This window comes from Streptomyces sp. NPDC030143 (genome assembly GCF_055573695.1).
Genome location: NZ_JBVIAY010000015.1, coordinates 161274 through 216955, shown reverse-complemented (window position 1 = coordinate 216955; position 55682 = coordinate 161274). Strand labels below are relative to the sequence as shown.

The 55682-nt window shown below is 72.6% G+C and carries 49 protein-coding genes and 7 tRNA genes (2 of these 56 cut by a window edge); 21 read left to right on the top strand and 35 right to left on the bottom strand.

The features are described from left to right. On the top strand, window positions 1-529 hold the 3' portion of the coding sequence (locus ACZ4YY_RS25150) for a potassium channel family protein (RefSeq protein WP_468294289.1). 128 nt of this gene lie to the left of the window's left edge; the window shows 529 of its 657 coding nt (coding positions 129-657); its start codon lies off the left edge, out of view; it ends in the stop codon at window positions 527-529. A 172-nt stretch (window positions 530-701) separates the two neighbouring features. Here ACZ4YY_RS25150 and thrS read toward each other — a convergent pair whose 3' ends face one another. From thrS to ACZ4YY_RS25135, 3 genes are all read right to left on the bottom strand, one after another. Beyond that, window positions 702-2678 carry a threonine--tRNA ligase gene (gene thrS, locus ACZ4YY_RS25145; protein ID WP_468294287.1) on the bottom strand — a complete coding sequence of 659 codons (1977 nt, stop codon included), beginning with the start codon at window positions 2676-2678 and terminating at the stop codon, window positions 702-704. 110 nt (window positions 2679-2788) lie between these two features. Then, on the bottom strand, window positions 2789-4015 hold the full coding sequence (locus tag ACZ4YY_RS25140; protein WP_468294284.1) for a hypothetical protein: 1227 nt from the start codon (window positions 4013-4015) through the stop codon (window positions 2789-2791). After that, window positions 4012-4578 carry a DUF4365 domain-containing protein gene (locus tag ACZ4YY_RS25135; protein ID WP_468294281.1) on the bottom strand — a complete coding sequence of 189 codons (567 nt, stop codon included), beginning with the start codon at window positions 4576-4578 and terminating at the stop codon, window positions 4012-4014. Before ACZ4YY_RS25135 ends, ACZ4YY_RS25140 begins: the two co-directional genes overlap by 4 nt. A 191-nt stretch (window positions 4579-4769) precedes the next feature. On the opposite strand from ACZ4YY_RS25135, the gene ACZ4YY_RS25130 reads away from it, so the two are divergent. Continuing rightward, window positions 4770-5495 carry an exonuclease domain-containing protein gene (locus ACZ4YY_RS25130; RefSeq protein WP_468294278.1) on the top strand — a complete coding sequence of 242 codons (726 nt, stop codon included), beginning with the start codon at window positions 4770-4772 and terminating at the stop codon, window positions 5493-5495. A 53-nt stretch (window positions 5496-5548) separates the two neighbouring features. Here the strand turns inward: ACZ4YY_RS25130 and ACZ4YY_RS25125 are convergent. Beyond that, window positions 5549-5620 (bottom strand) — tRNA-Val (locus ACZ4YY_RS25125). A 39-nt stretch (window positions 5621-5659) separates the two neighbouring features. Then, window positions 5660-6106 carry an SRPBCC family protein gene (locus tag ACZ4YY_RS25120; RefSeq protein WP_468294275.1) on the bottom strand — a complete coding sequence of 149 codons (447 nt, stop codon included), beginning with the start codon at window positions 6104-6106 and terminating at the stop codon, window positions 5660-5662. A gap of 149 nt (window positions 6107-6255) precedes the next feature. Here ACZ4YY_RS25120 and ACZ4YY_RS25115 point away from each other — a divergent pair, with 149 nt between their 5' ends. Then, entirely contained in the window at window positions 6256-8667 is a 2412-nt protein-coding gene (locus ACZ4YY_RS25115; RefSeq protein ID WP_468294272.1) for an SCO7613 C-terminal domain-containing membrane protein, read from the top strand. Window positions 8668-8671: 4 nt separating this feature from the next. On the opposite strand, the gene ACZ4YY_RS25110 is transcribed toward ACZ4YY_RS25115, so the two are convergent. From ACZ4YY_RS25110 to ACZ4YY_RS25080, 7 genes are all read right to left on the bottom strand, one after another. After that, a complete protein-coding gene (locus ACZ4YY_RS25110; RefSeq protein WP_468294269.1) occupies window positions 8672-11410 on the bottom strand; it encodes an exo-rhamnogalacturonan lyase family protein in 2739 nt (912 codons plus the stop codon). 89 nt (window positions 11411-11499) lie between these two features. Then, on the bottom strand, window positions 11500-12090 hold the full coding sequence (locus ACZ4YY_RS25105; RefSeq protein WP_468294266.1) for a hypothetical protein: 591 nt from the start codon (window positions 12088-12090) through the stop codon (window positions 11500-11502). 11 nt (window positions 12091-12101) lie between these two features. After that, window positions 12102-12992, bottom strand: a complete 891-nt coding sequence (locus tag ACZ4YY_RS25100) for a carbohydrate ABC transporter permease (protein WP_468294263.1) — start codon at window positions 12990-12992, stop codon at window positions 12102-12104. Then, the gene (locus tag ACZ4YY_RS25095; protein WP_468294260.1) at window positions 12989-13957 is read right to left on the bottom strand and encodes a carbohydrate ABC transporter permease; all 969 of its coding nucleotides are present in this window, start codon (window positions 13955-13957) and stop codon (window positions 12989-12991) included. The genes ACZ4YY_RS25100 and ACZ4YY_RS25095 overlap by 4 nt, the downstream gene beginning before the upstream one ends. Beyond that, window positions 13957-15246 (bottom strand): ABC transporter substrate-binding protein, encoded by a 1290-nt coding sequence (locus ACZ4YY_RS25090; RefSeq protein WP_468294257.1) that lies wholly within the window; start codon window positions 15244-15246, stop codon window positions 13957-13959. Before ACZ4YY_RS25090 ends, ACZ4YY_RS25095 begins: the two co-directional genes overlap by 1 nt. A 1096-nt stretch (window positions 15247-16342) precedes the next feature. Then, window positions 16343-16414: transfer RNA gene (locus tag ACZ4YY_RS25085), tRNA-Val, on the bottom strand. 78 nt (window positions 16415-16492) lie between these two features. Then, a complete protein-coding gene (locus tag ACZ4YY_RS25080) occupies window positions 16493-16951 on the bottom strand; it encodes a TIGR02611 family protein (RefSeq protein WP_468294254.1) in 459 nt (152 codons plus the stop codon). A gap of 191 nt (window positions 16952-17142) precedes the next feature. Between ACZ4YY_RS25080 and ACZ4YY_RS25075 the strand changes: the two genes are divergently transcribed. Both ACZ4YY_RS25075 and ACZ4YY_RS25070 read left to right on the top strand, forming a co-directional pair. Further along, window positions 17143-17556 carry an SsgA family sporulation/cell division regulator gene (locus ACZ4YY_RS25075; RefSeq protein WP_004002642.1) on the top strand — a complete coding sequence of 138 codons (414 nt, stop codon included), beginning with the start codon at window positions 17143-17145 and terminating at the stop codon, window positions 17554-17556. 308 nt (window positions 17557-17864) lie between these two features. Further along, window positions 17865-18425 carry a CGNR zinc finger domain-containing protein gene (locus ACZ4YY_RS25070; protein ID WP_468294251.1) on the top strand — a complete coding sequence of 187 codons (561 nt, stop codon included), beginning with the start codon at window positions 17865-17867 and terminating at the stop codon, window positions 18423-18425. 248 nt (window positions 18426-18673) lie between these two features. Here ACZ4YY_RS25070 and ACZ4YY_RS25065 read toward each other — a convergent pair whose 3' ends face one another. Next, on the bottom strand, window positions 18674-18862 hold the full coding sequence (locus ACZ4YY_RS25065) for a hypothetical protein (RefSeq protein ID WP_468294343.1): 189 nt from the start codon (window positions 18860-18862) through the stop codon (window positions 18674-18676). A 226-nt stretch (window positions 18863-19088) separates the two neighbouring features. Continuing rightward, on the bottom strand, window positions 19089-19529 hold the full coding sequence (locus tag ACZ4YY_RS25060) for a hypothetical protein (protein WP_468294248.1): 441 nt from the start codon (window positions 19527-19529) through the stop codon (window positions 19089-19091). 494 nt (window positions 19530-20023) lie between these two features. Between ACZ4YY_RS25060 and ACZ4YY_RS25055 the strand changes: the two genes are divergently transcribed. Then, on the top strand, window positions 20024-20560 hold the full coding sequence (locus tag ACZ4YY_RS25055; RefSeq protein ID WP_468294246.1) for a DsbA family protein: 537 nt from the start codon (window positions 20024-20026) through the stop codon (window positions 20558-20560). A gap of 116 nt (window positions 20561-20676) precedes the next feature. Here ACZ4YY_RS25055 and ACZ4YY_RS25050 read toward each other — a convergent pair whose 3' ends face one another. The 3 genes from ACZ4YY_RS25050 to ACZ4YY_RS25040 form a co-directional block, all read right to left on the bottom strand. Next, on the bottom strand, window positions 20677-21501 hold the full coding sequence (locus ACZ4YY_RS25050) for a GNAT family N-acetyltransferase (RefSeq protein ID WP_468294243.1): 825 nt from the start codon (window positions 21499-21501) through the stop codon (window positions 20677-20679). Window positions 21502-21563: 62 nt separating this feature from the next. After that, entirely contained in the window at window positions 21564-22385 is an 822-nt protein-coding gene (locus tag ACZ4YY_RS25045) for an aminotransferase class IV (RefSeq protein ID WP_468294240.1), read from the bottom strand. Beyond that, window positions 22382-23425: a chorismate-binding protein gene (locus ACZ4YY_RS25040; protein ID WP_468294237.1), complete on the bottom strand. Its 1044-nt coding sequence runs from the start codon at window positions 23423-23425 to the stop codon at window positions 22382-22384. The genes ACZ4YY_RS25045 and ACZ4YY_RS25040 overlap by 4 nt, the downstream gene beginning before the upstream one ends. 177 nt (window positions 23426-23602) lie before the next feature. On the opposite strand from ACZ4YY_RS25040, the gene ACZ4YY_RS25035 reads away from it, so the two are divergent. From ACZ4YY_RS25035 to ACZ4YY_RS25015, 5 genes are all read left to right on the top strand, one after another. Further along, window positions 23603-23675, top strand: a tRNA-Gly gene (locus tag ACZ4YY_RS25035). A gap of 38 nt (window positions 23676-23713) precedes the next feature. Continuing rightward, window positions 23714-23787, top strand: a tRNA-Cys gene (locus ACZ4YY_RS25030). A 1-nt stretch (window position 23788) separates the two neighbouring features. Next, window positions 23789-23860, top strand: a tRNA-Val gene (locus ACZ4YY_RS25025). An 18-nt stretch (window positions 23861-23878) separates the two neighbouring features. Next, a tRNA-Val gene (locus ACZ4YY_RS25020) sits at window positions 23879-23950 on the top strand. 30 nt (window positions 23951-23980) lie between these two features. Then, a tRNA-Val gene (locus tag ACZ4YY_RS25015) sits at window positions 23981-24052 on the top strand. A gap of 52 nt (window positions 24053-24104) precedes the next feature. Here ACZ4YY_RS25015 and ACZ4YY_RS25010 read toward each other — a convergent pair. From ACZ4YY_RS25010 to ACZ4YY_RS25000, 3 genes are all read right to left on the bottom strand, one after another. After that, window positions 24105-24389: a TFIIB-type zinc ribbon-containing protein gene (locus tag ACZ4YY_RS25010; RefSeq protein ID WP_468294234.1), complete on the bottom strand. Its 285-nt coding sequence runs from the start codon at window positions 24387-24389 to the stop codon at window positions 24105-24107. An 81-nt stretch (window positions 24390-24470) separates the two neighbouring features. Beyond that, window positions 24471-25406: a phosphotransferase gene (locus tag ACZ4YY_RS25005; RefSeq protein ID WP_468294231.1), complete on the bottom strand. Its 936-nt coding sequence runs from the start codon at window positions 25404-25406 to the stop codon at window positions 24471-24473. A gap of 253 nt (window positions 25407-25659) precedes the next feature. Then, the gene (locus ACZ4YY_RS25000; protein WP_468294228.1) at window positions 25660-25854 is read right to left on the bottom strand and encodes a hypothetical protein; all 195 of its coding nucleotides are present in this window, start codon (window positions 25852-25854) and stop codon (window positions 25660-25662) included. A 602-nt stretch (window positions 25855-26456) separates the two neighbouring features. Here ACZ4YY_RS25000 and ACZ4YY_RS24995 point away from each other — a divergent pair. Continuing rightward, a complete protein-coding gene (locus tag ACZ4YY_RS24995; RefSeq protein WP_468294337.1) occupies window positions 26457-27851 on the top strand; it encodes a serine/threonine-protein kinase in 1395 nt (464 codons plus the stop codon). 403 nt (window positions 27852-28254) lie between these two features. On the opposite strand, the gene ACZ4YY_RS24990 is transcribed toward ACZ4YY_RS24995, so the two are convergent. From ACZ4YY_RS24990 to ACZ4YY_RS24955, 8 genes are all read right to left on the bottom strand, one after another. Then, complete coding sequence (locus ACZ4YY_RS24990) at window positions 28255-29073, bottom strand: TrmH family RNA methyltransferase (RefSeq protein ID WP_468294225.1); 819 nt, start codon at window positions 29071-29073, stop codon at window positions 28255-28257. Between the two features lie 65 nt (window positions 29074-29138). Beyond that, a complete protein-coding gene (cobA, locus tag ACZ4YY_RS24985; protein WP_468294222.1) occupies window positions 29139-30371 on the bottom strand; it encodes a uroporphyrinogen-III C-methyltransferase in 1233 nt (410 codons plus the stop codon). Window positions 30372-30512: 141 nt separating this feature from the next. Continuing rightward, window positions 30513-34829, bottom strand: coding sequence for a nicotinate-nucleotide--dimethylbenzimidazole phosphoribosyltransferase (cobT, locus tag ACZ4YY_RS24980; protein ID WP_468294219.1), 4317 nt, complete (start codon window positions 34827-34829; stop codon window positions 30513-30515). Window positions 34830-35195: 366 nt separating this feature from the next. Next, window positions 35196-36413: a precorrin-6y C5,15-methyltransferase (decarboxylating) subunit CbiE gene (gene cbiE / locus ACZ4YY_RS24975; RefSeq protein ID WP_468294216.1), complete on the bottom strand. Its 1218-nt coding sequence runs from the start codon at window positions 36411-36413 to the stop codon at window positions 35196-35198. A 94-nt stretch (window positions 36414-36507) separates the two neighbouring features. After that, the gene (locus ACZ4YY_RS24970; RefSeq protein WP_468294214.1) at window positions 36508-37146 is read right to left on the bottom strand and encodes a GNAT family N-acetyltransferase; all 639 of its coding nucleotides are present in this window, start codon (window positions 37144-37146) and stop codon (window positions 36508-36510) included. A gap of 353 nt (window positions 37147-37499) precedes the next feature. Continuing rightward, entirely contained in the window at window positions 37500-38324 is an 825-nt protein-coding gene (locus tag ACZ4YY_RS24965) for a MetQ/NlpA family ABC transporter substrate-binding protein (protein WP_468294211.1), read from the bottom strand. Between the two features lie 166 nt (window positions 38325-38490). After that, entirely contained in the window at window positions 38491-39228 is a 738-nt protein-coding gene (locus ACZ4YY_RS24960) for a methionine ABC transporter permease (protein ID WP_468294208.1), read from the bottom strand. Then, window positions 39225-40256 carry a methionine ABC transporter ATP-binding protein gene (locus ACZ4YY_RS24955; protein WP_468294206.1) on the bottom strand — a complete coding sequence of 344 codons (1032 nt, stop codon included), beginning with the start codon at window positions 40254-40256 and terminating at the stop codon, window positions 39225-39227. The genes ACZ4YY_RS24960 and ACZ4YY_RS24955 overlap by 4 nt, the downstream gene beginning before the upstream one ends. 569 nt (window positions 40257-40825) lie before the next feature. On the opposite strand from ACZ4YY_RS24955, the gene ACZ4YY_RS24950 reads away from it, so the two are divergent. Together ACZ4YY_RS24950 and ACZ4YY_RS24945 are read left to right on the top strand one after the other, a co-directional pair. Continuing rightward, window positions 40826-41185 carry a hypothetical protein gene (locus ACZ4YY_RS24950; RefSeq protein ID WP_468294203.1) on the top strand — a complete coding sequence of 120 codons (360 nt, stop codon included), beginning with the start codon at window positions 40826-40828 and terminating at the stop codon, window positions 41183-41185. 1 nt (window position 41186) lies between these two features. Further along, window positions 41187-41603, top strand: coding sequence for a hypothetical protein (locus tag ACZ4YY_RS24945; protein ID WP_468294200.1), 417 nt, complete (start codon window positions 41187-41189; stop codon window positions 41601-41603). Here the strand turns inward: ACZ4YY_RS24945 and ACZ4YY_RS24940 are convergent. The 3 genes from ACZ4YY_RS24940 to ACZ4YY_RS24930 all read right to left on the bottom strand — a co-directional run bounded on the left by ACZ4YY_RS24940 (window position 41593) and on the right by ACZ4YY_RS24930 (window position 44015). Beyond that, a complete protein-coding gene (locus tag ACZ4YY_RS24940) occupies window positions 41593-42090 on the bottom strand; it encodes a GNAT family N-acetyltransferase (protein WP_468294197.1) in 498 nt (165 codons plus the stop codon). The two genes, ACZ4YY_RS24945 and ACZ4YY_RS24940, sit on opposite strands and share 11 nt — an antisense overlap. 45 nt (window positions 42091-42135) lie before the next feature. Next, window positions 42136-42618 carry an RNA polymerase sigma factor gene (locus ACZ4YY_RS24935; RefSeq protein ID WP_468294335.1) on the bottom strand — a complete coding sequence of 161 codons (483 nt, stop codon included), beginning with the start codon at window positions 42616-42618 and terminating at the stop codon, window positions 42136-42138. A 218-nt stretch (window positions 42619-42836) separates the two neighbouring features. Next, a complete protein-coding gene (locus ACZ4YY_RS24930; RefSeq protein ID WP_468294194.1) occupies window positions 42837-44015 on the bottom strand; it encodes a glycerophosphodiester phosphodiesterase in 1179 nt (392 codons plus the stop codon). A 448-nt stretch (window positions 44016-44463) separates the two neighbouring features. Between ACZ4YY_RS24930 and ACZ4YY_RS24925 the strand changes: the two genes are divergently transcribed. After that, window positions 44464-45135 carry a lysophospholipid acyltransferase family protein gene (locus tag ACZ4YY_RS24925; RefSeq protein ID WP_468294332.1) on the top strand — a complete coding sequence of 224 codons (672 nt, stop codon included), beginning with the start codon at window positions 44464-44466 and terminating at the stop codon, window positions 45133-45135. Window positions 45136-45219: 84 nt separating this feature from the next. Here the strand turns inward: ACZ4YY_RS24925 and ACZ4YY_RS24920 are convergent, their stop codons facing one another. From ACZ4YY_RS24920 to argH, 4 genes are all read right to left on the bottom strand, one after another. Beyond that, window positions 45220-46743, bottom strand: a complete 1524-nt coding sequence (locus ACZ4YY_RS24920) for an MFS transporter (RefSeq protein WP_468294191.1) — start codon at window positions 46741-46743, stop codon at window positions 45220-45222. Then, window positions 46740-47288: a TetR/AcrR family transcriptional regulator gene (locus ACZ4YY_RS24915; RefSeq protein ID WP_468294188.1), complete on the bottom strand. Its 549-nt coding sequence runs from the start codon at window positions 47286-47288 to the stop codon at window positions 46740-46742. The genes ACZ4YY_RS24920 and ACZ4YY_RS24915 overlap by 4 nt, the downstream gene beginning before the upstream one ends. A 115-nt stretch (window positions 47289-47403) precedes the next feature. Beyond that, the gene (locus ACZ4YY_RS24910) at window positions 47404-48375 is read right to left on the bottom strand and encodes an aldo/keto reductase (protein WP_468294186.1); all 972 of its coding nucleotides are present in this window, start codon (window positions 48373-48375) and stop codon (window positions 47404-47406) included. 370 nt (window positions 48376-48745) lie between these two features. Beyond that, window positions 48746-50173: an argininosuccinate lyase gene (gene argH / locus ACZ4YY_RS24905; RefSeq protein ID WP_468294183.1), complete on the bottom strand. Its 1428-nt coding sequence runs from the start codon at window positions 50171-50173 to the stop codon at window positions 48746-48748. A 382-nt stretch (window positions 50174-50555) separates the two neighbouring features. Here argH and ACZ4YY_RS24900 point away from each other — a divergent pair, with 382 nt between their 5' ends. From ACZ4YY_RS24900 to ACZ4YY_RS24875, 6 genes are all read left to right on the top strand, one after another. Next, window positions 50556-51416, top strand: a complete 861-nt coding sequence (locus ACZ4YY_RS24900) for a hypothetical protein (protein ID WP_468294181.1) — start codon at window positions 50556-50558, stop codon at window positions 51414-51416. A gap of 117 nt (window positions 51417-51533) precedes the next feature. Then, window positions 51534-52124 (top strand): pyridoxamine 5'-phosphate oxidase family protein, encoded by a 591-nt coding sequence (locus ACZ4YY_RS24895; RefSeq protein WP_468294178.1) that lies wholly within the window; start codon window positions 51534-51536, stop codon window positions 52122-52124. Window positions 52125-52506: 382 nt separating this feature from the next. Beyond that, window positions 52507-52911, top strand: a complete 405-nt coding sequence (locus ACZ4YY_RS24890) for a hypothetical protein (RefSeq protein ID WP_468294175.1) — start codon at window positions 52507-52509, stop codon at window positions 52909-52911. A gap of 98 nt (window positions 52912-53009) precedes the next feature. Beyond that, window positions 53010-53720 carry a L,D-transpeptidase family protein gene (locus tag ACZ4YY_RS24885; RefSeq protein ID WP_468294172.1) on the top strand — a complete coding sequence of 237 codons (711 nt, stop codon included), beginning with the start codon at window positions 53010-53012 and terminating at the stop codon, window positions 53718-53720. 128 nt (window positions 53721-53848) lie between these two features. Beyond that, window positions 53849-55231, top strand: a complete 1383-nt coding sequence (locus tag ACZ4YY_RS24880) for a ferredoxin reductase family protein (RefSeq protein WP_468294169.1) — start codon at window positions 53849-53851, stop codon at window positions 55229-55231. A 28-nt stretch (window positions 55232-55259) separates the two neighbouring features. Beyond that, window positions 55260-55682: the 5' portion of an FMN-binding protein gene (locus ACZ4YY_RS24875; RefSeq protein ID WP_468294166.1), read on the top strand. 708 nt of this gene lie beyond the right edge of the window; only the first 423 of its 1131 coding nucleotides appear in the window; the start codon lies at window positions 55260-55262; its stop codon lies beyond the right edge, outside the window.

Here is a 55682-nt window from a genome sequence, read left to right as displayed (position 1 = left end):
GGACCTGTGCCTGGCGGTGACGCTGGCCGCGTGGGCGCTGTTCGCCGTGGACTACGGGGTGCGCTGGCGGCACAGCGGCCAGGGGCTGCGCTTCGTCCGCACCCACTGGCTGGACACCCTCGTGGTGCTGCTGCCCCTGCTGCGCCCGCTGCGGATCGTACGGCTGTACGAGGCCGTGCTGCGCCGGCGCGGGGAACCGCGGCTGTCACTGAACGCGCGCGTGATCGTCTACGCGGGCGTGTCGACGGCGCTGCTGGGATTCGCGGGCGCGCTCGCCGTGTACCACCAGGAACGCGGGGCGCCCGGCGCGAGCATGCGGACGTTCGGGGACGCCGTGTGGTGGACCTGCGCGACGCTCTCCACCGTCGGCTACGGCGATGTCACCCCGGTCACCACCGGGGGCCGGATCGTCGCGGTCGGTCTGATGGCGTGCGGGCTGGCGCTGCTGGGGGCGGTGACGGGGTCGTTCTCGTCGTGGCTGGTCCAGGTCTTCTCCCGGGAGGACACGGACGGGCCCCCGGGGAGGTGACTCCCCGGGGGCCCGTCACAGGAAGGCTCGGCCCCGGTAGCTCGGACCGCAGGCAACCAGCGGGCTCGGACCCGCAGGCCCGCACCCGCGGGCTCGGACCTCAAGCCCCCCGCGGGCTCGGGCCCACAAGCCCCCACCCGCGGGCTCGGACCCACAAGCCCCGCCCGCGGGCTCAGACCTGCGTCCGCTCCTCGACCACCTTCGCGATCTTGGCGATGGCCTCGTCGAACGGGATGCCGTTCTCCTGCGAGCCGTCGCGGTAGCGGAAGGACACCGAGCCGTTCGACATGTCCTCGTCGCCCGCGATGACCATGAAGGGCACCTTCTGCTTCTGGGCGTTGCGGATCTTCTTCTGCATGCGGTCCGAGGAGGAGTCGACCTCGACGCGCAGACCCTGCTTCCTGGCGGCCGCGGCGAACTTGTCCAGGTACTCCACGTGCGCGTCGCCGATCGGGATGCCGATCGCCTGCACCGGCGCGAGCCAGGCCGGGAAGGCGCCCGCGTAGTGCTCCAGGAGCACCGCGAAGAACCGCTCGATCGAGCCGAACAGAGCACGGTGGATCATGACCGGGCGCTGCTTGGCGCCGTCCGCGCCGGTGTACTCCAGGTCGAAGCGCTCGGGCAGGTTGAAGTCGAGCTGGATCGTCGACATCTGCCAGGTACGGCCGATGGCGTCCTTGGTCTGGACGGAGATCTTCGGACCGTAGAAGGCGGCGCCGCCCGGGTCCGGGACCAACGGCAGGCCCTGCTTCTCGGCGACCTGGCGCAGGGTCTCGGTGGCCTCTTCCCATGCCTCGTCCGAGCCGACGAACTTCTCCGGGTCCTTGGTGGACAGCTCCAGGTAGAAGTCGGTCAGGCCGTAGTCGCGGAGCAGGTTCAGCACGAAGGTGAGCGTCTTGTCGAGCTCCTCGGACATCTGCTCGCGGGTGCAGTAGATGTGCGCGTCGTCCTGGGTGAAACCGCGGGCGCGGGTCAGGCCGTGCACGACGCCCGACTTCTCGTACCGGTACACGGTCCCGAACTCGAAGAGGCGCAGCGGCAGTTCACGGTACGAGCGGCCGCGCGCGTCGAAGATCAGGTTGTGCATCGGGCAGTTCATGGGCTTGAGGTAGTAGTCCACGCCCTCGTCGAGCTGCATGGGCGGGTACATGCCGTCGGCGTACCAGTCCAGGTGCCCGGACGTCTCGAAGAGCTTCCCCTTCGTCGCGTGCGGGGTGTAGACGAACTCGTAGCCCTCCTCCTCGTGGCGGCGGCGCGAGTAGTCCTCCATCACGCGGCGGACGACGCCGCCCTTGGGGTGGAAGACGGCGAGGCCGGAGCCGATCTGCTCCGGGACGGAGAACAGGTCGAGCTCGCTGCCCAGCTTGCGGTGGTCGCGCTTCTCGGCCTCGGCGAGGAAGTCGAGGTACGCCTTCAGCTCGTCCTTGGACGGCCAGGCGGTGCCGTAGATGCGCTGGAGCATCGGGTTCTTCTCGCTGCCGCGCCAGTAGGCGGCCGCGTTGCGCATCAGCTTGAACGCCGGGATGAGGCGGGTGGAGGGCAGGTGGGGACCGCGGCAGAGGTCCTTCCAGCACAGCTCGCCGGTCTTGGCGTCCAGGTTGTCGTAGATCGTCAGCTCACCGGCGCCGACCTCGACGTCGGCCCCGTCGTCGCTGGACGCGGAGCCCTTGAGGCCGATCAGCTCCAGCTTGTAGGGCTCGTCCGCGAGCTCCTCGCGGGCGCCCTCGTCGGTGACCACGCGGCGGGCGAAGCGCTGCCCGCGCTTCTGGATCTCCTGCATCTTCTTCTCGATGGCCTTGAGATCCTCGGGCGTGAACGGCTTCTCGACGTCGAAGTCGTAGTAGAAGCCGTCCTTGACGGGCGGGCCGATGCCCAGCTTGGCCTCGGGGAAGAGCTCCTGCACGGCCTGCGCCATGACGTGCGCGGTGGAGTGGCGCAGGATGTTCAGGCCGTCCTCGGAGGCGATCTCGACACCCTCGACGGTCTCGCCTTCCCGCAGCTCGTGGGTGAGGTCCCGCAACTCACCGCCCACGCGCGCGGCGATGATCGAGCGCTCGCCGGCGAAGAGGTCGGCCGCCGTGGTGCCCGTCGTCACCGTGCGCTCTTCCCGCTCGGAATCGCGTTGGATGATCACACGGACGTCTGACACCGGTCTCTCCTGACTGCAGGTGGGTGCGGCGCCATACCGGGAGCGCGCGCAATAGGGGATCGTACCGACCCCGACCGGCCGACCGCGAAACGGTCACCCACCGTCCTCGTTCAGTCGCGCTCCTCGTCCCCGCTGCACGCCTCCTCGAAGAAGTCGAGGTTCTCCTGGAGGGACTTCATCAGCCGGTCCCGGTCCGCCTCGTCCACCTGCACCGGTACGACCCCGCAGGCGCCGGTCAGTCTGCGGAAGCCGCCGCGGCTCTCCAGCCGCCCGTGCACCCGCACGGGCAGTCCCACGAGGTGCGCCTGCCCGGCGATGCGGTAGTCCTCCTCGTCGAGGGTGAGGCGCAGGTGCGGGACGTCGGCCCCGGCGAGCACCCGCAGCCGCACGCTGCCCTCGCCGTTCGGCCCCGACCGGCGCAGCCGTACCACCGTGCCGGTGACGCGGACGGTCACGGACGGTTCCGCGCGCAGGTAGCGGATCCCGGCCTCGCGCAGTGCGGGCAGGTCGCCCGGCGAGAACTCGACGGGTTCGCCTCCGGCGGCGCAGCCCTCGGGCACGCCCGCGGAGGGCGCCCACTCGACGGCGATCCGGGCGCCCTCGGTGCCCCGCACGAGGGCGACGAGGGCGTCGGTCAGCTCACGGCTGACACCCGCCTCCACGGCGCCGTCGAAGGCGTCCATGCCCCCGGTGGCCCGCCGGTAGTCGATGGCCTCGCGGGCGGCGTGGAGGGCCTGGTGCAGGCGCACGGCGAGGGGGCGAGCGGTGTCGACGGGCACGAAGGCGGCGAGGCCCCGGCCCCCGGTGGCCGGTCCGACGAGGACGTCGTCGAGCAGGGCGACGGCCGCGCGCCGGTGCCGGACGCCGTAGTAGCCCGCCCGCGCCCGGGTGGCGAGGGCGCCGGCGAGCAGCATCTGCCGGGCGGCGGCGCGCAGGTGTTCCTCGACGCTCCAGGGCGCGGCACCGGCGGGGCCGGTCGGCGTGTCCCGCCACCAGCGGATCTCGTCGCTGGGCACGGCGAGCCCGACGAGCACCTCGCGCGCGGAGGGGGTGCCGCTGCGGGCGAGCGCGGCCAGCGCCTCGCCGAGCAGGTCGTCGCTGTCGGGGAAGGCGCGGCTCTCGGGCACCAGGAGACTGGTGCCGCCGCTGCCCTGCCCGGGCGGGGTCCAGCGGCCGTAGCGTCCGGCCGCGCCGCCCCGACGCTGCCAGCCGTGCCGCAGCAGCAGCGCTCCGAGGACGGCGGGGTCGACCTCGTCGGGCGCGGGCGGGCGGTCCCAGGGGACGTCGGGGTGCGGCTTCACCGGCCGCAGGGGTTCCCGCGTCGGGCGGTGCGTCATGGTCTGCCTCCCGTCCCGACGCGCGTCATGATCTCGCACAGCGCCCGGTCGTCGAAGATGCGTGAGGTCGGGATGCGCACGGTGGTCCGGGTCCGGCCGGTGATCGGATGGCCGGCCAGGTTGACCCAGTAGCAGCAGTGCCTGAGGTCGAGCCGGTCGTGGCCGGACCGCAGCCACTGGTCCCGGGACCGGGGGACGATCATCACGACGAGGATCTTGTGCACCGACACCGGCGTGCGCGCGAGCTTCCTGAGGTGGTCGTTGTCCAGCGTGAAGGAGAAGGACCGCCCCGGCGGGTTCGGCGGGATCTGGTAGGTCGCCTTCAGCTGGACCTTGATGGTCACCTCGTCGTCGACGGTGTGCCCGGGCGCGCTGTGGCTGACGTGCCAGTCGATGCCGTTGTCCGGGAAGGGCTGGGACAGCGAGCAGCCCGCGGCCGCCGCGACCGCGTGGAGGTACCCCACCTGCAGAGTCTCCATGCAGGCGGTGGTGGCGAGTGTGCCGCGACGGGGGTCCGTACGTTCGGGCAGCAGCCCGCCCCGCTCGGGCTGCGCTGTCGCCATGACCAACAGCCTTCCAAGCCAGAGGGATCCCCGCACCGGGGGCTGGTGAGCATCCGTGTCGAGCCCCTGAACTGCAAAGACCCGTACTCCTGTTGTGTCCTCCCGGCGTACGGCGCAAACAGCCCGGGTATCACCAAACAGGCAGAAGACGGTATGTCAGCTGCCGTGGGTGAACGAGGGGTTGTGTAGGTATGGCGTGCTGGTACGAGGGCCCGTTGGCCGCGTTCGACACGGAGACGACAGGGGTGGACGTCGAGAGCGACCGGATCGTGTCGGCCGCGCTCGTCGTCCAGGACGCGCCGGGTGTCCGGCCGCGGGTGACCCGCTGGCTGGTGAACCCGGGCGTGCCCGTGCCCGCCGAGGCGACGGCGGTGCACGGCCTGACGGAGGATCATCTGCACCGCAACGGCCGCTGGCCGGCCCCGGTGATGTACGAGATAGCCGAGCTGCTCGCCGAACAGGCGGCGGCGGGACGGCCGTTGGTGGTGATGAACGCGCCGTTCGACCTGACGCTGCTCGACCGCGAGCTGCGTCGGCACCGCGCCTCCTCGCTGGGCCACTGGCTGGAGCCGGCGCCGCTCAGGGTGCTGGACCCGCGGGTCCTGGACAAGCACCTGGACCGCTATCGCAAGGGGCGGCGCACGCTCACCGACCTGTGCGCGCACTACGAGGTGTCGCTGGCCGACGCGCACGACGCGGCGGCGGACGCGATGGCCGCGATGGAGGTCGTGCGGGCGGTGGGCCGGCGGTTCGCGGCCCGGCTGGAGCGGCTGTCCCCCGCCGAGCTGCACACGCTCCAGACGTCCTGGTACGCGGCCCAGGCCCGCGGGTTGCAGGCGTGGTTCGCGCGCAGCGGCTCGCCGGAGGTGGTGGACACGTCGTGGCCGCTGCGCCCGGTGCTGTCGGCGGCGGCATGAGGGGCGACATGCGGAAGGGCCGGTCCGCGTGACGCGGACCGACCCTCTCCCGGTGGGCGATACTGGGTTCGAACCAGTGACCTCTTCGGTGTGAACGAAGCGCTCTCCCACTGAGCTAATCGCCCGGGAACGCACTGAACAATACAGGTCTCCGCGGGTTTCCTTCAAACCGCTTCCAGATACCCGAGCAGTCCGCGCCGCCCGGCCCGCATCATCAGCCGGTGGTTGGCCCGGAAGGCGGGCCGCCCGGGTACGGCGAACCGCCTGAGCAGCGGCTTGCGGACATCGACGACCTGGTCGTAGCGGGCGAGGGTGCCGTCGCCGTCCGGGGTGACCGTCCAGCGCGCCCAGCCGTCGACGTCCCCGGCGAGCGAGCTCTCCAGCACCCCGGCCGCCGCATCGCGCCGCAGTTCGCGCGCGGTGAAGGTCAGGTCGTACGGCAGGAGGGAGCGGATCCGCAGGACGCCGGTGGTGGCGTCGAGACGGGTCACCTCGCGGACCTGCGGCCACCAGAGGGGATACTCCTCGACGCGCTCCAGGGCACCGTAGACGGTGCCGGGCGGTGCGGGGAGCCGCCACAGGCTGACGAAGCGGTAGTGGGACCAGTCCATGGGTCGAGTGTGCCCGCGCTCAGCCGTTCGCCGCGGAGGCGAGTCACTCGGACCGTTCCCGGGGGAGGTCCGTCGCCCGGCCCTCCCCCGGGGTCGAGCCACTCAGCCCCTCCCCGCCGGAGGTGAGTACGGACTGAGTACCGGCACTCATGCCGTACTGCGTGACCCGGACCACACTCCGGGGCATGACGCATTTTCCGCCCCCGGCCGAGGAGCTGCGGCTCATCGACGCCGAGCTGTGGCAACTCGACGCCCGCCGCGCGCAGTTGCTCAGGCGCCGCGCCTGGCTGCTCGCCGCGCTCCGGCAGACCTCGGGGCCGGTCGCCCGGCCGCCCGGCACCGCACCGGGCCCGGAGGCGAGCGCGCCGCGGGTCCAGAACGTCCTGTTGCTGCTCGGCGCTGTCCTGCTCACCCTCGCGGCGATCGCGTTCACGCTGGTCAGCTGGGGTCACCTGGGGATCGCAGGACGGTCCCTGGTGCTCGGTTCGCTGACGTTGGCCGTGCTCGCCGCGCCGGTGCCGCTGCTGCGGCGCGGGCTGCGCTCGACGGCGGAGTCGGTGGCGGGCCTCGGGCTGGCGCTGACCGTGCTGGACGCGTACGCGCTGCACGAGGTGGCGTTCCCCGGCGCCGACGCCGCGGGGTACGCGGCGGGGGCGTCGGCGGGGCTGGCGGCCCTGTGGGCGGTGTACGGCCGTGGTACGACCGCGCTGCGCCTGCCCACGCCGGCGGCTCTGGTCGCGGCCCAGCTCCCGCTGCCGCTGGGGGCGGTCGCGGCGGACGCCGACGTGTCCGGGGTCGCGGCGGCGCTGCTGGTCACGGCCGGCCTCGACACGGCGGTGGCGCTGTGGTCGCCCGCCCGTGGGCTGCGGCTCACCGCGGCCGTCGGCGCGTGCAGCCTGGGCGGGTCGGGTGTCCTGGCGGCGGGCTGGCTGTCCTGGACGGCCTCCGGTGCGAGCGTCGCCGCCCGTGCGGCGGCGCTCCTGGTCCTCGCGGCGGCCCTCGCCCTGGGCGCCTCCCGGCGGCTGACCGGGGCCGGCGTGCCGGACGCCTCCGGGCGGCTGCCGCGGTCCGTGCCCGCCGTGGGCGCGGCGCTCGTCGGCGGTCTGCTGCTGGTGGGCGCCGGCGGCGGTGTGCTGCGGGTGGCGCTGCCGGCCGGCTGGGCGGTGCCCGCCCATCTGGCCTGCGGTGTCGCCCTGGCGGCGGTGGTGCGGAGCCGACTGCCCGAGCCGGTGCGTCAGGGCCTCCTGCGGGCGTCCGTCGCGGTGCAGGCACTGGCCCTGCTGTGGGCGGTGCCGCTGGTCGTCGTCACGGTGTTCGGCCCGCTCGGCTGGGTCGAACGGCCCTGGACGGGTGCGCCGGCGGACGCCCGCGCCGCGGTGACCGTCCACACTCCGTGGCCGTCGCACGGCACCCAGGCGCTGGTCGTCCTGGTGGCCGTGGCGCTGGTGCTCGCGTCGGCCGTCCGGCACGAGACCCTGCGGCCGCGCGCCGTGACGGGTGCGCTGGTGCTGGCGTGGGCGGCGGGCGTGGCGCTGCCGGCGGTGCTCGAACTGCCGTACGGTGTGACGCTGTTGGTGGGAGGAGCGCTGGCGGCGGTGGCGGTGTTCCTGCCCGCCCCGTGGACGGCCGCGACGCTCGCGCCGGCCACCTCGCTCCACCTCGTGTTCCTCTCCCTGGCCACGCAGCACGCGACCCTGACCGTGCTGTCGGCCCTGACCGCGCTGTTCGTGACGGCGTCGGCGCGGCCCCGCCTCACCCCGGTCATGGCGCCGGCCGCGCTCGTCGGCGCCGCCGCGCTGGCCTGCGCGACGGGCGCGGCGGCGGACTGGCGGCCGGAGCACACCGCCCTGCTGGTCCTGGTGGTGCCGGTGGCGGCGGCGCTGCTCGCCGCCCGGCTCGGCGCGGCCCCGGCGACCCTGCCGGTGGAGGTGACCGGCGCGGTCGCCGCTCTGCTCGCCGTGGGCCTGGCGGTCTTCGATCCGCCGGTGCTGGCGCTGGTGCTGGCGCTGTGCGGGGTGGTCGCCTCGGGTACGGCGGTCCGGGCCGAGCGCCGTCCGGTCGGCTGGGCGGCCGCCGCGCTGTTCGTCCTGGCCGCCTGGGTCAGGCTCGCCGCCTGGGAGGTCACGGTCCCGGAGGCGTACACCCTCCCGGTGACCGTCCCGGCGCTGCTCGTCGGCGCCTGGCGTCGCCACCGCGTTCCGGGGACGTCGTCCTGGGCGGCGTACGGTCCGGGGCTCGCCGCCACCTTCCTGCCGAGCCTCGCCGCGGCCTGGAGCGACCCGCAGTGGACGCGCCCGCTGCTGCTGGGCGCTGCGGCCCTGGTGGTCACCCTGCTGGGCGCCCGGTACCGGCTCCAGGCGCCGCTGGTCCTCGGCGGCTCGGTGCTGGTCCTGGACGCCCTGCACGAGCTGGCCCCCTACCTGGTGCAGGTGGCCGACGCGCTCCCCCGCTGGATGCCTCCCGCGCTCGCCGGGCTCCTGCTGCTCGCCGTCGGCGCGACGTACGAGCGGCGGATCCGGGACGTCCGGCGTGCGCGGGAGACCCTCGCGAGGATGAACTGACCCCCTACGACGGCATCCGGTCGCCGAGCAGGGCCAGGTTCTCGATGGCGGCGAGGCCGTAGAGGGCGGTGTCGTTGGTGGACACCCAGGTTGCCTCGCTGCCCGGCACCAGGGCGGCGGGGCCGCTCACCTTCTCCGTCCTCCAGGGCGCCGACTCCTTGTAGCCGTCGGAGTTGTAGAACTTGTCCCAGGCGCGCCGGGCGAGCTTCTCGTCGCCGGTCTGCACGGCCGCGTACGCGTCGAGGCGCGAGTGGCCCTGGAACAGCAGCAGGTTGCCGAAGTTGGAGCCGTAGCGTGCCGCCTGTTCGGCCTTGGTGGCGTTGAAGTAACGGCAGTAGTCGAAGTACGCCTCGTTGAACTTCGGCATGTCGACCAGGTGGATGAGCTCCGCGCACAGCTCGTTGAGCCCGAAGACGGCGGAGAGGTGCGAGACGCTGACCACCGGCTTGTCGGCCACCGCGAACCTGCCCGTGTCGAGGTCGTACAGGCCGAGTCCCTGCACGAACCCGTTCGGCTGGGCGGCGATCGTCTCCATGGTCGACAGCACGCGCGCCCTGGCCTTCTCCCACTTGGGGCCCTTGCGCTCCCACTCCGTGAGCCACGCCGAGACCAGCCCGCTCCAGTCGGTGCCGAAGCCGATCGACAGGGCGTGCCGGTCGGGCGTGTAGGGCTCGGTGCGGATCTTGCGGATCGGGTCGAGGACGAGGAACGTCTCGTCGGAGTCGACGTTGGCGTGCATGAGGTCGCCGACCCGTTCGTCGGCGGTGAGGAAGTAGTAGTAACGGCGGTAGGTGGTGTTGGCGATGCGCTGCTGCTTGGCGCTGTCGGCGTAGTGCTGGACGCCGTGCCGGGTGCCGAGGCCCGCCCACTGGCCCATGTGGTAGACGTCGACCTCGCCGGTGTGCCGGGTCATCGCCTCGGCGAAGCGGAAGATGTCCGCGCGTCCGGAGCGCAGGTACGCGAACCAGAGCCAGAGGTCCGGCGACAGCTCGGAGTTGTCCCAGGCGTAACCGCCGATGTCGTACCGCCACTGGTGCCGGACCGTGTCGTACGTGTGCATGATGTCGCCGTAGTCCCAGAAGCCGTACCAGCGGCGCTGCTCCACCTGGTCCTTGTAGTAGGTGAAGAGGAAGTCGAGGTGGTCCTCGATCTTCGCCTTGGCCGGGGTGGAGCGGTCAGGTTCGGAGTACAGGCCCGGACCGAAGACCTTGGCCTTGATGAGCTGCCTGGGCGGGGCGGCGAGCTGGGGCAGCACCCGGACGGCCTCGACCTGTTCGGCGAGTCGCTCGGGGCTCGGGGTGGACTCGTTGGCCCAGAAGAGGAGTTCGGAGGTACGGGCGATCCCGTAGGGGGTGCCGAAGCCGGGCTCGTAGTCCTCGTAGGTGATGTTGAGTCCCTCGAGCTGCTCGGGGAAGGTGTCCTGGCCCATGCCGTCGTGGTAGAAGCGCAGGTCCATGGGCTGCGCCTCGGGCGACCAGAGCCAGAGGGTGACTTCGGCCTCGTCGGTGTGGGCGTCCCGGATGTCGAGCTGGGAGGGGTGGCTCTCCCAGAAGTCCCTGAGGCCGAACGAGAAGCCGCCGCTCACCCCTCCGACGTACCCGAAACCGGAGGCCCGCCGGCCGCCGCCGGCGGCGATCCAGCCGTGGCCCTTCTTGGTGCGCTTGCGCAGGGTGAAGCCGTCGGCGGAGAGCTGGGAGAGCGTGTAGTCGCCCCACTCGGGGATGTACTGGAGGCGGGTGGTGACGCGCTGGTCCCAGGTGGACGGGTCGGGCAGCTTCGCGCCGGCGTACTGGGCGGCCTGGACGGCCGCGCCCGGGTCGCGGCGCAGGCCGGTGATGCCCTTGACCGCCTCGCGCAGCAGACCGGTGCCCTCGCCGCCGATGCGGATGTGCCGGTCGTAGGACTCGTCGCGCATCGGCACGGAGAAGCGGACGCCGAGGCCCCGGATGAAGTCGCCGCTCGCCCTGCCCGGCTCCTGCTTCCCGTCGTAGGTGATGGTGTGCACCATGCGGAAGGAGTCGGCGCCCGCGTAGAAGTAGAGGCGGATGGAGAACGGCAGCCAGCTGCGGCTCCCCTTGCGGTGCTTGCCGTCGATCCGGACGACCGCGCGGACCGGGCCCTCCTGCTCGACGGCGACCGTGGAGATCACGCCGTCGAAGCGCTCGGTCCTGACCGTGCCCTGGTCCTCGTCCTCGATCTCGGGCTGGCGGATCAGGACCAGACGGCCGTTGCGGGCGATCTCGGTGGAGCCGCGGGTGACGGACTTGATGATCGTCGCGCCGGACTTGCCGATCTTCGCCGTGATGACACCGGTCGACACCTCGACGGTGCCGCCGCTGTTCCTCACGGTGACCTTCTTGGCGGGCGCGGCGGGTGTCCCGGCGGTGAGGGTGAGCTTGCCGTCGCCCGAACTCACGGCGTGAGCGGTCCACTTCAGGGAGCCGTCCGGCCAGTAGGCGATGGGCCAGGACTGCACGGGTACGGCCTTGCCCTCGGCGTCCGCCAGCGCGAAGGTCTGGTCCTCCTGGTGGAGGCCCATCGGCCAGGGCACGCCGAGCGTGGATCCGGGGGCGGCACCGAGGCCGCCGTCCTCGAGCCAGTCGAGGGTCACCGGCTGCGCGTCCGCGGTCTCGGGGCTCTGCGCGGCCTGTGCGTCCTTGCTCCCCAGGGCCCAGCTGAGCTGGGCGGCGGCTCCGGCGACGGCCGCCGCCTTGAGGAGGGACCTGCGGGGGATGGGAGACATGGTTCAGCCTGTCCTTTCCGTTCGGGACCAGGTTGCCAGGGGCATGACAGAGGAAGGTGCGGCGCCCGGAGGCGCCGGTCTCGTGGGACTCACCGGTTGCGGTGGCGCTCCTCGACGGCGACGGCCGCCGCCGCGACCGCCCCCAGCACGGGGGCCGCCAGCGGCGCCACGAACCACCCGGACAGGGCGACCACGGCCAGCCCGGCGGTGAGCAGGAAGGACCCCGCGGGGTCCAGCACGGTACGGCGGCCGGCCCGCGCGAGCAGCGCGCGCCAGGAGTCGTCCGGGGTCCAGACCGCGGCCGCGCGCATGACGGCGACCACGGCACCGATCAGTGCGAACAGGCCCACGGCCCCGACGAGCGGCCCGCCGGGTATCCCGGCCCGCGCTGCCTGGACGTCGACCCAGGCCACGGCCACCGCCGCCCACCCGGCGAGCCCGACGACCCACCCGCCGCGCACGGCCGCCCGGAAGTCGGCGACGAACTCCCGCCATCCGCCCCCCTGGTGGCCGGTGCGACGGCGCAGGTGCCGGGCCCCGGCGGCGAAGGCGGCCGGAGCGGTCACCACCCCGAGCGAGGCGACGGTGATCCACACGCCGGTGAGCAGGCACTCGGCGAACACGCCGAACCGCTCGGCGAGGACGGACTCCTTACGCGTCTTCGCGCGCGCTTCGGCCATGGCCGGCCCCCTCAGCCCTTGAGTCCGGAGGTCGCCATACCGTCGATCAGGTACCGCTGGAAGGCGAGGAAGAACAGCAGCACCGGCAACAGCGCGACCAGCGACATGGCGATCAGCCCGCCATAGTTGGCGGCCACGCCGTCGGAGTCGCGGAACATCATCATGCCGAGGGAGACGGTGTACTTGCCGGGCTCGTTGAGGTAGATCAGCGGGCCCATGAAGTCGTTCCAGGCGTTGATGAAGGTGAAGATCGCGCTGGTGATGAGCGCGGGACGGCACAGCGGCATCACGATCGACCAGTAGATCCGCAGGTGCCCGCAGCCGTCGATGCGGGCGGCCTCGTCCAGTTCCTTCGGCAGGTTCCGCATGAACTGCACCATGAGGAAGACGAAGAACGCCTCCGTCGCCAGGTACTTGCCGATGAGCAGCGGGACGTAGGTGTTGATCATCTCCAGCTTCTGGAACATCACGTACTGCGGGATGAGCAGCACGTGGTACGGCAGCAGCAAGGTGCCGATCATCAGGGAGAACATCAGGTTCCGGCCCGCGAACCGGACCTTGGCGAAGGCGTACGCCGTCAGCGAGCAGGAGATCAGGATGCCGGCGACCGAGCCGAGGGAGTAGATCAGGGAGTTCTGGAAGAACGTCCAGATCGAGATGTCGGCGATGCCGTCGGCGAGACCCCTGAAGTTGTCCAGGATGGGGGCGGTCGGGAAGAGGTCCAGGCTGTTGATGATGTCCTTGCTGGGCTTGAACGAAGCGCCGAGGACCCACAGGACGGGGTAGAGCACCACCGCGAGGACCAGCAGGGAGCCGATGTGCCAGGCGAGCGAGCCGGTGCGCTTGCGGCCGAGGCCGTTCGACCGCCGGGCGGTCGGCGTGGCGGGGGTGGTGGCGCTCATCGGGCGTCCTCCTCGTAGTGCACCCACTTCTTCTGCGACCAGAAGAGGACGGCCGTGACCAGGGCCACGGCGAGCAGCAGCATCCAGGCCATCGCGGAGGCGAAGCCCATCTGCGCGTTCTTGAAGCCCTGCTGGTACAGGTAGCAGGTGTAGACGAGCGTGGCGTCGGCCGGCCCGCAGTACGTGTTGGAGACGACGTAGGCGGAGCCGAAGATCTGGAAGGAGTGGATGGTCTCCAGCAGGACGTTGAAGAACAGCACCGGTGAGATCATCGGCAGGGTGATGTTCCAGAACCGGCGGAAGGGTCCGGCGCCGTCCATCTCGGCGGCCTCGTACAGCTCCCTCGGCACCTGTTTGAGACCGGCCAGGAAGATGACCATCGGCGCGCCGAACTGCCACACGGTCAGGGCGACCAGGCAGTAGAGGATCCAGTCGGGGTCACCGACCCAGCCGCCGCTGTGGACGCCGAGGAAGGACATCGCCCGGTCCACGATGGCGTCGTCGGAGAAGATCGAGCGCCAGACGAAGGCGACGGAGACACTCGCGCCGATCAGCGAGGGGGCGTAGAAGGCGGCCCGGTAGAAGGCCTGTCCCCGCCGGCTCTGCGCGAGCAGCAGGGCGACGCCGAGTGCGAGCAGCAGCTTCAGCGGTGTGCCGATGACCACGTACTTCGCCGTCACCTCGACCGACTTCTGCCAGCGCGGATCGTCGAACATCTTGGTGAAGTTGTCGAAGCCGATCCATCGCGGGCTGTTGAAGAGGTTGTAGTCGGTGAAGGCGAAGTACAGGGAGGCCGCCATCGGGCCCGCGGTCAGCAGCAGGAAGCCTGCGATCCACGGGGACATGAAGAGGTACCCGGCGAGGTTCTCGCGGCGGCCCCGCCGCCTGACGGCGGCGGGGCCGGCGGAGCGGGCCGCGCGGGTGTCGAGCGGAGACTCCTTGACGAGCGTCACAGTGGTTCCCATCAGGCTTGGAAAGCGGCCTCGGACTCGTCGAAGAACATCTTCACCGCGTCGGCGACCTTCAGCTTGCCGAGGCTCATGTCACCGGCGATGCGCAGGAAGGCGGACTCGGAGGTGTCGGCGCCGGAGGGGTGCGGGGTGATCTTGCCGAGCAGGCCCGCCTTGGCCGTGTCCTCCTCGTACTTCGCGATCTCCTTGCCGACGGCGTCGCTCGGCCGGTACGCCTCGTACTGCTCGGTGCTGGCGAGGATGCCGCGGTCGTAGCCCATGATCTTGCCGACCTCGGGGTCGTGGACCATGAAGTTGATGAACTGGGCCACCTCCTTCGGGTGCTGGGTGCGCGCTGAGGCGCTCAGCATCAGGGAGGCGAGGTACTGGCCGGTGTTCTTGCCGTCCGTGGTGGGGATCGGCGCGAGACCGTACTCGCTGGCACCCTCCGCGGTGTAGCGGACGGTGAAGTTGTCCCAGGTGAACTCCGAGGCACCGTGCACGGCCGTGACGGAGGACTTCGGGCGGTCCTGTGCGACGACCTTCGGGTCGGTGATGATCCCGGCCTTGACCCGGTTGTAGGCGTCCGTCCACCACTCCGTCAGGTCGGCCTTGTCGAAGCCGAGTCCATCCTTGGTGAAGAACGCCTTGCCGTTCTGACGGAGGTACAGGTCGTAGAGGTACATGATGCTGAAGTAGCCGGTGTCACCCGGGATCTTCGTCTTGTCGTAGATGGTCTTCAGGGCCTTGAAGTACTCGTCCCAGGTCCAGCCGTTCTCCGGGGTGACGCCGGCCTGCCGGAAGACCTTCTTGTCGATGACCAGCGCCATGGTGTTGGACCCGACGGGAATGCCGAGCTGCTTGCCGTCCACCTCGCCGACCGAGGCGACGCCCTCGCGGAAGTTGTCGAGACTCAGGTTCCCCGCGTCGATCTGCGACTTGAGGTCGAGAAGGATGCCGCGCTTGTCGTACTTCCGAAGAAATCCCACGGCGTTCTGGAATACGTCCGGCGGATTTCCGCCCGCGGCCTGTGTCTGGAACTTCTCCCAGAAAGCGACGTAGTCCTGGAAGTCCGTCTTCACCTTGATCTTCGGGTACTTCTTCTCGAACAGCGCGATGGACTGGTTGATCCTCTTCGCCCGCTCGTCCGCGCCCCACCAGGAGTAACGGATCGTCACCGTCCCGTCGGCGGAGGTACCGCCGTTCCCGCCACAGCCGGTCGTGGCGGCCAGCCCCAGCGTGGCTGCGGTGGCCCCGGCCGCCTTCAGGATCGTCCGTCTCTCAACATTCCTGCTGGTTCCCACAGTCGGGCCCTCCCCGCGGCGTCGTCGCCGCCGCTGCATGAATCGTTTCAAGAAAGCGCTTGCTGGCACAAGGTACGAGGGGGTTGAGAGAGCGTCAATGATTCGGACAGGAATTTCTTACCGCGGCAGTGAGGCGAGTTGGCGGGGCGTCAGGTGGGGACACGGGGTCTGACGCGGTGAACTCGCAGGTGAGAGACGGTTGTTCGCGGTTCCGGACGCGAGGAGCGGGGCGTGGGCGAGGGGAAGCGGGGGGCTCGGATTCGGCTGGGGCCGGCGGAGTGGCAGCCGGCGTTCCGGAAGCGGGGCGCCGAGGAAGTGGTCGCCACGGCGTGGGCTCGGCCCGGGGCGCGTCCGCGCGTGCTCACGAAGCCCAGGAGGCGGCTGCGGCTCCGTCGGCCCCGGCCCCATGGTGGGGCCAGGGAGTGTGGCATGGGGTGGGCGCGCGCGACTGGAGGCGGGGGCTGACCGGACGGGCCGGGCCCGGGCCGCCTACGCGCGGTCCCGGGCCCGCCCGCACAAGCGCCCGCCATGCGTGCGGAGACACGCGCCCCTCCGGCGGCCCTGTGAACCGCCCTCGCGGCCTCAGACCGCCTCCGACGAGGGCGAACGGCACACGGGAGCCGGTGAGCCGCGCCTCTGCGCACCAGGCTGCGGGAAGGCGCGGGGCGTGGGAATGGGGCTGGAGCAGGGGGCGACCGGCTGGGTCCGGGCCGGCTGAGCGGGGGGCCGGACGCAGCCGGGCTCGGGCCGACTGCGACGCACGTCAGCGAGGCACACCCGGCCGACAGGGGCGAGTCGGGCCGGGCCGGTCGCGGCGGGGGCGCTGCCTCCACCAGGATCGGCGAGCGCGCCGCACATCAGCAAGGCCGGCTCGCCTGTCGGAGCGGGCCGGCCGGGCCGGTCGCGGCGGGGTGGGTTCCCCCTCGGTGAGGTCCGGCGACCGCGCACACCGGCAAGGCGCGCTCGGATGCGTCAGGCCGGGGGGTAGGGGCGCACGGACGCGTGTACGTGCTGCACGCCCGCTCGCGCGCCCACCGCCCCCCACACGCTCGACGGCGGCCCGTCTGCATGATCGCAGACGGGCCGCCGTTCCGGGTGGGCGATACTGGGTTCGAACCAGTGACCTCTTCGGTGTGAACGAAGCGCTCTCCCACTGAGCTAATCGCCCGGACGCAGGAAGAACATTACCCCATGTCAGGGGGTACCTGTGACCATCGTCGGCCTGCTCCCACGCCGCTGCCGCCGCTCACTGGTCCTTGATCTTCCACGGCATCACGATGCCGAACTTCCACAGGTAGATGCCCACGATGACGCCGATGATCACGAGGCCGATCGACGTCAGGATGATGTTGCGGCGCCGCACCTTGGGGTCCAGCGCCCGCTGGGCCGCCTCGGTGACCTTGCGCTTGGTCCAGCGCAGCACCAGTTGGGCCCAGACGAACTCGGTCGCCCAGATCGCCATGCCGCCGAAGATCACGACCCAGCCGGGTCCCGGCAGCGGCAGCATGATGATGCCGGCCACGACCACCGCGAGGCCGACGATGAAGATCCCTACCTGCCAGCTCAAGTGCAGTATGCGGCGAGCCTTGACGAACTCCGGAGCCCGGGATCCGAGACCCTGTTCCCGCTGCTCCGCCGCCTCGCCCGTCCTCGCGTCGTCCCGCGCCATGGCTACCTCGCCCGGCTCGTCACTCCCCGTATTCATACGGCCAAACCCTACCCGAGAGATTCCGGTCACCGTAATGGTGGTACCTGGCGAACACTCCCTCCGCCGGAAGAGTTACGTAAACGCACGCAAAACACGCAGAGGGGTTTACAACGGCACCGTAGGTGGCATGTCGATTTCGCCGACGTGCGAATCCCCGAGCGCACACTGAGCGAAAGGCCCTGGCGCTTATGAACACCACGGTCAGCTGCGAGCTGCACCTGCGCCTCGTTGTGTCGAGCGAGTCCTCCCTGCCTGTCCCCGCAGGCCTGCGGTACGACACGGCCGACCCCTACGCCGTGCACGCCACCTTCCACACCGGAGCCGAGGAGACCGTCGAGTGGGTGTTCGCCCGCGACCTCCTCGCGGAGGGCCTGCACCGGCCCACCGGCACCGGCGACGTCCGCGTCTGGCCGTCGCGCAGCCATGGTCAGGGCGTCGTCTGCATCGCCCTGAGCTCCCCCGAGGGGGAGGCTCTGCTCGAGGCCCCGGCGCGGGCCCTGGAATCCTTCCTGAAGCGGACGGACGCGGCGGTGCCCCCGGGCACCGAGCACCGACACTTCGACCTCGATCAGGAGCTCTCGCACATCCTGGCGGAAAGCTAGGAGGGGCTCCCACTGAACAGCCCGGCGCCGTCCACTCGGGGAGACGGCTCGGGCCAGGACAACCGCATAGGGCAAGCGTCGGCGCCGTGCCACGGACCATCGTGGTGCGGCGCCGACGTGCTTCCGGAGCACGCCGACGCCCTCCCCCGGCACGCCCCCGGCGGGGCTCTTCGGCGCCGTGACACGAGCGGGCCCCGCGATTGCGGGGCGGCTGCGACAAACCGCCCCGTGGCTTGACGGCCCGGTACGACTACCATCGGCCAGCATCGGCGGGCGTCCGCCCGACCCCCCAGGCCAGGGAGCGAAACGTGCTGATCACCCACGACACCCGGTGCGCGCTCGATGCCGTGGTGGATCTGGTGAACACCGCACCGGAGGACGACACCACCCCGGACGCACTGCCCGACGTCGCCGCTCTCGCGGATTTCGTACAGAAGCACGAAATCAGCGACGTCGGTGTGCTCTCGGAGTTCGACCTGTCCGCGGTGCGCAAGGTCCGCGGGCGGTTCGCGCGGATCTTCGCGGCGCCGGACCCCCGCGCCGCCGCCGGACTGATCAACGAGCTGATCGCCGCCGCCGGCACCACACCCCGGCTCACCGACCACGACGGCTACGACTGGCATGTGCACTACTTCGCGCCCGGTGCCTCCGTCGCGGACCATCTGGCGGCGGACTGCGGGATGGCGCTGGCCTTCTTCGTGGTCGCCGGTGAGCAGGAGCGTCTGCGGCGCTGCGAGGCCCCGGACTGCCGACGCGCCTTCGTCGACCTCTCCCGCAACCGGTCCCGCCGCTACTGCGACAGCCGTACCTGCGGCAACCGTCTGCACGTGGCCGCCTACCGGGCGCGTCGCAAGGAGGCCGCGGGCTGAGGGGTCCTTGCAGGATGAGCGCGGCCGCGTGGTCCTGTGCCGTGCATCGCAAGGCGCTGGAGAGCTCTGGTAGCGGAGCTACAGGGCTGTACGGCAACGCGGCCGAGCTGGACCCGGGCTGTACGGCAGCGCGGCGAGGTGCGATACCGGGCCGCACGGCCCAGGTGTGCACAGTGCGAGGGCCCGCCCCGGTCGGGGGTGTGCCGACGCGGCCCCGGCGGGTGGCGCCGGGAAACCGCGGGTAGAGCTCAGAGCAGCAGCAGGTCGTGCAGCGCGGCCGTGAGCAGCAGACACCCGATCACCGCAAGGAAGATCATCAGCGGTGGCTGGGAAAGGGCGAAAAGGCACCCGCGCGGCTCGTCCTGCTTCGGCGCGGCGTCGCTCTGTGTCGTGTCCAGCATCTCGCGGGCGATGATGACGCAGGTTACGGGGGTCACGCGATGCACACCCCGGTTTGAGCGGGTGTACGCCGAATTCCGCGGGGTCGGCTTCCGGCCGTGATCATTTCCGCGCGTGTGCAGCCCGACTGTGTCGTTTCCCCGCGACGACCGTCTCGTGCGGGCGGTTCGCCCTGCGGCGCGCACGGGAGATGCCGCTCCGGCGCGGGTGCGGGGCAGTCCGGTCAGCGCGGTGCCGCCGCACCGGTGCCGGTACGGCGCCATCTCATATGCCGTGCTTCTTCAGGATGGCCTCGATGTCGCTGAAGTCCTCGGAGGGGGCGGCGCCGGGAGCGCCGGAGGGGCGGGCGGCCGGGCGGGAGCTCTGGCCGAGGGCGGGCGCCGAGGCGGTGGGGCCCGCGGAGGCCTGCGCGGCGCGGGCCGCGGCCCTGCGCTCCCTGCGGGTGCCGCCGCGGCGGCGCTCCACCACGCGCGTGGTGGCGAAGAGCGCCCAGGCCAGGCCGAGCACGACGAAACCGGCCCACGCCGTGGGACTGAAGGCCGTGTCGGCGACCCATTCGACGACGCCGGTCATCACCAGGCCGAGCGGGACCAGGGCATAGGCCGCGATGCGGGTGGCGGCCAGGAAACGCTTGCGCCAAGCCGTGACGGCTGCCACACCCAGGCCGGCCGCGGCGACGGCGGAACAGACGGTCTCGGCAATCATCCGGTCCTCCAGACGCGGCACACTCGGGCACAAGGTCGGATCGGCGCGGCACCCCGGCACGGCGGCGCCTCGTCCCTTCCATCGTGCACCTCCGCCCCGCTCCCGGGCCACGTTCCGGCCCGGACATCAGGGACATCTCCGGGTCAGCTCGTTCACAGGTGCCGGCCGCCACATCCCCCGGACCCGCAGTCGAGGTCGTCCGTAGCCGAGCACGACGAGCGGCCCGGATCGGGGCGGCGGGCATTCCGGATCAAGGCGTCGGGCCCAGTGGGCGGCCAGGGACAAGGCGACGGCGCTACACGCAGCACGCGGCCAGGGCGACGCACGGCACACGCAGCCCAGGGCAAGGCGACGCACGGCACACGCGGCCAGGCACAGGGCGGCGGGCGCCACGGGCGGACCCGTTCTGAACGCCGGCGCGCTGCGGTGGTCCGAAGGGGCGCGGCGCCCGGTCCGGATTGGGGCGGTGGGGCGTGGGCTGGAAGACTGGGGACATGAGCGACTCCTCCCCGGTCCCCTCCACCTCCCCCATCCCTGCCTCCGTCGTCCTCGACGTCTGGTGCGAACTGCAGTGCCCGGACTGCCGCGGCGCCCTCGACGACCTGCGGGCCCTGCGCGAGCGCTACGGCGACCGACTGGAGCTGCGGCTGCGGCACTTCCCGTTGGAGAAGCACAAGCATGCCTTCGCCGCCGCCCAGGCAGCCGAGGAAGCCCTGGAGCAGGGGCAGGGCTGGCGGTACGTGGAGGCGGTGCTGGGGCGGGTCGAGGAGCTCGACCGTCAGGGAGAACCCTTCCTGGTCGAGGTCGCCGGCGAACTGGGACTGGACGCGGAGGAGTTCGACACCGCGCTCGTCGACGGCCGGCACATCCTGATCGTGGACGCCGACCAGGCCGAGGGCAAGGCGATCGGCGTCACCGGCACCCCGACCTATGTCATCGGCGGCGAGCGGCTCGACGGCGGCAAGAGCCAGGAGGGGCTGCGCGCCCGGATCGAGGAGATCGCCGACCGGCTGCTGGCCGAGCAGAACTGACACCGACCGCGGCCGGCCCGGTGCAGGGCCGACGCCGACCACGGACGAGGCAGATCCCGCTCGGAGCCATTCCCGCTCGAAGCCGTCGGGTACCGCTCGGAGCCACCACGTACCGCTCAGAGCAAGTACTTGTACAGGGTGTGCGCCACCGGCACATACCCCAGGGACGCGTAGAGCCGCTCGGCCGGGGTGTTGCCGTCGAAGACGTTGAGGCCGATGAGGCGTTTGCCGGCGGCGATCGCCTGCGCCTCGGCCAGCAGCATCAGGGAGCGGCCGTGGCCCTGCCCGCGGAAGGCCTCGTCCGTCTCGACGTCGAACACGAACGCCCTGTCGTCGGTGAACGCCGTCCACAGGGTGCCCACTCGGGTGCCGTGCTGCTCCAGAACGCTGAACAGCATGTTCTCAGTCGCCGGCCCGTTCGGCGACAGCACCTCGTGGTCCTTCCGCGACTTGGCCCACGCCTGTTCCGCGGGAACCCCGCGGTCGATCCAGTCCTGTGCGTAGCCGGCGATGCCCCGATCGAGCCACGTCCCGTACTCGGCCAGGGTCATGGCCCTGGCGCGGCTGCCGGCGGGCAGTGCGGGCGGAGTGTCGCCGAGGGGTTTCTCCATGCCGTGGTTGCGGGGCACGTACCCGAGGGCCGCCGCCAGCCGCAGCGCGGGCCCGGCGTCGGCGGGGATCCGGATCTCGATCCGCCGGCAGCCCCAGCCGCGGACCACCTCCTCGGCGGCGAGCGCGGCCACCGTGCCGCGGCCGCGCCCCCGGCCGGGCTCCTCGATGCGCAGGTCGTCGATCCGGGCGACGCCGGGTCCGAAGACGGGGTGCGTCGAGAGCCGCACCACTCCGACGGGGCGGCCGTTCACGCACACCTGGAAGTGACGGGACAGCGCCCCGTCGGTGTCCCGCTGGAGCGGCTCGGTCGGCCGCAGGGTCGTGGTCATCAACGGTGTTCTACCCGCTGCGGCGGTCTGGGTCAGCCCCTGTCCGGGCCCGGGGCCGAGCGTCACGGATCGAGGTCGTCGCCGGCCCGCTCGTCGAAGATCCGCATGGCCTTGGCGGTCACCGGCCCGACCGTGCCGGGAAGTTCACGGTCGTCGACGCGGTGCACGGCCTGCACGTCCCGCAGGGTGGAAGTGAGGAAGACCTCGTCGGCGCTCTCGAGCACGTCGAGGGGCAGGTCGGTCTCCTTGGCGCCCGTCCACTCGACCGCGAGGGCGCGCGTGATGCCGGCGAGGCAGCCGGAGGCGAGCGGCGGGGTGTGGATCTCGCCGTCCAGGACGACGAAGACGTTCGACCCGGTTCCCTCGCAGAGCTGCCCGACCGTGTTGCCGAACAGCGCCTCGGACGCCCCGTGCCGGTGCGCGCGGGCCAGGGCGACGACGTTCTCGGCGTACGAGGTGGTCTTCAGGCCGGTGAGCGCGCCGCGTTCGTTGCGAGTCCAGGGGACCGTGACGACGGCGGTGGAGTCGGGGCGGCGGCTGGTCTCGCCGAGGGCGACGACCAGGGTCGGGCCGTGCTCGCCGCGGTCGGAGCCGAGCGGGCCGTGGCCGCCGGTGTAGGTGATGCGCAGACGGCCGAGCGGCATCGGGTTGGCCTCGAGGACGGCGTCGCACGCGCGGCGCACCTCGTCGAGGTCGGGGTCGGGCAGGCCGAGGCCGCGCGCGGAGCGGGTCAGCCGGTCGAGATGGCGGGTCAGCGCGAACGTGCGGCCCTCCACCGCCTTCACGGTCTCGAAGATGCCGTCGCCCACGGTCAGCCCGTGGTCGAAGACGGAGACACGGGCGGAGTCCATGTCCCGCAGACCGCCGTCGAGCCAGATCTTCACTTCAGGGTCCCTCCATCCACCTCGTACGCCCCCGACGCTACCGCGAGCAGCCGGGACGCCTTCAGTTCGGTCTCCCGCCACTCCGCCTCGGGGTCCGAGCCCCAGGTGATGCCGGCTCCGGTGCCGAAGCGCAGCACGCGGTCCGCGCGGTCGATCCAGAAGGTCCGGATGCCGACGGCCAGCTCGCCGACGCCCCGGTCGGCGTCCACCCAGCCGACGCCGCCGCAGTACGGGCCGCGGGGCGCGGTCTCGAGCGCGTCGATGATCCGCAGCGCGCTGGACTTGGGCGCTCCGGTGACCGAGCCGGGCGGGAAGGCGGCGTCGAGGAGGTCCGGCCACCCGGCGCCCTCGCGCAGTTCACCGCGCACGGTCGACACGAGGTGCACCAGCCCCGGGTGCTTCTCGACGGCGCACAGATCGGGGACGCTCACGCTGCCCGTCGTGCAGACCCGCCCCAGGTCGTTGCGGACCAGGTCCACGATCATCACGTTCTCGGCGTAGTCCTTCTCGAGCAGGTCGGCCTCGGTGCGGCCGGTGCCCTTGATCGGGCCGGACTCGACGGTCCGTCCGTCCCGGCGCAGGAACAGTTCGGGGGACGCGGTGGCCACCTCCACCCCGTGCCCCGGCAGGCGAATCGTTCCCGCGTAGGGTGCCGGGTTGCCGCGGGCCAGCAGAGCCGTCAGCGCGTCCACGTCGGCGTCGGGCTCGACGGGTGCGGACAGCACGCGGCAGAGGTTGGCCTGGTAGACCTCGCCGGCCGCGATGTGCTCCCGGATGCGGCGCACCCCGGCCGTGTAGGCGGCGCGGTCCAGGGACGAGGTCCACTCGCCGGCCGCCGGCCCGCGCCACTCCCCCGGCACGGGCGCGGCCACGGGCCGCAGCCGTACGTCGGCGAAGCGTGCGCAGACCAGGCGGCCCTCGAAGTCGGCGGTCACCGCCCAGAAACCGGTGGAGTCCAGGGCGGCGGGGTCGTCGGTGACGTCGAGAAGGCCGGTGGCGACACGGTCACCGAAGCGGGCGAGGGGAGGGAGGTCGAGCACGGTGTCGAGTCTAGGGTGGGTGTCCCGGGCGTGGCCCGGGGATGTCCCGGCGGGGGCCTGAGCAGGTCTTCGACGGGACGCAGCGCAGCACGCTGCACAAACGCGTTTTTGTACTGGCCCAGGAATCCGCTAGAGTTCAACACGTCGCCGGGACGCGCAAGCCGACCGAAACGACATGCGGACGTAGCTCAGTTGGTAGAGCGCAACCTTGCCAAGGTTGAGGTCGCGAGTTCGAGCCTCGTCGTCCGCTCGCAGGAAGTAGGGTTCTTCCGGATCCCCTACACTCCTGGTGGAGTGGCCGAGAGGCGAGGCAACGGCCTGCAAAGCCGTCTACACGGGTTCAAATCCCGTCTCCACCTCCAAGGACGATTAGCTCAGCGGGAGAGCGCTTCCCTGACACGGAAGAGGTCACTGGTTCAATCCCAGTATCGTCCACTGGATCTTCGGATCCCCGCGCGATTAGCTCAGCGGGAGAGCGCTTCCCTGACACGGAAGAGGTCACTGGTTCAATCCCAGTATCGCGCACGACCTGTGACTCCTCGGTCACAGCCCCACGGACGATTAGCTCAGCGGGAGAGCGCTTCCCTGACACGGAAGAGGTCACTGGTTCAATCCCAGTATCGTCCACGCACCGGAGCCCCCGGCCGCCTCTGCGGTCGGGGGCTTCTCCGTGTACGGGTCAGCTGGAGAAGAGCATGTGGCCGAAGCTCTTGTGGCGCTTGCCGTGACCGTAGTGACCGCCGTGGCCGCCGTGCGGGGCGCCCCAGGCCGGAGCGGGCGGGGCGGGGTAGGCCTGCGGGGCGGGCGGGGGCGGGGCCGGCTGGGACCACTGGGACTCCAGGCGGGTCAGCGCCTCCAGCTCGCCGTAGTCGAGGAAGATCCCCCGGCAGTTGCTGCACTGCTCGATCTGGACGCCGTTGCGGTTGTAGGTGTGCATCGGAGCGTGACACTTCGGACACTGCATGATTCGGCTCAACTCCTCGCCGGTCGGTCCTGCTTCGCGTATCGCCAGGACAGACTCTGTCCGGCCGCGGTCGGTTGCACACTACTTGGCGGAGCTTGGTACCAACTGCGCGGGTACGGAGGCCATTCGGGTACAGGCGTCCACGAGGCACCGTTCGACCTCGTCCAGCGGCCGGCCCCGGGCGTGCGCCTTCGTCAGGGCGCGGGCGGCCGTCTGGACGGTGAGGGCGCGGGCGGGGACGTCGAGGGCGGGCCAGGGGTCGCCGTCGGCGGGGACGGCCGGACCGGACGCCGCGCGGTAGGCGGCGAGGAAACGGGTCCACTCGTCGGGCGGGAGCAGGCCGCAGGCGTACCAGGCGGCGGGTCGGGCGAGGTCCCAGGCCGGTACGCCGACACCGAGGTCGTCGACGTCGATGAGCCGCCAGGGGCCGTCGGGGGCGGGGTGGCGGACGAGCTGACCGAGGTGGAGGTCGCCGTGGCACAGGGTGCCGGTGTCGGGCATGGGGGCTTCGGCGCGGGCCCAGGCGGGCAGCGTGGCCCAGGCCCGCAGGACGGCGTCGACGGCGGGGCGCGGACCGGCCCCCCGGAGCCGGGCCACGGCATGGGCGGCCTTGGCGGGTCCCCGCATCGGCGGCAGCGGCGCCGGGACCTGTGCGCAATGAAGACGGGCGAGGAGGGCGCCCGCCGCCTCCCACGGGGCGGCGTCCGGGTCGTCGGGGTCCACGGGCGCGCCGTACGGCCAGAACGTGACGAGCCGGCCGTGGAGCGGCGCCGGGATCGGGGAGAGGGGGGCGAGGAGCACGTCGGGGAGGTGGGCCGCGGCGGAGAGGCGGGGGGTCAGGTCGGCGGGGGCGGTGCCGGGGGCGTGGGCCTTGGCGACGGTGCCGGCGTGACGGACGACGGTGGCGTCAGGACGGTCGGCGAGCGTGGCGGCGCCGCAGGGGCAGGGCGACGGGAGCGCGTGGGCCCGGTCCGTGGCCCGGCGGGTGAGCTCGGCGAGGAGGGGGACGGGGGACATGGGGCTCCCTGGGGTGTGCGGCGCGCTGAGTGCGAGGGTACGGCCGCAACCGACGAGCGCCGGCCGGCCCGGCGCGGAACTGCGCGACCAGCCGCCGCGCGCCCCGCCGTCGGCCTTCTCGGGGCAGAGCAATGCCGGCGCAGCTCCCCAGCTGCGCCGGCATCTGTGCCGTCCGCCGCACCCCCGTCCCCACGGGGTTTCATATGGGTGGATGTCCCCGCCCGGACCGCTCTTCCGGGCCTGGGGTCGCCGCTCAGCGCCCCAGCATCACGCCCACGGACGACGCCTGTGTGGCCACCGTCTCCCAGCCGTCGAAGACGACGAGGAGCAGGGCCGCCAGGGGAAGGGCCATGAGGGTCGCCACCAGCGGGTGGCGACGGCCGGTACGGCGGGGGCGCCGCGTGCGTCCCTGGATGCGGATCGGTGTCCGCGGTGCCGTGAAGGCCATGGTCCCTCTCCTGACCGTGCTCGGTTGTGGTTGGCAGCGGCGGATGTCTGACCTCGGGGGACGAGTGCTGCACCCGCCGCTTGACCTCAAATCTAGGCTCCCGGCCCTCCCCGGTCGTCATGCCCTCGTACCGATTGGCGGGCCTCCCGGAGGATGATCCGTGACCTGCGGCGTACTCCCCTGGGTGGAGACGGCGCCCCCGCTCTCGGGGTCATCCCGGAGGGGGCCGCCCGATCGTGCCCGGTTTACCCGGGCGGTCCTCGCACGAGCTCGTGACTTCGCTCACTTCCGGTGCCCCTCGGTGGGCCTGCCGCGTCACCCGGCGGAGCTCCGCCGCGGCCGCCGCGCCGTACGTCCGTGCCGTGTCCACGGCGGCGAGGGCGGCCGCCGCCGCCTCGCGCCCCGTCCCTCCAATCCACCTGTCATAAAAGGTGGTTGAGGTCACAGAGGTGGCAAAGCGCGCTTGGGCGCAGGCTCCCTGACCACCCCTCATCTCCGTCGTCCGGCCCTGACAATCGATCGGGGCGAGAGGGCGCGGCCTCTGCGCGCGAACGGCCGTGGAAACGTAAGCTGTGCCACGTCACACGGACCGGGCAGCGGGGATGAACATGGCGATGATGCGCCTGAGGCGCGAGGACCCGCGCGTCGTCGGCTCGTTCAAGCTTCACCGACGGCTCGGCGCGGGCGGGATGGGTGTCGTCTACCTGGGCTCCGACAAGAAGGGGCAGCGGGTCGCGCTGAAGGTGATCCGGCCGGACCTGGCGGAGGACCAGGAGTTCCGGTCGCGGTTCGCGCGTGAGGTGTCGGCCGCGCGGCGGATCAGGGGCGGCTGCACCGCCCGGCTGGTCGCGGCGGACCTGGACGCCGACCGGCCGTGGTTCGCGACGCAGTACGTTCCGGGGCCCTCCCTGCACGACAAGGTCGTCGACGAGGGGCCCCTCGGGGCGGCCGAGCTCGCGGCGATCGGGGCGGCGCTGTCGGAAGGGCTCGTCGCGGTCCACGAGGCCGGGGTGGTGCACCGGGACCTGAAGCCGTCGAACATCCTGCTCTCGCCCAAGGGGCCGCGGATCATCGACTTCGGGATCGCGTGGGCGACGGGCGCCTCGACGCTGACGCATGTCGGTACGGCCGTCGGCTCCCCCGGCTTCCTGGCGCCGGAGCAGGTGCGCGGGGCGATGGTCACCCCCGCCACCGACGTGTTCTCGCTCGGCGCCACCCTCGCCTACGCCTCGACCGCCGACTCCCCCTTCGGGCACGGCAGTTCCGAGGTGATGCTGTACCGCGTGGTGCACGAGGAGCCGCAGCTGCACGGTGTGCCGGACGCGCTGGCACCGCTGGTCCGGGCGTGCCTCGCCAAGGACCCCGAAGAGCGGCCCAGCACCCTCGACCTGTCGCTGCGGCTGAAGGAGATCGCGGCCCGCGAGGCCCAGGGTCTCGCCGACCTGCGGCCGCCCGTACCACGGGCCGGTGAGGCGGACCGGCCGACCGGGCGGCTGGCCGACCCCGGGTACGGGGAGCGCACCCTGCGGCAGCCGGGCACCCCGCCGCGCGGTGGGGTGCCGTCCTCGCGCGGGTCCGTTCCCCCGCGGGGCGGGGTTCCCTCCCGGGGCGGGAGCGGCGGCCGCCCCAGCGGTGCCCCGTCGTCGCGGACCGGGGGCCGGCCCACTCCGGCGGGCCGCAACACGCCCGCCGGCCGCAACACGCCCTCGGGCCGGGGCGCCCGCCCGGGCGGCGGGGGCCGTCCGGCGCCGCGCGGCGGGCGTCGTCCGGCGCCGCGGAACACCGGGACCGGGCGACGGCCCGCCAATCCGCGGCTGCTGCGGCAGCGGCTGTTCGTCTTCGTCGTCGTCACGCTGCTCGTGGCGCTCGGCATCGCCGTGGTCCAGGGGTGCCAGGGCCCGGCCCAGGGGCTGGGGCGCGAGGACGGGGTCGTACAGCACCAGCAGCGCGCGCAGGAGCACGTACGGCTGGAGGCCGGCGGGCCGGTGGGCGGCTAGGGGTGTTCCGACAGTCCCGCACAGCACCCACGGCGCCCGGCACGCCCTCTCGCCGCACCGGCCGAAAGCACGGGTACACCCAGTACGAGCGCTTTTCGTCCGGCATGCCGAGAGCACGCACCCGACACCGCGGGCACCGCACAGGACTATCGAAACACCCTCTGGCGGTCGGCGGCCGGGTCCTCCCGGCGCGTCCCCGCCGTACTCCGGAGGGCCGCCCGGCGGACCCTCGGGCCTGTCGCCGGGATCAGGTCGCAGAGCGGCGACGGTGCTGCGCGGGGCCGGTCGGCGATGTCCGGTGCGGCGGCCGCGAGGCCGAGGAGGGCGTCGACGCGGGGTGCCCTCGCACGGGGCTGTTCCCCGCCCTCGGGGGCCAGCCGCCGATCAGCCGGGTGATCACCCCCTAGGACCGCGGACGGCCCGTCGCCACCGCGTAGAAGGCGACCGCTGCCGCCGCGCCCACGTTGAGGGAGTCGACGCCGTGGGACATGGGGATGCGGACCCACTCGTCGGCGGCGACCAGGGCCTGGGTGGACAGGCCGTCACCCTCGGCACCGAGCATGAGGGCGACCCGGTCCATCCGGTGGGGGGCCGCCTCGTCCAGGGCGCGGGCCTTGTCGTCGGGGGTCAGGGCGAGCAGTGTGAAGCCCGCCTCGCGCACCGAGTCCAGGCCCTTGGGCCAGGTGTCCAGGCGGGCGTACGGCACGGAGAAGACCGCGCCCATGGAGACCTTCACGCTGCGGCGGTAGAGGGGGTCGGCGCAGTCCGGGGAGAGCAGGACGGCGTCCATGCCGAGGGCGGCGGCCGAGCGGAAGATCGCGCCGATGTTGGTGTGGTCGTTCACCGACTCCATGATCACGACCCGGCGGGCGGTGCGCAGGAGTTCGGCGGCCGTCGGCAGCGGCTTGCGCTGCATCGAGGCGAGGGCACCGCGGTGCACGTGGTAGCCGGTGACGCGTTCGGCGAGTTCCGGGCTGACGGCGTAGACCGGGGCCGGGAGTTCGTCGATGACGTCGCGCATGACGTCGACCCACTTGGCGGAGAGCAGCATCGACCGCATCTCGTAGCCGGCTTCCTTGGCGCGTCTGATGACCTTCTCGCCCTCGGCGATGAACAGGCCTTCGGCAGGTTCGCGCTTGCGGCGCAGCTCCACGTCGGTCAGGCCGGTGTAGTCGCGCAGGCGCGGGTCGGCGGGGTCCTCAACGCTGATGAGATCGGCCACAGGGGTGATACTGCCTTGTCCTGGGTGCGGTGCCAACGGCTCGGTACGGGTTCTGTTACCCCGGGTTACGCCGACGTCGGAGGGCCGACGGCGACGACCTCGCCGATGACGATCACCGCCGGGGGCCGCACGTCCTCGGCGCGGACCGTCTCGGCGACCGTGGCGAGGGTCGCGTCGACGCGGCGCTGCGCCGCGGTCGTGCCCTCCTGGACGAGGGCGACGGGGGTGTCGGCGGGCTTGCCGTGGGCGACGAGGGTCTCGGCGATCTTCCCGATCTTGTCGACGCCCATGAGGATCACGAGCGTCCCGGTGAGCTTCGCCAGCGACGGCCAGTCGACCAGGGAGCGCTCGTCGTCGGGGGCGACGTGCCCGCTGACGACGGTGAACTCGTGGGCGACCCCGCGGTGGGTGACCGGGATGCCCGCCGCGCCGGGAACGGAGATCGAGCTGGAGATGCCCGGGACGACCGTGCAGGGGATGCCCGCCTTGGCGAGCGCCTGGAGCTCCTCCATGCCGCGGCCGAAGACGTACGGGTCGCCGCCCTTGAGACGGACGACGGACCTGCCCTGTTTGGCGTGCTCGATCAGCGCGTTGTTGATGGCCTCCTGCGCCATGTACCGGCCGTAGGGGATCTTCGCGGCGTCGATGACCTCGACGTGCGGCGGGAGTTCGGCGAGGAGGTCGCGCGGGCCCAGGCGGTCGGCGATGACGACGTCGGCCTCGGCGAGGAGGCGCCGGCCGCGGACGGTGATGAGGTCCGGGTCGCCGGGGCCGCCGCCGACGAGGGCGACGCCGGGGGTGCGGGTGCGGTGATGGGGCGCCACCAGGGTTCCGTCGCGCAGCCCCTCGACGACCGCGTCGCGGATGGCGGCGGTGTGGCGGGGGTCGCGGCCTCGGGCGTCGGTGGTGAGAACGGCGACCGTGACGCCCTCGCTGGTGCCGGTGGCCGGGGTCCAGGCGGTGGCGGCGTCGGCGTCGTCGGAGCGGACGCACCACACCCGGTGCGCCTCGGCCTCGGCGGAGGCGCGGGCGTTCGCGTCGGCGTCGCTGGTGGCGATCAGGGCGTACCAGGCCTGCGCGAGGTCGCCGTCGATGTAGGGGCGCCGGTGCCAGGTGATCTCGCCGGCGTCGGCCATCGCCTCGACGGAGGGGGTGGCTTCGGGCGACACGAGGTGGATGTCCGCTCCCGCCGCGATCAGCGCCGGTAGGCGGCGCTGGGCGACCTGGCCCCCACCGAGGACGACGACCCTGCGGCCGGTGAGGCGGAGACCTACGGGGTAGGCGGGGTGTGCGGCCATGAGGTGCGGCTCCTCGAACAGGCAGAGGGGTGGGCGCTGCGGCTCTGGAGCGGCCCTGACGTGCGGATTCTAAGAGGTGCGTTCAGCGTACGGCGGGGCCGGGGGGCACGCAGGGGTGCGTGCCCGCCGGCCCGGGCGGCGCTACTTCTCGGTGACACCCGCCGAGTCGAACGTGGCGACCTCGTGCATGGCTCTCGCGGTGCTCTGCACCAGGGGCAGGGCCAGCAGGGCTCCGGTGCCCTCGCCGAGACGGAGGTCGAGGTCGACCAGGGGGCGCAGGCCCAGCTTGTTGAGGGCGGCCACGTGACCGGGCTCGGCGCTGCGGTGGCCGGCGATGCAGGCCGCGAGGACCTCGGGAGCGATGGCGCGGGCCACCAGGGCGGCGGCGCCGGCGCTGACGCCGTCCAGGATCACCGGCGTGCGCAGGGAGGCGCCGCCCAGCAGGAGACCGACCATCGCCGCGTGCTCGAAACCGCCGATCGCGGCCAGGACGCCGACGGGGTCGGCGGGGTCCGGCTGGTGCAGTTCCAGGGCGCGGCGGACGACCTCGGTCTTGCGGGCGAGGGTCTCGTCGTTGATGCCGGTGCCCCGGCCGGTGACCTCGGCGGGGTCGGCACCGGTGAAGACGGAGATGAGGGCGGCGGACGCCGTGGTGTTGGCGATGCCCATCTCACCCGTGAGCAGCGCCTTGTTGCCGGCCGCCACCAGGTCGCGGGCCGTCTCGATGCCCACCTCGATGGCCTGCTTGGCCTCCTCGCGGGTCATCGCGGGACCGGTGGTCATGTCGGACGTGCCGGCGCGCAGCTTGCGGGGCAGCAGTCCGGGGGTGGCGGGCAGGTCGGCGGCGACGCCCACGTCGACGACGCACACCTCGGCGCCCACCTGGGTGGCGAAGGCGTTGCAGACCGCTCCCCCGCCGAGGAAGTTGGCCACCATCTGGGCGGTGACCTCCTGCGGCCAGGGGGTGACGCCCTGCGCGTGGACGCCGTGGTCGCCGGCGAAGATCGCGACGGCCGCGGGCTCCGGGATGGGCGGCGGGCACTGCCGCGACAGCCCGGACAGCTGTGCGGAGATGATCTCCAGCATGCCGAGCGCGCCGGCCGGCTTGGTCATGCGCTTCTGCCGCTCCCAGGCCTCGCCGAGCGCCTTGGCGTCCAGCGGGCGGATCCCGGCGACGGTCTCGGCGAGCAGGTCGTGCGGGTCCTCACCGGGCAGGGCGCGGCGGCCGTACGTCTCCTCGTGGACGACCCAGGACAGCGGGCGGCGCTTGGCCCAGCCGGCCTGCATCAGCTCGGGCTCGTCCGGGAACTCGTCGACGTATCCGACGCAGAGGTAGGCGACCACCTCGAGGTGCTCGGGCAGGTCGAGGGCGCGGACCATCTCACGCTCGTCGAAGAAGCTGACCCAGCCGACGCCGAGCCCCTCGGCGCGGGCGGCGAGCCACAGGTTCTCGACGGCGAGCGCGGAGGAGTAGGGGGCCATCTGCGGCTGGGTGTGCCGGCCGAGGGTGTGACGGCCGCCGCGGGTCGGGTCGGCGGTGACGACGATGTTCACCGGCGTCTCAAGGATGGCCTCGATCTTCAGTTCCTTGAACTGCTTCGCGCGGCCCTTGGGCAGGGACCGGGCGTAGGCGTCGCGCTGACGCATCGCCAGCTCGTGCATCGCGCGGCGGGTCTCCGCCGAGCGGATGACGACGAAGTCCCAGGGCTGGGAGTGGCCGACGGAGGGCGCGGTGTGGGCGGCCTCCAGGACGCGCAGCAGCACCTCGTGCGGGATCGGGTCGCTGCGGAAGCCGTTGCGGATGTCCCGGCGCTCGCGCATCACCTTCAGGACGGCTTCGCGCTCGGCGTCGTCGTACGCGGGTGCGGCGGGGCCGGAGGGCTCTCGTACCTCTTCCACCTCGGCCGTGCCCTCTTCCTGGTCGGCGGCCCGGGTGTCCAGGTCCTCCGGGTCCTGTGCGACGTTCGGGTCGGGCTCCTCGGCCTGCGGGGCGGCCTGCGCGGCCGACGCCGGGTCGGCCTGTCGGGGGGCGGGGACGGTGGCTGCGGGGGCCTCGGGCGCGGTCGCCGTCCGGGGACGCTGCTCCGACACGGCCCCCTCGGCCTGCGGCTCGTCCGCGGCCGGCACGAGCCGGTGCGGTGAGGTCGGGGCGGGGTGCGGGGTGGTCGGCACGGTGCCCTCGACCGGCCCCGGCCGGCCCACGGGCCGGCCGGGGCCGGCGGGGGGCGCGTCCGCGGGCGGCGCGGCGGACACCTCGGCCGCGGGTGCCGACGGGGCTTGTGCCTCGGGCGTGACCGGAGCGAGCGGAGCGTCCGGGATCCGGGATGCGGGAACCGCCATCTGGACGGCCTCCGACGCCGGCTGCTGCTCGGGGTGTGCGGGCACCCGACCGTCGGCGGCGGGCTCGACGGGATGCTGGGCCTGGGCCTGGGGCTCGGGCTGGGCCAGGCCCTGGACCTGCATCTGGGGCTCGGGCTGCACCTGGGCCGGCGGTTCCTCGGCTGTCGGCTGCGGCGCGACCGGCTCCGCGTGAGCAACCTCTGCGGGAGCCTGCGGGGCCACGGGCGCCTCAGGGGCGACGGCGGCAGGGGCCTCGGCGGGTGCCTCGGGCGCGGGGGTGGTGGCTTCGGCGGGGGCCGGGCTCGGCACGGGCCCGGGTGCGCCGGCCTCGACCGGCGTCTCGGGCACGTTCACCTCCGGCGCCCGGTCCGCCTCGGGAGCCGCCGGCTCCGCGTCGACGGCCTGCGGCGCGGCCGGCGTCGAGTCGACAGCTCCGGGAGCGGCCGGTTCCCCGTCGGCGATCTCGGGCGCGGCCTGCTCCGCGTGGACAGCCTCGGACGGGGCCTCTTCGGCGTGCACGGCGTCCGGCGCGGCCTCAGCCGGCGACACCGTCTCCGGGGCAGCCTCTTCCGCGTGCACGGCCTCGGGCGCGGCCCCTTCCACGTGCACGGCCTGGGGCGCGGCTTCGGCCGGCAGGACCGTCTCCGGGGCGGCCTCTTCCGCGAGCACGGCCCCGGGCGCGGCTTCGGCCGGGAGGACCGTCTCCGGGGCGGCCCCTTCCACGTGCACGGCCTCGGGCGCGGCCCCTTCCACGTGCACGGCCTCGGGCGCGGCTTCGGCCGGCAGGACCGTCTCCGGGGCGGCCGGTGCCTGCGGCTCCACCGGCGCGGGAGCGTCGACGGCGAGCGCGGGGGCTTCGGCCGCTTCGGGGGCTCCCACCGTTTCCAGGACCTCGACCGCTTCGACAGCCTGGACCGGCTCGGCAGCGGGAGTCCCGGCGGCGGAGGCCTCGGCTGTGAGCACCTCGGCGGTCGGGGGCTCGGCCACGGGGGTCTCGGGCGCGACGACCCCGGGGGCCTCGCAGGCCACGGCCTCCGGTGTCGGGGCCTCTGCCGCGAAAGCCTCCGGAAGCTCCGCAACCTCGGGGGCCGCATCGGCGGCGGGCGCGGCGGTTTCGACGGGCTCGGGGGCGGGCGCGGCAGCGGCTTCGGGGGCGGTCTCGGCCGCCTCGGGCGCGGCGTCCGCCGCGATCTCGGGCCCGCCCGCGGGCGGCTCCGCCCCTTCGCCGCCGGAGGGGACCGCGGGCGCTTCCGCGACCGGTGCGACGGGGGCTTCGGACACCGGCCGGGGAGCCCCTGCGGCCTCGGCGCCCTCCCCGGCCGCCGCGCTCTCGGCGGTCTGCGACACCTCCGCCACGGCCTGAGGCGGTTCCGCCTGCTCCTGGTCTTCCTCCTGCGGGGCAGCCGAGGCCGCGACCGCCTCGGTGGCGACGCGGGTCACGACCGCCTGGGCGGCGCCCTCCGGCTCGGACTGCTGCGGGTCGGGGGCGCCGGCCGGCTGCGGCGTCACAGGAACCCCGGGAGCCACGGCAGCAGCCGGTGCGGCAGCCGGTGCCGTCGCCACCGGAGCAACCGTTTCCGCAGGGTGCGCCGCGGGAGCGACCGGCGCCTGGACGGCCGCCGCGGCCTGGGCGCCCCAGGGAGCGGCTCCCTGCGGCGGCATCTCGCGCAGGTGGGGGACGTCGAGGTACTCGGGACCGGACGCGGCCGGGCCGGGGTGACGTACGGGTGCGCCCGCCGGGCCGCGGTCGGCCAGGGAGCGGACCGGGCTGGCGGAGGTGTTCGGGATGGGCGGGCCCAGGTGCAGGGGGCGGCGCGGCGCCGACGAGGGGGTCGGGTCGGGCAGGCGGACGGCGCTGAGGTCGACCGAGCCGCTGTCGCGGCCGGACGTCTCGTGCGGGCCCGGCTCGTGCACGGCCTCGACCACCGGCTCCGGCGCCGGGGGCGCCACCTCGTTGCCCCAGGCGCTCTGGGCGCCCGGCAGCAGCAGCAGGTCTTCGTCCTCGGCGGTGGTCTCGGAGAGGTAGGTGTACGCGCCGGGCGCGGGGGCGCCCGGCTGCTCCACCATGCCTGCGTTCTCCGGCAGCCCCTCGCCCGGGACCTGGCCGGTGTCAGTCATGCGTACCCCTCGCCCATCGGTTAGTGCTCCTACGACCAGCTCACCCGGAACGGCGCACCGACCGCCCCGTAGTGAAGAACGAGCGTCCGGGCCCAGCGGCACGAACGACCCGCCCGAAAAGACGACAAAGCCATTCAGTGGCATTGTCCCGGCCGTTGCCCTGTCGCGACAGCATGATCCGGGACACTCCACTGTGTACTGCGCCACGTTGCGCGCCCTCCGGTTTCGCCGTACCACACCCACCCCAAAACGGATGCGTTTTCCGGACATTGACCGACGAAAAGCCGGGCGTCCGGATGCGGTACGACGATCGGCCAGCCTACCGCGCGCGGTACGACAACAGGATCACGGGGAGGGCGGAACCGGTCACGCCGTGCGGTCCGGCATGACCCCGCTGAGCAGGAACGCGACGCTCCGCTCGGTCTCCGTCCAGGCCCGCGTGTCGAGTTCGACGGACTGGACGAGGGCGCACTCGACGCGGTAGCCGTGCTCCGTCAGGTCGCGGCCCACGCGTTCGGCCGCGTCACGGGTCATGGCGTGGGTGACGATGCGTTGGGGGCGGCGGTCGGCGACCGCGGAGACCACGGCCGCTCCCCCGCCGCCGACGCGGACGACGTCCGGTTCGGGCAGGTTCTCCAGGACGTGCGGGGCGGTGCCGCGCACGATCTGGAGGTGGACGCCGTGGCGCCGCGCGGAGGCGTCGGTGCGGGCGCACGCCTCCAGGTCGCGGTCGACGGCGATGACGGCGGCGCCGGCCCGTGCGGCGTCGGTGGCGAAGGCGCCGCTGCCGCAGCCGATGTCCCAGACGAGGTCGCCGACGCGCGGGCCGAGCCGGGCGAGTTGGGCCGCGCGCAGCAGCTCCGCCTCCCCCTCTCCCGGTGCACCGCCGTACGCCTCGGCGGGCAGGGTCCAGCCGCGCGGGCCGGTGCCGGGGTCGCGTCCGGCGATCCAGCCGCCCTCCCCGGCACCCGCCGGTCCGACGGGTCCGCCGATGACGATGACCACGTTGGGGTCGCGCCAGGTGTGGTCGGCGGCCTTGTCGGAGGTGACGACGCTGACCTGTTCGCGGTCGGTGCCGAGTTCCTCGCAAACGACGAAGGTGCGGTGGACGCCCTCCAGGAGCAGGCCCAGTTCGGCGGGCCCGGCGCCGGGGGAGGTGAGGACGGCGACCTTGGTGTGGGCGCGGCACACGTTCACCGCGCGGCGCAGGGTGCGTCGGTGTGCGACGACCACCTGGGAGTCGTCCCAGGGCATGCCGGCGCGGGCGAAGGCGGCGGCGACGGAGGAGACGGCGGGGACGACCTCGACCTCGAGTCCGAACTCGGGGTCGCGCAGGGTGCGTACGACGCCGAAGAAGCCCGGGTCGCCGTCGGCGAGGACGACCGCGGTGCCGCGGTGGCCGGTGATGCGCCGGGCGGCGAGGGCGACGCTGCCGAGGCGGATGCGTTCGGCGGCGGGTGGCACCTCGGGCAGCGCCAGGTGGTGGGCGGCGCCGGCCACCAGTGTGGCGGCACCCAGAGCGGAGCGGGCCGCGGCGGTCAGCGGCGAGCCGTCCCAGCCGATCACCGTGACGCGGTCGGCCATCGTCGTCAGTCTCCCGGGGGGTTCACGCAGGCAGCGGGCTCCGTGAGGGTACCTGGTCGTGCGGCCGCGGCAGTGGCGCCGCCCCGCCAGGAGGTCAGTTCCAGTCGGTGTACGACGTGAAGCCGCCGCTCTCGGCGAGTTGCTCCCCGGCGCCCTCCAGGTCCTCCGGGAGCAGGCTCCAGACGATGAAGTCGGTGCGCACCTCGGTCCAGGTGCCGTCCTCGGCGCGGGCGCGGGCTATACAGGCGTTGCGCAGGACGCCCTCGCTGATGCAGCCGATCTTCTGGGCGACCTGCTGGGAGGCGGTGTTGTCGGCGGCCGTGCGCAGCTCGATGCGCTCGAACTTCTGGTCGCTGAACAGCCATTGGGCGGTGGCCAGCGCCGCTTCGGAGGCGTAGCCCTCACCGCGCGCCCAGGGGGCGATGATGTACGACAGCTCGGAGGAGCGAACGTGCCAGTTGGTCTTGCCGAGTTGGATGACGCCGACGAGCCGCTGGGTGAGGAACTCGGTGACGGCGAGGTCGAGGCCGCGGCCGGCGGCGCGTTCGGTGGGGGCGTACTCGGTGATCCAGCCGCGGGCGCCCTCCTCGGTGAAGGGCTGGGGGACGGATGTCCAGGCGGCGACCTGCTCGTCGTTCATCATCTCGGCCAGGGCGGGCACGTCGTCCTCGTCGAGGGGACGCAGCACCAACCGCTCCGTGCTGATGGAGATGGTGGGGAAGGTGCTCGTCATGCGCCGCTCCGTAATTCGAAACCTCTGGGGCTGCTGAACTGCCCAGCATGCAGCATGAAAGCACCGGACTGCACCACGGGGTCGACTCCGGGTGACGGAGCGACCCCGTGGCGACGCGGGCGGGCCGGCCGGAGGCGACCGGCCGGACGCAGCCGGCGTACTCGTCCTCGACGAACGTCCTCACCTCGGCGGAGGTGAGAGGCTCCGCGAGCTTCCGCACGCACCGGTCGTCCTGGTGCGGCGCCCGGCCGGGAGGAGGTCGGCGTAGGGGTCGCCGCCCTGCGCCGACTCCCCCGCTCGATGCAGGTCAGGGCCTCGCCGGCCGGGACGGCTGGGGCCGTGGAGCCGGCGCCTCAGAAGGAGGCGATGACGGAGCCGGCGTACTTGTCCTGGATGAACTTCTTCACCTCGGCGGAGGTGAGGAGCTTCGCGAGCTTGCGCACCCGCGGGTCGTCCTCGTGGCCTTCCTTGACGGCGAGGAAGTTGCCGTACGGGTTGTCCTTGGCGGACTCCAGGACGAGGGCGTCCTCGGCGGGCTTGAGGTCCGCTTCGATGGCGTAGTTGCCGTTGACGACGGCGGCGTCCACGTCGTTCAGGGAGCGCGGGGTCTGGGCCGCCTCCAACTCCTTGAACTTGAGGTTCCTGGGGTTCTGGGTGATGTCGGCGGGGGTCGCCGAGGCGCCCGCGCCGTCCTTGAGGGTGATGAGGCCGTTCGCGGCGAGCAGCTTCAGGGCGCGCGCCTCGTTGACGGTGTCGTTGGGGACGGCGACCGTCGCACCGCTCTTCAGGGCGTCGACGCTCTTGACCTTGTCGGAGTAGAGGCCGAGCGGCTCCAGGTGGACCGTGACGACGGGCACGATGTGGGTGCCGTTCTTCTTGTTGAAGTCGTCGAGGTACGGCTGGTTCTGGAAGTAGTTGGCGCCCACCGAGCCGTCCTCCGTCGCCGTGTTCGGCGTGACGTAGTCGGTGAACTCCCTGACCTCGAGGTCGAGGCCCGCCTTCTTCGCCAGGTTGTCCTTGACGTAGGTGAGGATCTCGGCGTGCGGGGTGGGGCTGGCGGCGACGATCAGCGGGCCGCTGGTGTCGGAGGCGGAGCCCCCCGAGCCGCACGCGGTGAGCCCGAGGGTGAGGGCTCCGGTGGCGAGGACGGCGGTGGTGATCTTGGCGGTGTTACGCACGAAAAGTGCCTTTCCTGAGGTGGTGCGACCCCGCTGGGGGTGTGCGGGGAGTCTTGAGGAGGGGGGTGCGGTATGTGCGGGGGGAGCGCCGCGGGCAGGGCGCGCCTGGGACACGGCGCGTCTCACGCGTGGGTGCCCGAGATCCCCGCGACGCCCGGGTGGGGGCTCAGGCGACCTTGCCGACGTCCGCGGCGGCGGGCTCCTTGGCCTTCAGCAGCCGCAGCCTGGGCGCGGGGCCCGAACTGCCGCCGCGGCGGTGCAGGGAGCGGGCCGCGACGTCGCCCGCGAACTGGATGAGCGAGATGACGACGGCGAGGATCGCGACGGTGATCCACATCAGCTCGGTCTCGAAACGCTGGTAGCCGTAGCGGATGGCGATGTCGCCGAGGCCGCCGGCGCCGACCGTGCCGGCCATCGCGGAGTAGCCGATGAGGGCGACGATCGTGGTGGTGGTGCTGGCGATCAGCGACGGCAGGGCCTCCGGTACGAGGACCTTGCGGACGATCGTCCAGGTGTTGCCGCCCATCGACTGCACGGCCTCGACCAGTCCGCCGTCCACCTCGCGGACAGCCGTCTCGACGAGACGGGCGAAGAAGGGGATGGCACCGATGGCGAGCGGCACGATGGCCGCCTCCCGGCCGATGGTCGTCCCGGTGATGGAGCGGGTGAAGCCCATCAGGGCGACCATCAGGATGATGAACGGCATCGAGCGGGCGACGTTCACCACCTGCCCGATCACCTTGTTGGCGACGACGTTCTGCAGCAGCCCGCCGCGGTCGGTCAGGACGAGCAGGACGCCGAGCGGAAGACCGCCGACGACGGCGATGAGCGTGGACCAGCCCACCATGTAGAGGGTGTCCCAACACGCCTGCTCCAGCAGGGGCTGCATCTCGGACCAGGTCACCGGGCACCTTCCTTCACGAACAGGGGCTCGTTCACGACGTCGATCTGCAGGCCCTGTTCGCGCAGGAAGCCGATGGGCACCACGTTGTCCTCGTAGCGGCCGGGCAGTTCGATGCGCATCCGGCCGACCTGGAGGCCGCCGACGGTGTCGATGGCGGCGCCGAGGATCGATATGTCGATGTTGTAGGTGCGCGACAGCCGGGAGATCACCGGCCGGGTCGCGGCCTCGCCGTGGAAGGTGACGTCGACGACGGTGCGGTCGTCGCCGTCGGCCTCGCCGCCGACCGGGAAGAGCGCGGCGGCGAGCTGCGAGCCGGGGGTCGCGAGCAGTTCGCTGACGGTGCCGGACTCGACGACGCGGCCCCGCTCCATGAGCGCGGCGGAGTCGCAGATCGACTTCACCACGTCCATCTCGTGGGTGATGAGCAGGACGGTCAGGCCCAGTTGCCGGTTGAGGTCGCGCAGCAGGCTCAGGATCGAGCGGGTGGTCTCCGGGTCGAGGGCGCTGGTGGCCTCGTCGGAGAGGAGCACCTTGGGGTCGCCGGCGAGGGCACGGGCGATGCCGACGCGTTGCTTCTGGCCCCCGGAGAGCTGGGCGGGGTAGGCCTTGGCCTGGTCGGCGAGGCCGACGAGGTCGAGGAGTTCCAGCGCCTTGCGGGAACGTTCCCTCCCCGACGTGCCGAGGATCTCCAGGGGCAGCTCGACGTTGTCCTGGACGGTCCGGGAGGACAGCAGGTTGAAGTGCTGGAAGACCATGCCGATACGGCTGCGCGCCCGGCGGAGCTCCCGTCCCGCGCGGGGTCCGCGCCCGGCGAGGGCGGTGAGGTCCTGTCCGGCGACGGTGACCGTGCCGGCGGTGGGACGTTCGAGGAGGTTGACGCAGCGGATCAGTGAGGACTTGCCGGCGCCGGACTGGCCGATGACGCCGTAGACCTCGCCTTCGCGGACGTGGAGGTCGACGCCGTCCAGGGCGGTGACCTCACGGCCGCGGGAGCGGTAGACCTTGGTGAGTCCCGATGTGGTGATCACAGGGTTTCCGTCACTGTCGAGTGCGCGGGCGTGGGTGTGCCCGGGCACGGGTGCATTCGTTCAGGGACGCGACACGGTTCTCGCTGTGGCGCTGAACCGGGAGACCATGTGCGCGGGGGCGGCGATGTGTCGCGTACGGCTCACGGCGTACGGACATGCCACGGCGTCTCGCTTCGGGGCGCGAGCTCGGGGGTGGTGCAGGGGCCCTCTAGAAGGCGCACATTCGACACATACAACGAGCACCGGGCGTCATGGTCGCCTCGGTCGCAAGGGTGCGGCTGCTCGTCGTGGTCATGCGATCAGTAAAGCAGACGTACGGTCCTGACAAAGCCGCGCCGTCCGCATGCTGGACAGACGTGGACAGTGTCGGGGCGCGTCCGGCGGGCGCCCCGGCCGACCGGTGACCAGCGGGAACGCGGAGGGCAGGGGCGCGCCGACCGGTCGCCGTCGCGTTCGCGGTCCGGCGGGCTGTGGCCGATGCCACGGCGGTCCGGGCGGCCGCGGGCCCGGCGCGCGAGGGCGCCGGGCCCGGGCGCGGCAGCCCCATTACGCCGTAATAGGGTCGCAGCATGCTTGATGTCCTGACGCTGGTGACCGGTGTCGCCGCGCTGCTGCTCGCCGCGTGGTGCGGCTGGGCGGCCTACCGTGACCAGCCGACGAAGGACTGGCACTTCATCGGGATGGCCGTGGTGTCGGTGCTGGCGCTGGCGCAGCTGGCCGTCGGGATCGTGCAGCTGGCGCGGGGCGAGAAGCCGGCGCAGGGGACGACGATCTTCGTGGCGTATCTGCTGGGGGCGTTCGCGTGCGTCCCGGCGGCCGGGTTCATGTCACTGGCCGAGCGGACACGGTGGGGGTCGGTGACGGTCGCCGCGGGCGGTGTCGTGCTCGCCGTCCTCGAAGTGCGGCTCTTCGACATCTGGGGAGGCTGAGATGACCGCCGCGGAAGGGAGGCCGGCGCGCCTGATCAGCGGGCCGGGCATGCTGCTGGTCTGGTTCTACGGCGTGATGGTGGTCGGGGCCGTGTCGCGGTCCGTGTACCAGATCGCCACGGAGTTCGACCGGGCGCCGCTGGCGTACGCGCTGTCGGCGGTGGCCGGTGTGGTGTACGGGTTCATCACGTACTCGCTGGTGCGCGGAGGCGAGACCGCGCGGAGGGCGGCACAGGTGTGCTGTGCCGCCGAGCTCGCGGGCGTGCTGGTCGTCGGTACGTGGACCCTGGTGGAGCCGTCGGCCTTCCCCGACTCGACCGTGTGGTCGGACTACGGGGTGGGGTACGTGTTCATCCCGGTACTGCTGCCGTTGTCGGCGCTCTACTGGCTGCGCAGGTCCCGGTCCGTCACGCCGTAGCCGCGTACGTGCCCGCCGCCTTCTCCAGGACGATCATCGGTACGCCGTCCGTGCCCTGGGCGGTGCCGACCGTCTCGTAGCCCACGCGGCGGTAGAGGCGCAGGTTGCCCTCGCTGCGGTGGCCGGTGTGGAGGCGGAACCTGGTGGCGCCGCGCTCCTCGGCGAGGGCGGCCTCGGCGGCGCGCAGGAGGCGGGCGCCGATGCCGTGGCCCTGGAGGCGGGGGTGGACGCAGAGCTTGCCGATGGAGGCCGCGCCGTCCTCGGTGACCGAGCCGCGGACCGAGCCGACGACCTCCTCGCCGAGCCGGGCCACGAAGACGCAGTCCGTGGCCAGTTCCTGACGGACCGATTCGAGGCTCTGGACGAGCGGGTCGATGCGGTAGTTGCCGTACAGCGCGGCCTCGCTCTGGAAGCACAGGTACTGCAGCCTGAAGATCTGCTCGGCATCGTGCTCGGTCGCCACCGAGATGGTCACGCTCATGCCCATGTGCGCACGCCTCCCGCTCACCTGATCGCCTGTGGTCCTTCACTCCTATCCCCGCACTTCGCGCGTCGCAACCTCCGGTACGAGCAGACGTCGCAGACATCCCAGACATCTGGAACGTTCCGGTCCGAGACTTCCCTGTGAGATACCCAACTCCCGCGCGATCTCCCGGTACGTGAGGTCCTCGGGCGACAGCAGGGCCTGGAGGAGACGGGGGCAGCGGCCGGGCAGACGGTGCACCGCTTCGCGCAGGGCGCGGCGGCGGGCGGCGGCCAGGGCGAGTTGTTCGGGGCCGCGTTCGCCGTCGTCGGCGGGGTCGGTGTCGTACGGCCGTTCCCGGCGGGCGGTACGGCGGGTGCGGCGGGACTCGGCGCGGACGGCGCGGCGCAGCCAGCCCTGGGGGTCGGGGGGCGGGGTGTCGGCGGCGAGGTGTTCGAGGAGGCGGAGCCAGACCGCCTGTTCGAGGTCGGCGGGCTCGGTGCCGGTGGCGTGCGCCTCGGCGGCGGCCTCGGCCGCGAGCAGGGGGCGCAGGGCGGTGAGCGTGTCGAGCCCGCCGGGGGGCCGGTCCGGGGTCGTCGCGGGAGTGTCGTGAGGTGCGGGAGGCGGGGCGGGCGGTGCCGTGGGGGTGTGGTGCGTCGTGGTGAGCGGGGCGGGTGGTGCCGTGGGCGGGGCGGGGTTCATGTGCGGCACGACGCGGCCGGCCGGGCGGGGGTTGCCCGGACGGCCGGTCGGTCACCCCAACGGGTCCGTCAGCCGTTGACGAAGTCCTCGCGGGCCAGCAGGCCGGTGTCGGGCTGGTCGGTGAACACGCCGTCGATCCCGGTGGCGAAGTAGGCGCGGTAGGCGCCGAACACGTCGCCGTAGGCGTCCGCGTCGGTGCCCCTGCGGAAGTTCGCGGGCAGGAAGGGGTTCTCGTTGCGCAGGGTCCAGGGGTGCAGGACCAGGCCGACCGCGTGGGCGTCGTTCACCAGGGTGGTCGGTGTGGTGAGGTTGCCGTTCGCGTCCTTCGGGATGACCAGGTCGAGGGTGGGGCCGATGCCCTGGGCGTACCCGGCGATCTCGCGCAGCCCCTTGCGGGTGACGAGGTCGGCGACGGTGCGCGGGTCGCCCGTCTCGACGAAGTCGAAGGGGCGGGTGGTGGGGCCGGCGAGGAGGACGACGAGGGGGTTGTCGACCAGCTCGTTCAGCCGCTGGATGCTGGTCGGTTCGAAGGACTGCAGGATGACCGGCGCGTTCTTGCCGTCCTTGCCGTGCTTGCGCAGCACCTTGGCGACCCGCTCCTCCAGACCGAGGCCCAGCCTGCGGAAGTAGGTGGGGTGCTTGAGCTCGGGGTAGATCCAGACCTGCTTGCCGCGTGTGCGGGTCTGCGCGTCCTGCCACCTGAGGACCTCTTCGAAGGTGGGGATCTCCCAGCGGCCGTCGTAGAGGGTGTTGTGCGGACGGTTGGCAGGGATGCGCTCGGTGGCGCGCAGGGTCTTCAGTTCCGCGAGCGTGAAGTCCTCGGTGAACCAGCCGGTGGTGGAGACGCCGTCGAGGAGTTTCGTCGTCCTGCGGGCGGCGAACTCGGGGTGGTCGGCGACGTCCGTCGTCCCGCCGATCTCCGGCTCGTGACGGCAGACGAGGTGACCGTCCCGGGTGGGGACGAGGTCCCCGGCCTCGACGATGTCGGCGCCCAGGTCGAGGGCGAGCTGATAGGCGCCGAAGGTGTGTTCGGGACGGTGTCCGCTGGCGCCGCGGTGACCGATGATCGTCGGCACGGGCAGGCCCTTCAGGCCCCTGCCGCCGTGCCGCGCCTCGGCGGCACCCGCGGCGGTGGCCGTCCCCAGGGTCGATCCGGCGGCACCGAGTGCGGCGGCCGCGCCGAGGAACGCCCGCCGTCCGGTTCCGCTCGCCCGGCTGCCCGACCGCTGCGACTCCTGCATACCCATGAGGCCTCCTGCCACTCGGCTCGTCCCGTGCGGGCCGATCGTAGGGGCGTGGACATGACCGGAGGGAGGCCTCGGTTCGAACACCCGGGTGACGGCGGATGGCTGGTGGGCACCCGCCATGTGACGACTCGTCGGGTCCACGGTGGGGGATTCGGTGACGCGGGCCGGGGTAGCCGGTCCCCGACGGCCGTGTCGTACCGGCCGAGCGGGGTGGGCGGGGACGTCCGCGTCCGCGAGGTCGCGCACCGCGGTGACGTACCGGCAGGCGTGGGGTGCGTCATACCGTTGCACCCGGGTGACGGACACGCGACGGATCACCCGTCCAGGTAAACGTACGTCAACACTGCGTAAGGCGTCGGTGAACCCGATGTGCGCCACCCCGGGCGCCGCGAGTATCGTCCTCACCTGCACAGACTCATACCGTTTTCCCTTGACATCGGAGGGCTCGTTGTCCCGCTTCGCGCTCATCAAGGCAGTGCTCGGACCGGTCATGCGCCTGATGTTCCGCCCCCGGGTCGAAGGCGTGGAGCACATCCCGGGCGAAGGCCCGGTCATCCTGGCCGGCAACCACCTCACCTTCATCGACTCGATGATCCTCCCGCTGGTGTGCGACCGGCAGGTCTTCTTCATCGGCAAGGACGAGTACGTCACCGGCAAGGGGGTCAAGGGCCGGCTGATGGCCTGGTTCTTCACCGGCGTCGGCATGATCCCGGTCGACCGCGACGGCGGCAAGGGCGGAGTCGCCGCCCTGATGACGGGCCGGCGGATCCTGGAGGAGGGCAGGGTCTTCGGGATCTACCCCGAGGGCACCCGCTCCCCCGACGGCCGGCTGTACCGGGGTCGTACGGGTATCGCCCGGCTGACCCTGATGACCGGCGCGCCGGTGGTGCCGTTCGCGATGATCGGCACGGACAAGATCCAGCCGGGCGGGTCGGGCATGCCGCGCCCCTCCCGGGTGACCGTGCGGTTCGGCGAGGCGATGGAGTTCTCCCGCTACGACGGCATGGACCGGGACCGCTACGTGCTGCGGGCGGTGACGGACTCGGTGATGACCGAGGTCATGCGGCTGTCCGGGCAGGAGTACGTGGACATGTACGCCACGAAGGCCAAGGCGGCGTAGCGTCTTCGGCGGTTCGGCCGTAGCCGCGGCGCGGCCCCGGCGCGGTGTCGCGCGCGGGTCACCGCGCCGCCGGGGACGCTCCGCTCACCCGGAACTCTCCAGGCGCTGGTTCCGCAGCAGGAACCACGCCGCCACCGCGGTCGCGAGCAGGACCACCGCGCCCGCGCCGGCCGCGAGGCTCAGGCCGTCCACGAAGGCCTCGCGGGCCGAGGCCAGCAACTCCCGGGCCGTCGGCGCCGGCAGACGGCCCGCCGCCTCCACGGCTCCGCCCAGCGACTCGTGGGCGCCCTCCGGGGTGCCGGCCGGCCCGGTGAAGTTCCGGTACACGCCCGTCACGATCGAGCCCAGCACGGCGATGCCGAGAGCCGCGCCCAGTTCGTACGCGGTCTCCGAGACCGCCGAGGCCGCGCCCGCCTGCTCCTTGGGGACGGACGACAGGATCACGTCGGCCGTCACCGTGAAGGAGAAGCCGGCGCCCACGCCCACCACGAGCAGCGCCGTGCCCAGCAGCGGGTAGCCGGTGGTCTCGTCGACCACGGTGAGCGCGGCCAGCGCCAGGCCGATCGCCGCCAGGCCGCCGGAGACGACGACGCGGACCGAGAATCGCCGGGCCGCGCGGCCCGCGATCAGACCGGCCGCCACCGCGCCGATCGCGGCGGGGAGTTCGGCGAGGCCCGCCTCGAGGGGGCGCCGTCCCTGAACGAGTTGCAGGTACTGGGAGAGGAAGAAGACCAGTCCGGACAGGCCGAGGATGGTCAGCAGGTCGGCGAGGACGGCGCCGCTGAAGCCGCGGTTGCGGAACAGGCGCATGTCCAGCAGCGGGGACGGGAGGGCCAGCTGACGGCGCACGAAGCCGTACAGCGCGGCGGCGCCCAGCAGGCCCGCGGCGAGCGTGGCCCGGGTGAGGCCGTGGGTCGCGGCCTCCTTGACCGCGTACACGACGCCGATCATGCCGACGAGTGACAGGACGACGCTGGTGAGGTCCCAGGGGCCGGGGTTCGGGTCGCGGGACTCGGGCAGCGTCCTGGCGCCGACCACGACCAGGACGGCCATGACCGGCAGGTTGATGAGGAAGACCGAGCCCCACCAGAAGTGTTCGAGCAGGAAGCCGCCGACGATCGGGCCGACGGCCGTGCCGGCGGAGGCGGTGGCGCCCCAGATGCCGATGGCGAGGCTGCGCTCGCGCGGGTCGTGGAAGAGGTTGCGGATCAGGGCGAGGGTGGCGGGCATCAGGGTCGCGCCGGCGACACCGAGGAGCGCGCGGGCCAGGATCATCGTCTCGGGCGTCCGGGCGTAGGCGTTCAGGACGGATATCGCGCCGAACGCCGTCGCGCCGGCGAGCAGGATCCGCTTGCGGCCCACGCGGTCGCCGAGGCTGCCCATGGACACCAGCAGTCCGGCGATGACGAAGGAGTAGACGTCGCCGATCCACAGGAGTTGGGTGCCGGAGGGCTGGAGGTCCTCGCTGAGGTAGGGGGTGGCGAGACCGAGGACGGTCGCGTCGACGGCCACCAGCAGCACGGCGAGCACGAGGACGGCGAGCGCGAGCCATCGGCCGGGGCGCTTCACCGCCTCCGTCGTGTTCTCCGGCTGCAGGGCGCTGGTCATGGTTCCTCTCTCCGTAGTGCGCCGCCGAGCAGCAGCTCGACGATCATGTGGGTGAAGTCCTGGCGGGCGACCCGGCCGTCCTGCATCGCCCAGGCGTACGAGGCGATCAGTCCGTAGAGCGCCTCGGTGAGCCAGACCGGGCTGAGGTCGATACGGAACTCGCCGGCCTGCTGGCCGCGCACGAACACCGCGCCGATGCGGGTGTCGAGCCGCAGCCAGCCGTCGTCCGTGCCGCCCTCCCAGAGCTGGTTCTCGCCGTAGAGGAAGGCGAGCAGCCCGGCGGCGGGCTGGATCTCGCGCACGAGTCTGCGCACGGCCTCGGTCGCGGAGCCCTCGTCCAGCCGGGCGGCGTCCAGCGCGGCCTCGCACTCGGCGATGCCCAGCGCCTCCAGGGCCCGTACGAGCGCGTCGCGCCCGGCGAAGTGCCGGTGCAGGGTGGCCCGGCTGATCCCGGCGGCCTTGGCGACCTCGTCCATGGTCGCGGTGGAGTTGCGGGTCAGCAGTGCGGCGGCAGCGCGCAGCACCTGGTCACGATCGACAGCCATGAGACAAGGATAGCCCATGTGAGACAAAGGTAGCCCATGTGAGACATAGGCGTCTCACATCGGGCATGAATGTCTCACGAGCAGGGCGGTCCGGTGAGCTGTTCCGTTCGGAGCCTCAGTGCCAGGGCAGCTGTCCCCGCCGCTCCCAATAGATGTGCGGCTCCTCCGTGAGCGCGGCGAGCCGGGCGGCCTGGTCCTCGTCGAGGTCGACGACGGTGGCGTGCAGGTTGGAGGCGAGCTGGGCGGTGGTGGCGGCACCCGAGAGGACGACGCCCGCCCAGGGCTGCCGCAGGACGAGCGCGAGGGCGACCGCGTCGCAGCCGAGGGAGGTCTCGGCCGCCACGGCCTTCAGGGCGTCCGGTGCGTGGGGCTCGGCGAGCCGGCCGTTCGCCATGCCCTCCTTGACGATCACCGTCAGTCCTGCCTCGTGGGCCTCGGCGAGCGCGGGCGCGGCCGAGGTCTCCAGGGCGTTGTAGGTGGACTGGACGGTACGGAAGAGGGGGACGCCGTCGACCTCGACGGCGAGCGCGGCGCGGATGGCGTCGGCCTGCGCCGGGCCGCTGGTGGAGAAGCCGATGGTGAGCCCCTGGGCGGCGGCCTCCGCCAGCCTGGTGTGGAGTTCCTTGTCGGAGAGGGCCGGACTGTCCGGGGTCACCGAGTGGATCTGGTAGAGGTCGAGCCGGTCGCCGAGCAGCTCGGCGGTCTCGGCGCGCTGACGCTCGTAGGTGGCCAGGCCGTGGTCCTTGACCTCGTGCCGCTCGGCGTCGGTGGTCCAGTCGGCGGTGTAGGTGTAGCCCCACTTGCTGCCGACGACGACGTCGTCGGCCTCGGGGTGGGCGCGCAGCCAGTCGGCGAGGAACTCCTCGGAGCGGCCGTAGGAGCGGGCGGCGTCCAGGTAGCGGACGCCCTGGGCGTAGGCGGCGTCCAGGAGTTCGTGGGTGCGGGCCCGCAGCGCTTCCGCGCTGCGGTCCTCTCCCAGGTCGCGGTCGCGGCCGCGGGTGATGTAGCCGGGGCGGCCGACGGCGGCGAGACCCAGTCCGAGGTGGCAGGTCGCGGTCGTCGCTGAGGCGAGGCGGGCGAAGGGCATCGCGGGCTCCGTTCGGTCGGCTCCGGTACGGCTTCGGACCAACCTAACCGGTGCGCTCCGCCGGGGCGGGCGGCCGCCATGAGTGTCGGGGTCTGCGGTGCGTGGCGGGTGCGGTGCGGTTGCGTGGCGGGTGCGGTGGGTGGCGGGGGCCCTGCGGTGCATGGCGGGTGCGGTGGGTGGCGGGAGCCCTGCGGTGCATGGCCGGTGCGGGTGCGTTGTGGCTTTGTCGCGCAGTTCCCCGCGCCCCTGAACGACCCGCGTCCGCAAAGGCCCCCACACACACGAACCTCGCCGCCGCGCCGCGCAGGCCCGCCGCACGGGCCCCGCCCCCGGCGGGACTGCGGCCCTCGGGGGCGGGGGGTGCTCGTCGCTACTTCTTGGCGTTCGCCCAGGTGTGCTGTCGGGCGACGTCCGCCCTGACCTCCGTCAGCTGGACGGCGACCGCGCTGGGCGCCGTGCCGCCGCGGCCGTTGCGGGAGGCCAGGGCGCCGGGGACGTTGAGGACGGAGCGCACCTCGGGGGTGAGGTGGGCGGAGATCTTCGCGAACTGCTCGTCGGTGAGTTCGTCGAGCTCCTTGCCCTCGGCCTCGGCGGCCTTCACGCACTCGCCGGCGACCTCGTGCGCGACGCGGAACGGCACACCCTGCTTGACCAGCCACTCGGCGATGTCGGTGGCGAGCGAGAAACCGGCGGGGGCCAGCTCCTCCAGGCGCTCGCGATGGACCGTGAGGGTGGCGATCATGCCGGTGAAGGCCGGGAGCAGGACCTCGAGCTGGTCGCAGGAGTCGAAGACCGGCTCCTTGTCCTCCTGGAGGTCGCGGTTGTACGCGAGCGGCAGGGCCTTGAGGGTGGCCAGCAGTCCGGTCAGGTTGCCGATGAGGCGGCCGCTCTTGCCGCGCGCCAGTTCGGCGATGTCCGGGTTCTTCTTCTGCGGCATGATCGACGAGCCTGTGGAGAACGCGTCGTGCAGGGTCACGAAGGAAAACTCCTTCGTGTTCCAGATGATGATCTCCTCGGCGATCCGGGAGAGGTTCACGCCGATCATCGCGGTGATGAAGGCGAACTCGGCGACGAAGTCGCGGGAGGCCGTGCCGTCGATCGAGTTGCCGACGCTGCCGTGCTCGAAGCCGAGGTCCTCGGCGACCGCCTCCGGGTCCAGACCGAGGGACGAGCCGGCGAGCGCGCCCGAGCCGTACGGGGAGACCGCCGTGCGCTCGTCCCACTGGCGCAGGCGTTCGGCGTCCCGGGACAGGGACTGGACGTGGGCGAGGACGTGGTGGGCGAACAGCACCGGCTGGGCGTGCTGGAGGTGGGTGCGACCGGGCATGGCCACGTCCGGGTGGGCCTCGGCCAGGCCGATCAGCGCGTCCTGGAGGTCGGCGATCAGTCCGCCGATGATCCGGGCGTGGTCCCGCAGGTACATCCGGAAGAGGGTCGCGACCTGGTCGTTCCTCGACCGGCCGGCGCGCAGCTTGCCGCCGAGGTCCGGGCCGAGCCGCTCCAGCAGGCCACGCTCCAGGGCGGTGTGGACGTCCTCGTCGGCGATCGTGCCGGTGAAGGAGCCGTCCGCCACGTCCGCCTCGAGCCGGTCCAGCCCGGCGAGCATGGCCGTCAGCTCGTCGTCGGTGAGCAGCCCCGCCTTGTGCAGCACACGCGCGTGGGCACGCGAGCCGGCGATGTCGTACGGCGCGAGCCGCCAGTCGAAGTGGACGGACGCGGACAGCTTCGCCAGGGCCTCGGCGGGGCCGTCCGCGAAACGGCCGCCCCAGAGCCGTACGTCACCGCTGTTGCTGCTCACTTGCGTTGCTCCTAGGGAGGTGGGTCGGTGTGCCGCGAGACTACGCCGGTGGGAGGTCCCGCCCGGCCGCGATTCGGCGACCGGCTGGCGAGGTCCGTGAAGCCCGAGGTGTCCGTACCGCCCGAGCGGGTGAGTGCGGCGCGCTCTCGTCTCGGGGTGCTCCTCACGGACGCTCGACTCATGCCGGGCGCTCGATCCATGCATGAGTATGCAGTGTGCTGCATGATTCGTCAATCGAGGGTCTGTGATGGGGCGGACGCGGCTGCCGCCCGGAGAACTTCTTGAAGGAGCTTTGAACAACAGCAACCGCTTGCCCGTACTCACGACCGAACGCAGGCGCCGCGTTTGACGAACCCACTCCTGACCCAAGTGAGGCATCCGCATGTCCAGGGCTCTTCCGAAGTACAACAAGCGTCGCGTGGCGGTCATCGGCGGCGCCGCCGCTCTGGCGCTGACCGGTGCGGTGGTCGTGAACTCCGCTCTCGCCGGGGAGACGTCCAACAGCGGCGGCACGAACGCCAAGACCCTCGCCTCCCCCGGCACGATCAGCTGCCCGGACGTCGCCTCGCGGCTCCCCGCGGTCCCGGCCACCGCGAAGGCCGAGGTCGACCGCAACCTCGCCCTGCTCAACACCCAGATCGCCGAGGCCAACAAGCGCCTCGTCGACACCGTCGGCCAGGGCGGACCCAACTTCGTCCAGAACGCCATCCTCGGCCCGCTCAAGGACAAGCGCGTCGCGACGGTCAACCGCATCGCCACCGCCATCGGCCGCACCGCCGCCAAGCCGCAGGGCCTCGACGCCCTGGCGCCGTGCGCCCTGAACGCCGGCGGCGCGGCGAACACCGGCGGGGGCGCCGCGGCCACCCCGCCCCAGGCCGGCGGCAACGCCGGGAACACCGGCAACGCGGGGAACGCCGGCAACGCGGGGAACGCCGGCAACGCCGGTGCCGCCGGCACGATCAGCTGCCCGGACGTCGCCTCGCGGCTCCCCGCGGTCCCGGCCACCGCGAAGGCCGAGGTCGACCGCAACCTCGCCCTGCTCAACACCCAGATCGCCGAGGCCAACAAGCGCCTCGTCGACACCGTCGGCCAGGGCGGACCCAACTTCGTCCAGAACGCCATCCTCGGCCCGCTCAAGGACAAGCGCGTCGCGACGGTCAACCGCATCGCCACCGCCATCGGCCGCACCGCCGCCAAGCCGCAGGGCCTCGACGCCCTGGCCGCCTGCACGCTGAACAAGTGACGTGACAGGCGTGGTGGCCGCCCCGCACGAGCACCGGCCGGGGCGGCCGCCACGGCGTGGTCCGGAGTCGCACGATTCTCCGACGCCCGAGCGCTCTTTCCCGAATAATCGTTAGACATGGGAAAGACCTATGAGCGCATCGACGGCAGACTCCGCACCTTCATCGAGGAGCAGCCCCTCTTCTTCACCGCGACCGCGCCGCTGGCCGGCGACGGAACGGTCAACCTCTCCCCCAAGGGCCTCAAGGGTTCGTTCGCCGTCCTCGACGACCGCACGGTGGCCTACCTGGACTTCGCGGGATCCCACGCGGAGACCGTCGCGCATCTGCGCGAGAACGGCCGGATCACGCTGATGTGGTGCGCCTTCCAGGGACCGCCGAACATCGTGCGGGTGCACGGCCGCGGGGAGCCGGTCTTCCGGGACGACCTCCGCTTCCCCGAACTCCTCGCCCGCTTCCCCGACATCGACGAGACCCGGCACGGCCTGCGCGCGATCATCGTCGTCCACGCCGACCTCGTACGGGACAGCTGTGGGTACGCGGTGCCCTTCATGACGTACGACGAGGACCGCGACCTGCACGCCAAGCGGTTCGCGCGGGAGGACGACGAGTCGCTCGACGCGTACTTCACCAAGAAGGAGCACATCGCGACGAGCATCGACGGGCTGCCGGGGCTGCCCCTGCCACTGCCCCCGTCCCGCCCGATGTGAGGCCCGGCCCGCGCTCGAAGCCCGCCCAGCAGCTCGACCGGGACGCCCGCGCCGCACCGGCCGAGGCCATGACGGACGCCGCGGAACCAGCCCGACGAGGGCGCGCTGCCCGCGGGCTTCGCCTACCTCGGCCAGTTCGTCGACCACGACCTCACCCTGGACGCCACCGCGGCGCACCCGGAGGACGCCCGTCACCGTCCGTCAGCTCCTCCAGGGCCGCTCCCCGGCGCTGGACCTCGACTCCCTGTACGGCCTCGGCCCGCACCACGCCTTCGACCGCCGCTTCTACGAGGACGACGGGATCCGGCTCAGGACAGGAACACACCCAGGGCGTGCGGGGCGACGGCTGGATCGTCGGCCGGCCCCTGGCCGGCTTCGAGAGATGGTCGAGCACTTCGTCGAACGGAAGGTCGACGTGGAGCCGCTGACCGCGGACGGCCTCGGGCAGGGCAGCGGCGGCGCGCGGCTCTCCGACGCGCCGCGCGCCGATCTCGCCCGGAACTGCCCGCTGTGGTTCTACGTCCTGCGCGAGGCCGAGGTCCGGGGCGACGGCAGGCCGACCGGCGTCGGCGGACGCATCGTCACCGAGGTCTTCCACCGGGCCATCGAGGGCAGCCGGCACTCCATCGTCCGCGATCCCCTCTGGCGTCCCTTCCGCAGCCCCGTGCGGGACCGCGCCGCCAAGGACGTGTTCGAGATGACCCACCTGCTGCTGTACGCCTTCGAGGAGCGGGCGGACCTTGCTCGACCCGCTGGGTCCGTGAACCCGGCCGGCACCGGCGGCTGAGCCCGCCGGCACCACCGGGACGGCGTGGGGCCGGCGGGGCGTTGCCCGGTCGGCCCTCTCGCGCTGCCGGGGCGCCGGGGCGCGGCTAGCGTCTGATCATGCGCCCTCGTGTCGTCGCTGTCCCGCTCCTGTGCGCGTCCCTGCTGCTGCTCGGTGCCGCTCCGGGCACCGGGACGGCACCGCTGCCGCTGCCCGCCCGGATGAGGGACACCGGCGGCGGCACCCAGCTGATCACGGCCGTCGCGCCGAGGGCAGGTTCCACCACCGGTGAGGTCGTCTGGTGGGAGCGGCGCGACGGCACCTGGGTGCGGGCCGGTTCCGCGAAGGCGCGGTTCGGGGCGAAGGGGCTCGTCGAGGGCACGGCCCGCCGCCAGGGGACGAACACGACACCGACCGGCCTGTACGACCTCCCGTTCGCCTTCGGCATCGAGGCGGCGCCGCCCGGGACGACGTACCCCTACCGCCGGGTGCGCCGGGACTCCTGGTGGTGCCAGGACAACGACTCCCGGTCCTACAACCGTTGGACGCAGCCGCGGGCGGCGGACTGCCGTGCCGCCGAGTCCGAGCGGCTGGTCTCGTACCGCACGCAGTACGCGTACGCCCTGGTCATCGGCTTCAACTACCGCACTCCGGTGCGCGATCGGGGGGCCGGCATCTTCCTGCACGTCGACGGGCGCGGGGCGACGGCCGGCTGTGTGTCCGTGCCGGCGGAGGCGATGCGGCGGATCCTGGCGTGGGTCGAGCCGGCCCGCGGGCCGCACCTCGCGATCGGGACGACGGGCGGGCGGACGGCGGTCACCCGGTACTGACCGGCGCCCCGCGGCACCGGCGGCCTCGCGCTCACGGGAAGGGGCGGCGGCGCGAACGTGCGGCGCTGAACACTCGGCGGTCCCGGCGCGTACTTGTGGTCCAAGGGTCAGTACCCCACGGAGGAACCGTGACCACGACGATCGCCGGCGGCCGTGCCGCCCGCCGCCAGACGATGCGCCGCATCCGTCCGCGCCGCTCCCCGGCCGTCCCGCTGCTGATCGCCGTATGGGCGGGCGCGGCGGGCGTGCTGTGGCTGTGGTGGAACAACACGCCGTCCATCGCCGACACCAACGGCATGATCCTCAACGCCGGGCGGATCACCGGTCTGCTCGCCGGCTACCTGATGGCGCTCGTCGTGCTCCAGATGGCCCGGGTGCCGGCACTGGAGCGCCGGGTGGGCTCGGACCGGGTGGCGCGCTGGCACGCGATGACCGGCCGGTACACGCTCTGCCTGACCTTCGCCCACGTGTTCCTCATCATGTGGGGGTACGCCCTCCAGGCCGGCAAGTCGCTCGGCGACATCGTCCAGCAGACGATCGACTCCGTGAACCAGCTGCCGGACATGGGCAAGGCCGCCATCGGCACCGGTCTGCTGGTGGTGATCGGGCTCGCCTCGATCGGCCCGGTGCGGCGCCGGATCCCGTACGACACCTGGTACCACGTCCACCTGATGACGTACGCGGCGGTGTTCCTGACGTTCTGGCACCAGATCACCACCGGCAACGACTTCGCCGTGGAACCGACCGCGAAGACCTTCTGGTACGTGCTGTACGGGGCGGTCACCGCGCTGGTGCTCTGGTACCGCATCCTCACCCCGATCCGGCTGAACCTGCGTCACCGCCTCTACGTCGAGGCGGTCATCGAGGAGACGCCCGGCATCGTGTCGGTGCTGATCGGCGGGCGCAAGCTGCACCGGATGGGCGCGGAGGCGGGGCAGTTCTTCCGCTGGCGGTTCATGGCGCCGGGGATGCGGTTCAGCTCCCACCCGTACTCGCTGTCGGCGGCGCCCCGGCCGGAGCTGCTGCGGATCACCGTGAAGGCGATCGGCGACCACAGCGAGGCGCTGCGCGAGCTGACGCCCGGCACGAAGGTGTGGGCCGAGGGCCCGTACGGCGCGATGACGGCGTCGCGGCGCAGCCGCGGCAAGGTGCTGCTGGTGGCCGGCGGCGTGGGCATCACGCCGATGCGGGCGCTGTTCGAGACGCTGCCGGGCGCGGCCGGGGACATCACGCTCCTCTACCGGGCCAACAGCACCCAGGACCTCGCCCTGTGGGACGAGCTGGCCAAGATCGCCGACGAGCGCGGGGCACGGTTGATGTACGCGGTCAACAGCCCCGACGGAGAGCGACCGGACATCTCGGCGGAGTCGTTGCGGCGGAAGATCCCCGACATCGACCACCACGACGTCTTCATGTGCGGGCCGAACGGCTTCGCCCAGTCGGTGTACGAGGCATTGCGCGGCGCCGGGGTCCCCGCCCGCCGCATCCACCACGAGTCGTTCGAGATGTGAGCGACGGGAATCAGGAGCTCAGGAAGAGATGCGGAAGAGTCACCCCCTCCGACGTGTAGTGCTCGCCAGCGCCGCCACCGTGTCCGGGATCGTGCTGCTGCTGGCGCTGAAGCCGGATGCGGACCCCGCCTCCTCGGCGGCCACGCTGCCCCCGCAGTCCTCGGTGCAGGGCGGAGCCGCGCAGGCCGCGGGGACCGCCACGGTCACCGGTGACGCGGTGCAGACGCAGTACGGGCCCGTGCAGGTCCGGCTGACGGTGGCGGGCGGGAAGGTCACCCAGGCCGAGGCCGTGCAGATGCCCAAGGGCGGGCAGAGCGACCAGATCAACGCGAACGCGGTGCCCAAGCTCAACCAGGCGGCCGTCGCGGCCGGCAGCGCCGACATCGACTCCGTCTCGGGGGCCACGTACACCAGCGAGGGCTACAAGAAGTCGTTGCAGTCGGCGCTGGAC

What these genes read in the sequence shown, in the direction of transcription:
- ACZ4YY_RS25130 (WP_468294278.1), top strand. Translation starts at nt 4,770, where the DNA reads ATGGCGTGCTGGTACGAGGGCCCGTTGGCCGCGTTCGACACGGAGACG.
- ACZ4YY_RS24910 (WP_468294186.1), bottom strand. Translation starts at nt 48,375, where the DNA reads ATGCCCTTCGCCCGCCTCGCCTCAGCGACGACCGCGACCTGCCACCTC.
- ACZ4YY_RS24945 (WP_468294200.1), top strand. Translation starts at nt 41,187, where the DNA reads ATGACCGCCGCGGAAGGGAGGCCGGCGCGCCTGATCAGCGGGCCGGGC.
- ACZ4YY_RS24940 (WP_468294197.1), bottom strand. Translation starts at nt 42,090, where the DNA reads ATGGGCATGAGCGTGACCATCTCGGTGGCGACCGAGCACGATGCCGAG.
- ACZ4YY_RS25105 (WP_468294266.1), bottom strand. Translation starts at nt 12,090, where the DNA reads ATGGCCGAAGCGCGCGCGAAGACGCGTAAGGAGTCCGTCCTCGCCGAG.
- ACZ4YY_RS25060 (WP_468294248.1), bottom strand. Translation starts at nt 19,529, where the DNA reads ATGATTGCCGAGACCGTCTGTTCCGCCGTCGCCGCGGCCGGCCTGGGT.
- ACZ4YY_RS24895 (WP_468294178.1), top strand. Translation starts at nt 51,534, where the DNA reads ATGGGAAAGACCTATGAGCGCATCGACGGCAGACTCCGCACCTTCATC.
- ACZ4YY_RS24915 (WP_468294188.1), bottom strand. Translation starts at nt 47,288, where the DNA reads ATGGCTGTCGATCGTGACCAGGTGCTGCGCGCTGCCGCCGCACTGCTG.
- ACZ4YY_RS25000 (WP_468294228.1), bottom strand. Translation starts at nt 25,854, where the DNA reads ATGGCCTTCACGGCACCGCGGACACCGATCCGCATCCAGGGACGCACG.
- ACZ4YY_RS24930 (WP_468294194.1), bottom strand. Translation starts at nt 44,015, where the DNA reads ATGGGTATGCAGGAGTCGCAGCGGTCGGGCAGCCGGGCGAGCGGAACC.
- cobA (WP_468294222.1), bottom strand. Translation starts at nt 30,371, where the DNA reads ATGGCCGCACACCCCGCCTACCCCGTAGGTCTCCGCCTCACCGGCCGC.
- ACZ4YY_RS25010 (WP_468294234.1), bottom strand. Translation starts at nt 24,389, where the DNA reads ATGCAGTGTCCGAAGTGTCACGCTCCGATGCACACCTACAACCGCAAC.
- ACZ4YY_RS25055 (WP_468294246.1), top strand. Translation starts at nt 20,024, where the DNA reads ATGAGCGACTCCTCCCCGGTCCCCTCCACCTCCCCCATCCCTGCCTCC.
- ACZ4YY_RS25005 (WP_468294231.1), bottom strand. Translation starts at nt 25,406, where the DNA reads ATGTCCCCCGTCCCCCTCCTCGCCGAGCTCACCCGCCGGGCCACGGAC.
- ACZ4YY_RS25135 (WP_468294281.1), bottom strand. Translation starts at nt 4,578, where the DNA reads ATGGCGACAGCGCAGCCCGAGCGGGGCGGGCTGCTGCCCGAACGTACG.
- ACZ4YY_RS24970 (WP_468294214.1), bottom strand. Translation starts at nt 37,146, where the DNA reads ATGACGAGCACCTTCCCCACCATCTCCATCAGCACGGAGCGGTTGGTG.
- ACZ4YY_RS25095 (WP_468294260.1), bottom strand. Translation starts at nt 13,957, where the DNA reads ATGGGAACCACTGTGACGCTCGTCAAGGAGTCTCCGCTCGACACCCGC.
- cbiE (WP_468294216.1), bottom strand. Translation starts at nt 36,413, where the DNA reads ATGGCCGACCGCGTCACGGTGATCGGCTGGGACGGCTCGCCGCTGACC.
- ACZ4YY_RS25140 (WP_468294284.1), bottom strand. Translation starts at nt 4,015, where the DNA reads ATGACGCACCGCCCGACGCGGGAACCCCTGCGGCCGGTGAAGCCGCAC.
- ACZ4YY_RS25050 (WP_468294243.1), bottom strand. Translation starts at nt 21,501, where the DNA reads ATGACCACGACCCTGCGGCCGACCGAGCCGCTCCAGCGGGACACCGAC.
- ACZ4YY_RS24900 (WP_468294181.1), top strand. Translation starts at nt 50,556, where the DNA reads ATGTCCAGGGCTCTTCCGAAGTACAACAAGCGTCGCGTGGCGGTCATC.
- ACZ4YY_RS25080 (WP_468294254.1), bottom strand. Translation starts at nt 16,951, where the DNA reads ATGAATACGGGGAGTGACGAGCCGGGCGAGGTAGCCATGGCGCGGGAC.
- ACZ4YY_RS25110 (WP_468294269.1), bottom strand. Translation starts at nt 11,410, where the DNA reads ATGTCTCCCATCCCCCGCAGGTCCCTCCTCAAGGCGGCGGCCGTCGCC.
- ACZ4YY_RS24950 (WP_468294203.1), top strand. Translation starts at nt 40,826, where the DNA reads ATGCTTGATGTCCTGACGCTGGTGACCGGTGTCGCCGCGCTGCTGCTC.
- ACZ4YY_RS25100 (WP_468294263.1), bottom strand. Translation starts at nt 12,992, where the DNA reads ATGAGCGCCACCACCCCCGCCACGCCGACCGCCCGGCGGTCGAACGGC.
- ACZ4YY_RS24920 (WP_468294191.1), bottom strand. Translation starts at nt 46,743, where the DNA reads ATGACCAGCGCCCTGCAGCCGGAGAACACGACGGAGGCGGTGAAGCGC.
- ACZ4YY_RS25075 (WP_004002642.1), top strand. Translation starts at nt 17,143, where the DNA reads ATGAACACCACGGTCAGCTGCGAGCTGCACCTGCGCCTCGTTGTGTCG.
- ACZ4YY_RS24995 (WP_468294337.1), top strand. Translation starts at nt 26,457, where the DNA reads ATGAACATGGCGATGATGCGCCTGAGGCGCGAGGACCCGCGCGTCGTC.
- ACZ4YY_RS25115 (WP_468294272.1), top strand. Translation starts at nt 6,256, where the DNA reads ATGCCGTACTGCGTGACCCGGACCACACTCCGGGGCATGACGCATTTT.
- ACZ4YY_RS25120 (WP_468294275.1), bottom strand. Translation starts at nt 6,106, where the DNA reads ATGGACTGGTCCCACTACCGCTTCGTCAGCCTGTGGCGGCTCCCCGCA.
- ACZ4YY_RS24890 (WP_468294175.1), top strand. Translation starts at nt 52,507, where the DNA reads ATGGTCGAGCACTTCGTCGAACGGAAGGTCGACGTGGAGCCGCTGACC.
- cobT (WP_468294219.1), bottom strand. Translation starts at nt 34,829, where the DNA reads ATGACTGACACCGGCCAGGTCCCGGGCGAGGGGCTGCCGGAGAACGCA.
- ACZ4YY_RS24885 (WP_468294172.1), top strand. Translation starts at nt 53,010, where the DNA reads ATGCGCCCTCGTGTCGTCGCTGTCCCGCTCCTGTGCGCGTCCCTGCTG.